52 protein-coding genes and 1 pseudogene (2 of these 53 running past the window's edge) are annotated in these 57,336 nt (G+C 60.5%); 36 read left to right on the top strand and 17 right to left on the bottom strand.

Going from position 1 to position 57,336, the window contains the following annotated elements; all coding sequences use genetic code 11:
• The 5 genes in view from HJB83_RS01065 to atzF are tightly spaced (at most 12 nt apart) and all read left to right on the top strand, a layout consistent with a single transcriptional unit that may run on beyond the window.
• Positions 1–456: the 3' portion of an ABC transporter ATP-binding protein gene (locus HJB83_RS01065; protein ID WP_221131172.1), read on the top strand. Its footprint begins 375 nt before the window's first position; only the last 456 of its 831 coding nucleotides appear in the window; its start codon lies beyond the left edge, outside the window; it ends in the stop codon at positions 454–456.
• Complete coding sequence (locus HJB83_RS01060; RefSeq protein WP_221131171.1) at positions 453–1,274, top strand: urea amidolyase associated protein UAAP1; 822 nt, start codon at positions 453–455, stop codon at positions 1,272–1,274. The genes HJB83_RS01065 and HJB83_RS01060 overlap by 4 nt, the downstream gene beginning before the upstream one ends.
• A gap of 12 nt (positions 1,275–1,286) precedes the next feature.
• On the top strand, positions 1,287–1,937 hold the full coding sequence (locus HJB83_RS01055; protein ID WP_207585863.1) for an urea amidolyase associated protein UAAP2: 651 nt from the start codon (positions 1,287–1,289) through the stop codon (positions 1,935–1,937).
• 3 nt (positions 1,938–1,940) lie between these two features.
• Positions 1,941–5,480, top strand: a complete 3,540-nt coding sequence (uca, locus tag HJB83_RS01050) for an urea carboxylase (RefSeq protein WP_221131170.1) — start codon at positions 1,941–1,943, stop codon at positions 5,478–5,480.
• A gap of 1 nt (position 5,481) precedes the next feature.
• Complete coding sequence (gene atzF / locus HJB83_RS01045; RefSeq protein WP_207585861.1) at positions 5,482–7,287, top strand: allophanate hydrolase; 1,806 nt, start codon at positions 5,482–5,484, stop codon at positions 7,285–7,287.
• 111 nt (positions 7,288–7,398) lie between these two features.
• Here atzF and HJB83_RS01040 read toward each other — a convergent pair whose 3' ends face one another.
• From HJB83_RS01040 to HJB83_RS01030, 3 genes are all read right to left on the bottom strand, one after another.
• Positions 7,399–7,794, bottom strand: coding sequence for a VOC family protein (locus HJB83_RS01040; RefSeq protein ID WP_207585860.1), 396 nt, complete (start codon positions 7,792–7,794; stop codon positions 7,399–7,401).
• A 131-nt stretch (positions 7,795–7,925) separates the two neighbouring features.
• Positions 7,926–9,020, bottom strand: coding sequence for a Gfo/Idh/MocA family protein (locus tag HJB83_RS01035; RefSeq protein WP_207585859.1), 1,095 nt, complete (start codon positions 9,018–9,020; stop codon positions 7,926–7,928).
• Between the two features lie 10 nt (positions 9,021–9,030).
• The gene (locus HJB83_RS01030) at positions 9,031–10,041 is read right to left on the bottom strand and encodes a Gfo/Idh/MocA family protein (RefSeq protein ID WP_207585858.1); all 1,011 of its coding nucleotides are present in this window, start codon (positions 10,039–10,041) and stop codon (positions 9,031–9,033) included.
• Positions 10,042–10,410: 369 nt separating this feature from the next.
• Between HJB83_RS01030 and HJB83_RS01025 the strand changes: the two genes are divergently transcribed.
• Together HJB83_RS01025 and HJB83_RS01020 are read left to right on the top strand one after the other, a co-directional pair.
• On the top strand, positions 10,411–11,571 hold the full coding sequence (locus HJB83_RS01025; protein ID WP_221131169.1) for a fumarylacetoacetate hydrolase family protein: 1,161 nt from the start codon (positions 10,411–10,413) through the stop codon (positions 11,569–11,571).
• Positions 11,572–11,575: 4 nt separating this feature from the next.
• Entirely contained in the window at positions 11,576–12,403 is an 828-nt protein-coding gene (locus HJB83_RS01020) for a hypothetical protein (RefSeq protein WP_259671242.1), read from the top strand.
• 62 nt (positions 12,404–12,465) lie between these two features.
• On the opposite strand, the gene scpA is transcribed toward HJB83_RS01020, so the two are convergent.
• Complete coding sequence (gene scpA, locus HJB83_RS01015; protein ID WP_221131168.1) at positions 12,466–14,604, bottom strand: methylmalonyl-CoA mutase; 2,139 nt, start codon at positions 14,602–14,604, stop codon at positions 12,466–12,468.
• Positions 14,605–14,701: 97 nt separating this feature from the next.
• Between scpA and HJB83_RS01010 the strand changes: the two genes are divergently transcribed.
• Positions 14,702–16,060, top strand: coding sequence for an LLM class flavin-dependent oxidoreductase (locus tag HJB83_RS01010; RefSeq protein ID WP_221159349.1), 1,359 nt, complete (start codon positions 14,702–14,704; stop codon positions 16,058–16,060).
• Between the two features lies 1 nt (position 16,061).
• On the opposite strand, the gene HJB83_RS01005 is transcribed toward HJB83_RS01010, so the two are convergent.
• The 5 genes from HJB83_RS01005 to HJB83_RS00985 all read right to left on the bottom strand — a co-directional run bounded on the left by HJB83_RS01005 (position 16,062) and on the right by HJB83_RS00985 (position 20,898).
• On the bottom strand, positions 16,062–16,715 hold the full coding sequence (locus HJB83_RS01005; protein WP_221131166.1) for a methionine ABC transporter permease: 654 nt from the start codon (positions 16,713–16,715) through the stop codon (positions 16,062–16,064).
• The gene (locus HJB83_RS01000) at positions 16,696–17,781 is read right to left on the bottom strand and encodes a methionine ABC transporter ATP-binding protein (protein ID WP_221131165.1); all 1,086 of its coding nucleotides are present in this window, start codon (positions 17,779–17,781) and stop codon (positions 16,696–16,698) included. The genes HJB83_RS01005 and HJB83_RS01000 overlap by 20 nt, the downstream gene beginning before the upstream one ends.
• A gap of 88 nt (positions 17,782–17,869) precedes the next feature.
• Positions 17,870–18,700: a MetQ/NlpA family lipoprotein gene (locus tag HJB83_RS00995; protein ID WP_221131164.1), complete on the bottom strand. Its 831-nt coding sequence runs from the start codon at positions 18,698–18,700 to the stop codon at positions 17,870–17,872.
• A 241-nt stretch (positions 18,701–18,941) separates the two neighbouring features.
• A complete protein-coding gene (gene msuE, locus HJB83_RS00990) occupies positions 18,942–19,502 on the bottom strand; it encodes an FMN reductase (RefSeq protein WP_221131163.1) in 561 nt (186 codons plus the stop codon).
• A gap of 193 nt (positions 19,503–19,695) precedes the next feature.
• Entirely contained in the window at positions 19,696–20,898 is a 1,203-nt protein-coding gene (locus tag HJB83_RS00985) for an MFS transporter (protein ID WP_221131162.1), read from the bottom strand.
• Between the two features lie 355 nt (positions 20,899–21,253).
• Between HJB83_RS00985 and HJB83_RS00980 the strand changes: the two genes are divergently transcribed.
• The 8 genes from HJB83_RS00980 (at position 21,254) to HJB83_RS00945 (ending at position 31,101) form a co-directional block, all read left to right on the top strand.
• Positions 21,254–21,712, top strand: coding sequence for a helix-turn-helix transcriptional regulator (locus HJB83_RS00980; protein WP_221131161.1), 459 nt, complete (start codon positions 21,254–21,256; stop codon positions 21,710–21,712).
• Between the two features lie 14 nt (positions 21,713–21,726).
• Positions 21,727–23,673 carry an SARP family transcriptional regulator gene (locus HJB83_RS00975; protein ID WP_221131160.1) on the top strand — a complete coding sequence of 649 codons (1,947 nt, stop codon included), beginning with the start codon at positions 21,727–21,729 and terminating at the stop codon, positions 23,671–23,673.
• 129 nt (positions 23,674–23,802) lie between these two features.
• A complete protein-coding gene (locus tag HJB83_RS00970) occupies positions 23,803–24,045 on the top strand; it encodes a hypothetical protein (protein ID WP_207585846.1) in 243 nt (80 codons plus the stop codon).
• A 312-nt stretch (positions 24,046–24,357) separates the two neighbouring features.
• Positions 24,358–25,572, top strand: coding sequence for a plasmid partitioning protein RepA (gene repA, locus HJB83_RS00965; protein ID WP_221131159.1), 1,215 nt, complete (start codon positions 24,358–24,360; stop codon positions 25,570–25,572).
• Between the two features lie 42 nt (positions 25,573–25,614).
• The gene (gene repB, locus HJB83_RS00960; RefSeq protein ID WP_221116222.1) at positions 25,615–26,667 is read left to right on the top strand and encodes a plasmid partitioning protein RepB; all 1,053 of its coding nucleotides are present in this window, start codon (positions 25,615–25,617) and stop codon (positions 26,665–26,667) included.
• Positions 26,668–26,816: 149 nt separating this feature from the next.
• The gene (gene repC, locus HJB83_RS00955; protein ID WP_221131158.1) at positions 26,817–28,109 is read left to right on the top strand and encodes a plasmid replication protein RepC; all 1,293 of its coding nucleotides are present in this window, start codon (positions 26,817–26,819) and stop codon (positions 28,107–28,109) included.
• 280 nt (positions 28,110–28,389) lie between these two features.
• Positions 28,390–28,956, top strand: coding sequence for a sugar transferase (locus HJB83_RS00950; protein ID WP_207585842.1), 567 nt, complete (start codon positions 28,390–28,392; stop codon positions 28,954–28,956).
• Between the two features lie 123 nt (positions 28,957–29,079).
• On the top strand, positions 29,080–31,101 hold the full coding sequence (locus HJB83_RS00945; protein ID WP_207585841.1) for a nucleoside-diphosphate sugar epimerase/dehydratase: 2,022 nt from the start codon (positions 29,080–29,082) through the stop codon (positions 31,099–31,101).
• Between the two features lie 64 nt (positions 31,102–31,165).
• On the opposite strand, the gene HJB83_RS00940 is transcribed toward HJB83_RS00945, so the two are convergent.
• The 3 genes from HJB83_RS00940 to HJB83_RS00930 form a co-directional block, all read right to left on the bottom strand.
• Positions 31,166–32,440, bottom strand: coding sequence for an O-antigen ligase (locus HJB83_RS00940; RefSeq protein ID WP_207585840.1), 1,275 nt, complete (start codon positions 32,438–32,440; stop codon positions 31,166–31,168).
• A gap of 483 nt (positions 32,441–32,923) precedes the next feature.
• The gene (locus HJB83_RS00935; RefSeq protein WP_207585839.1) at positions 32,924–33,175 is read right to left on the bottom strand and encodes a hypothetical protein; all 252 of its coding nucleotides are present in this window, start codon (positions 33,173–33,175) and stop codon (positions 32,924–32,926) included.
• Positions 33,176–33,211: 36 nt separating this feature from the next.
• Positions 33,212–33,610 (bottom strand): DUF2934 domain-containing protein, encoded by a 399-nt coding sequence (locus HJB83_RS00930; protein WP_221131153.1) that lies wholly within the window; start codon positions 33,608–33,610, stop codon positions 33,212–33,214.
• Positions 33,611–33,811: 201 nt separating this feature from the next.
• Here HJB83_RS00930 and HJB83_RS00925 point away from each other — a divergent pair, with 201 nt between their 5' ends.
• Positions 33,812–34,528 (top strand): GntR family transcriptional regulator, encoded by a 717-nt coding sequence (locus HJB83_RS00925; RefSeq protein ID WP_221131152.1) that lies wholly within the window; start codon positions 33,812–33,814, stop codon positions 34,526–34,528.
• 45 nt (positions 34,529–34,573) lie between these two features.
• Positions 34,574–35,761, top strand: coding sequence for a mannonate dehydratase (uxuA, locus tag HJB83_RS00920; protein ID WP_221116229.1), 1,188 nt, complete (start codon positions 34,574–34,576; stop codon positions 35,759–35,761).
• Between the two features lie 70 nt (positions 35,762–35,831).
• Here uxuA and HJB83_RS00915 read toward each other — a convergent pair whose 3' ends face one another.
• Positions 35,832–36,479, bottom strand: a complete 648-nt coding sequence (locus HJB83_RS00915; protein WP_207585836.1) for a TetR/AcrR family transcriptional regulator — start codon at positions 36,477–36,479, stop codon at positions 35,832–35,834.
• A gap of 134 nt (positions 36,480–36,613) precedes the next feature.
• Between HJB83_RS00915 and HJB83_RS00910 the strand changes: the two genes are divergently transcribed.
• Together HJB83_RS00910 and HJB83_RS00905 are read left to right on the top strand one after the other, a co-directional pair.
• Complete coding sequence (locus HJB83_RS00910; protein WP_207585835.1) at positions 36,614–37,798, top strand: HlyD family secretion protein; 1,185 nt, start codon at positions 36,614–36,616, stop codon at positions 37,796–37,798.
• Between the two features lie 24 nt (positions 37,799–37,822).
• Positions 37,823–39,406 carry a DHA2 family efflux MFS transporter permease subunit gene (locus HJB83_RS00905; RefSeq protein WP_207585834.1) on the top strand — a complete coding sequence of 528 codons (1,584 nt, stop codon included), beginning with the start codon at positions 37,823–37,825 and terminating at the stop codon, positions 39,404–39,406.
• Positions 39,407–39,467: 61 nt separating this feature from the next.
• Here the strand turns inward: HJB83_RS00905 and HJB83_RS00900 are convergent, their stop codons facing one another.
• Positions 39,468–40,337, bottom strand: a complete 870-nt coding sequence (locus tag HJB83_RS00900; protein ID WP_221131151.1) for an aldose 1-epimerase family protein — start codon at positions 40,335–40,337, stop codon at positions 39,468–39,470.
• A 100-nt stretch (positions 40,338–40,437) separates the two neighbouring features.
• The gene (locus HJB83_RS00895; RefSeq protein ID WP_221131149.1) at positions 40,438–40,767 is read right to left on the bottom strand and encodes a DUF6665 family protein; all 330 of its coding nucleotides are present in this window, start codon (positions 40,765–40,767) and stop codon (positions 40,438–40,440) included.
• Between the two features lie 200 nt (positions 40,768–40,967).
• On the opposite strand from HJB83_RS00895, the gene HJB83_RS00890 reads away from it, so the two are divergent.
• The 6 genes and pseudogenes from HJB83_RS00890 (at position 40,968) to HJB83_RS00865 (ending at position 45,495) form a co-directional block, all read left to right on the top strand.
• Positions 40,968–42,590: an ABC-F family ATP-binding cassette domain-containing protein gene (locus HJB83_RS00890; protein ID WP_221131147.1), complete on the top strand. Its 1,623-nt coding sequence runs from the start codon at positions 40,968–40,970 to the stop codon at positions 42,588–42,590.
• A gap of 98 nt (positions 42,591–42,688) precedes the next feature.
• The gene (locus HJB83_RS00885; RefSeq protein ID WP_221131146.1) at positions 42,689–43,081 is read left to right on the top strand and encodes a VOC family protein; all 393 of its coding nucleotides are present in this window, start codon (positions 42,689–42,691) and stop codon (positions 43,079–43,081) included.
• 69 nt (positions 43,082–43,150) lie between these two features.
• Positions 43,151–43,739 (top strand): annotated as a pseudogene (locus tag HJB83_RS00880) (hypothetical protein).
• Positions 43,740–43,839: 100 nt separating this feature from the next.
• The gene (locus tag HJB83_RS00875; RefSeq protein WP_003571841.1) at positions 43,840–44,004 is read left to right on the top strand and encodes a DUF1328 domain-containing protein; all 165 of its coding nucleotides are present in this window, start codon (positions 43,840–43,842) and stop codon (positions 44,002–44,004) included.
• 409 nt (positions 44,005–44,413) lie between these two features.
• On the top strand, positions 44,414–44,935 hold the full coding sequence (locus tag HJB83_RS00870; protein ID WP_221131145.1) for a DUF992 domain-containing protein: 522 nt from the start codon (positions 44,414–44,416) through the stop codon (positions 44,933–44,935).
• A 92-nt stretch (positions 44,936–45,027) separates the two neighbouring features.
• Positions 45,028–45,495 carry a GNAT family N-acetyltransferase gene (locus HJB83_RS00865; protein WP_207585920.1) on the top strand — a complete coding sequence of 156 codons (468 nt, stop codon included), beginning with the start codon at positions 45,028–45,030 and terminating at the stop codon, positions 45,493–45,495.
• Between the two features lie 14 nt (positions 45,496–45,509).
• On the opposite strand, the gene HJB83_RS00860 is transcribed toward HJB83_RS00865, so the two are convergent.
• Positions 45,510–46,076: a dienelactone hydrolase family protein gene (locus tag HJB83_RS00860; protein WP_221131144.1), complete on the bottom strand. Its 567-nt coding sequence runs from the start codon at positions 46,074–46,076 to the stop codon at positions 45,510–45,512.
• A gap of 49 nt (positions 46,077–46,125) precedes the next feature.
• Positions 46,126–47,055 carry a LysR family transcriptional regulator gene (locus HJB83_RS00855; RefSeq protein WP_221131143.1) on the bottom strand — a complete coding sequence of 310 codons (930 nt, stop codon included), beginning with the start codon at positions 47,053–47,055 and terminating at the stop codon, positions 46,126–46,128.
• 72 nt (positions 47,056–47,127) lie between these two features.
• Here HJB83_RS00855 and HJB83_RS00850 point away from each other — a divergent pair, with 72 nt between their 5' ends.
• From HJB83_RS00850 to glpK, 10 genes are all read left to right on the top strand, one after another.
• Complete coding sequence (locus HJB83_RS00850; RefSeq protein WP_221116234.1) at positions 47,128–48,045, top strand: DMT family transporter; 918 nt, start codon at positions 47,128–47,130, stop codon at positions 48,043–48,045.
• A 96-nt stretch (positions 48,046–48,141) separates the two neighbouring features.
• A complete protein-coding gene (locus HJB83_RS00845) occupies positions 48,142–48,915 on the top strand; it encodes a DeoR/GlpR family DNA-binding transcription regulator (protein WP_207585826.1) in 774 nt (257 codons plus the stop codon).
• A gap of 141 nt (positions 48,916–49,056) precedes the next feature.
• Positions 49,057–50,571 carry a glycerol-3-phosphate dehydrogenase gene (glpD, locus tag HJB83_RS00840; RefSeq protein WP_221116235.1) on the top strand — a complete coding sequence of 505 codons (1,515 nt, stop codon included), beginning with the start codon at positions 49,057–49,059 and terminating at the stop codon, positions 50,569–50,571.
• Positions 50,572–50,614: 43 nt separating this feature from the next.
• Positions 50,615–51,694 (top strand): ABC transporter ATP-binding protein, encoded by a 1,080-nt coding sequence (locus HJB83_RS00835; RefSeq protein WP_207585825.1) that lies wholly within the window; start codon positions 50,615–50,617, stop codon positions 51,692–51,694.
• 9 nt (positions 51,695–51,703) lie between these two features.
• Entirely contained in the window at positions 51,704–52,774 is a 1,071-nt protein-coding gene (locus tag HJB83_RS00830; protein ID WP_207585824.1) for an ABC transporter ATP-binding protein, read from the top strand.
• Between the two features lie 2 nt (positions 52,775–52,776).
• A complete protein-coding gene (locus HJB83_RS00825) occupies positions 52,777–53,643 on the top strand; it encodes a carbohydrate ABC transporter permease (RefSeq protein WP_007637179.1) in 867 nt (288 codons plus the stop codon).
• A gap of 1 nt (position 53,644) precedes the next feature.
• On the top strand, positions 53,645–54,556 hold the full coding sequence (locus HJB83_RS00820) for a carbohydrate ABC transporter permease (RefSeq protein ID WP_207585823.1): 912 nt from the start codon (positions 53,645–53,647) through the stop codon (positions 54,554–54,556).
• Positions 54,556–54,852, top strand: coding sequence for a DUF2160 domain-containing protein (locus HJB83_RS00815; protein ID WP_164011166.1), 297 nt, complete (start codon positions 54,556–54,558; stop codon positions 54,850–54,852). Before HJB83_RS00820 ends, HJB83_RS00815 begins: the two co-directional genes overlap by 1 nt.
• A gap of 78 nt (positions 54,853–54,930) precedes the next feature.
• Positions 54,931–56,655 (top strand): ABC transporter substrate-binding protein, encoded by a 1,725-nt coding sequence (locus tag HJB83_RS00810; protein ID WP_221131142.1) that lies wholly within the window; start codon positions 54,931–54,933, stop codon positions 56,653–56,655.
• A 147-nt stretch (positions 56,656–56,802) separates the two neighbouring features.
• Positions 56,803–57,336: the 5' portion of a glycerol kinase GlpK gene (glpK, locus tag HJB83_RS00805; protein ID WP_221131141.1), read on the top strand. The gene runs 969 nt beyond the window's last position; 534 of the gene's 1,503 nt are visible here — the first part of the coding sequence; the start codon lies at positions 56,803–56,805; its stop codon lies beyond the right edge, outside the window.

Here is a 57,336-nt window from a genome sequence, read left to right as displayed (position 1 = left end):
GGTGAAGTCGGCCTTTCCGGGGCCGAGGACAAATATCCGGCGCAGCTTTCCGGCGGCATGCAACAGCGACTGGCGCTGGCGCAGGCGCTGATCATGAAGCCGAAGGTGCTGCTGCTCGACGAGCCTTTCGGCGCACTCGACCCCGGCATCCGCGCGGAAATCCACACATTGATGAAGCGGCTCTGGCACGAAACGCAGATGACGGTCGTCATGGTGACGCACGACATGCGCGAGGCCTTCACGCTGGCGACGCGCGTCGTCGCCTTCGAGCGCCGGCGTGACCGCCCGGAGGAGAAGGAGCGCTACGGCGCGACGATCACCAAGGACATTTCGATCTGGCCGCCGAGGCTTGCCGGCGCGCCCACCATCTTCAGCCCCGACCGGGACGGCCCGGTCATTCCTCTGGGCCTTCGCCGGGACGACCCGGCTTCCCGTCCGTCAGGAGAAAAACCATGATGCATGTCAGACGTTCGCCCGAAGAGATCGCCGCCAACCGGCAGCGTTATGAGGAACATCAAAGGAAAGGGCTGGAATTCGCACCGAAGGCCCTGCCGGCGCCGAGCCCCCTGCCCGCACCCGCAATCGATGCGGCTGCAATCATCCATCAGGAGACCATCCCCGGTGGCTGGTACTGGTCAACTGCGCTGAAGCGCGGCGAGGCGCTCCGCATCGACCAGGGCGAAGGCGGCTCGACCGTGGCGCTCGTTGCCTGGAATGCCGCCGACACCAGCGAAAGACTCAACCTCGTCGATACGGTCAAGGTGCAGTGGACGACGGCGCTCGGCAAGGGTCGCGTCATCTTCTCGGATATGGGCCGGGTGATGTTTTCGCTGATCGAGGACAGTTCCGGCGCCCATGACTGCCTGATGGGCGGATCGACGGCTGCCTCCAACGCCGCCAGATACCCCGGCGTCAAGACCCGCAATACCCGCGACAATCTCGTGCTCATCACCGGAAAACTCGGCCTTGCCAGGCGCGACATTCCGGCGATTCTCAATCTCTTCGCCCCCGTCCGCGTCGACGATGACGGCGGCTTCCACTGGCGCGGCAAGCTTTCCAACAGCGGCGATTATGCCGAGCTGCGCGCCGAGATGGACATGATCGTCGGCTTCTCCAATTGCCCGCATCCGCTCGATCCCGACCCGGTCTATCAGCCGAAGCCGGTGATCGTCACGCGCTTTCGGTCACCTGTGCCCGCAGCCGACGACCTCTCGCGCACGGCGACCGCCGAAGCCTTTCGCGGCTTCGAGAACAACGCATCGATGCTGGCCTGAGGAGGGATGCCGATGACCGATTTCATCAAGACCGCCGCATCGCGCCGCCTCGAAAATGCAGTGCAGGATCATTTCATTCCGGCCGAAGCGCCATGGTCCGGCATCGTGCGCAAAGGTCAGACGATCCGCATCGAGGACAGCTACGGCCAGCAGGCGATCGACACGTTGTTTTATCGCGCCAATGACTTTGCCGAGCGTTACTCCAACCAGGATACGATGCGGGCGCAGGGTGGCGCCTATATCGGCACCGGCACGAAGATCATATCGAATGAAGGCAACGTCATGCTTGTCATGACGGCCGACAGCTGCGGCCGGCACGACACATCAGCCGGCGCCTGCTCCTGCGAGAGCAACACCGTGCGTTTCGGCCACGGCACGAAATACCTGCATGCCTGCCGCGACAATTTCGTGCTCGAAGTGACCAGGCACGGCATGAGCAAGCGCGACATCGTGCCGAACATCAACTTCTTCATGAATGTGCCTATCAAGCCGAACGGCGAGATGACCATCGTCGACGGCATTTCCGCACCGGGTGACTATGTGGAACTGGTGGCGGAGATGGATGTGCTCTGCGTCATCTCCAACTGCCCGCAGATCAACAATCCCTGCAACGGCTTCGATCCGACGCCGATCCGGGTGCTGATCTGGGATGGCGAGGACTGATCGATGTTCACCAAGGTCCTTATCGCCAATCGCGGCGAAATCGCTGTCCGGGTCATCCGCACATTGAAGAGGATGGGCATTGCCTCGGTCGCCGTCTATTCCGATGCCGATCGCTTCTCGAAGCCGGCGCTGACTGCCGACGAAGCCGTACGCCTGGGTCCAGCGCCAGCTGCCGAAAGCTATTTGAACGTCGATGCCGTCATCGCGGCCTGCAAGGCGACGGGAGCGCAAGCCGTGCATCCGGGTTACGGTTTCCTCTCGGAGAATATCGGCTTTGCCGAGCGGCTCGCCGCCGAAGGTATCGCCTTCATCGGCCCGCGGCCGGAGCAGCTGTCGGCCTTCGGCCTGAAGCATACGGCGCGCCAACTGGCGAAAGCGAGCGGCGTGCCGCTGCTGCCCGGCACCGATCTGTTGCAGAGCGTTGAGGCGGCGCTTTCGGCGGCCGAGACTGTCGGTTACCCCGTCATGCTGAAGAGCACGGCCGGCGGCGGCGGCATTGGCATGCAGCTCTGCGCCGATGCGGCGGCCCTGAAGGCCTCCTTCGAAAGCGTGCAGAGGACCGCGCGGGCCAGCTTCGGCGATGCCCGCGTCTATATCGAGCGTTTCGTTGCCGAAGCGCGCCATGTCGAGGTGCAGATCTTCGGCGACGGCAAGGGCAGGGTGATCGCGCTCGGCGAACGCGACTGCTCGCTGCAACGGCGGAACCAGAAGGTGGTCGAGGAGACCCCTGCCCCCGGCCTCTCCGCCGAAACCAGAGTGCGGCTGCACAAGGCGGCGGTCGATCTGGGAAGCTCGGTCTCGTATGAATCCGCCGGCACGGTCGAATTCATCTACGATCCCCAGCGCGAGGAATTCTATTTTCTCGAGGTCAATACCCGCCTGCAGGTCGAGCATCCGGTGACGGAAGCCGTCTTCGGCATCGATCTCGTCGAATGGATGATCCGGCAGGCGGCGGGCGAGGATGTGCTCTCGGGCGCCGAGGCGCTGTCGCCGAAGGGTGCGGCGATCGAGATGCGGATCTATGCCGAGATGCCGCATGCCGATTTCCGCCCGAGCGCCGGCCTGCTGACTGAGGTCATCTTCCCGGAAAGTGCCCGCGTCGACGGCTGGATCGAGACGGGAACCGAGGTGACGCCCTTCTATGATCCGATGCTCGCCAAGCTGATCGTGGCGGCGGAGGACCGGCCTGCGGCGATCGAAAAGCTGAAGGTAGCACTTGCGGCGACATCGATATCAGGCATCGAGACCAATCTCGATTATCTCAGAACCATCGCCGCTTCCGAACTGCTTGCCGGCGCCAAGGTGGCGACGACGGCGCTGCGCGACTTCGCCTTCGTTCCCGATGTCGTCGAGGTTCTCACGCCTGGCGCGCAATCGAGCATCCAGGAACTGCCGGGCCGGCTCGGCCTCTGGCATGTCGGTGTGCCGCCGAGCGGTCCGATGGACGAGCGCTCCTTCCGTCATGCCAATCGCCTGGTCGGCAATGCCGATGTGACGGCCGCACTGGAGTTGACGGTCTCCGGCCCGACGCTCAGGTTTTATGCCGAGCAGACCATCGCGCTGGCCGGTGCCCGGATGCCAATGGCATGCGATGGCGTAAAAGTACCGCATGACGAGCCGGTGACGATCCGGGCTGGCCAAGTTCTGTCGATCGGCACGATCGAAGGGCCGGGGCAGCGCGCCTATCTCGCAGTCGCCGGCGGTTTTGCCGCGCCTGTTGTGCTCGGCTCCCGGGCGACTTTCGGCCTCGGTCAGTTCGGCGGCAACGCCACCGGCACGCTGAAGACGGGCCATGTGCTGCATTTCGACCGGCAGGCGCCGGCCGAACCGGCGACGCCAGCGACGGAGCCAGCCGCATTGACACGCGAATGGGATGTCGGCGTCGTCTATGGCCCGCATGGCGCACCTGACTTCTTCGAGGATGGCGATATCGAGACGCTGTTCTCGACAGCCTACGAGGTGCATTTCAACAGCGCCCGCACCGGTGTGCGCCTCATCGGTCCCGCCCCGCGATGGGCGCGCCGCGATGGCGGCGAGGCCGGACTGCACCCGTCCAACCTGCATGACAATGCCTATGCGATCGGGGCGATCGATTTCACCGGCGACATGCCGATCATTCTTGGCCCCGATGGCCCGAGCCTTGGCGGCTTCGTCTGCCCGGCGGTGATCGCTCGCGACGAACAGTGGAAAATGGGCCAGTTCAAGCCCGGCGACCGTATCCGTTTCCACGCCGTGGCGCGGCCGGAAGACCCGATCGCCGGCCCGGCAGTGCGGCGGGTCGCGGAAGAGACGGGTTCGCCGATCGTCGGTATCAGGGAGGACGGCCCGGTTTCCGTCGTCTATCGCCGCCAGGGCGACGACAATCTGCTCGTCGAATATGGGCCGATGACGCTCGATATTGCGCTCCGGCTGCGGGTGCATCTGCTGATGCAGGCGATCGTCGAGGCCCGTCTTCCCGGCGTCGTCGATCTGACGCCCGGCATCCGTTCGTTGCAGATCCATTATGACGGCACGACACTGACGCGAAAGCGGCTGCTCGGGCTGCTCTCCGAGATCGAAGCGACGCTGCCGGCGGCGCAGGATGTCAAGGTGCCGAGCCGCATCGTGCATCTGCCGCTCTCTTGGAACGATCCGGATGCGGAGCTTGCGATGCGGAAGTATCAGGAGCTTGTGCGCCCGAACGCGCCGTGGTGTCCGTCGAATATCGAGTTCATCCGCCGTATCAACGGTCTTCCCGACGAGCAGGCGGTGCGCGACATCGTCTTCGATGCGAGTTACCTCGTGCTCGGTCTCGGCGATGTCTATCTCGGGGCGCCGGTTGCGACCCCGACCGATCCGCGCCACCGCCTCGTCACAACGAAGTACAATCCGGCCCGTACCTGGACGCCTGAGAACGCCGTCGGCATCGGCGGCGCCTATATGTGCATCTACGGCATGGAGGGGCCGGGCGGCTACCAGCTCTTCGGCCGCACCATCCAGGTCTGGAACACCTGGCGGGAGACGCCGGCCTTTGCAAGGGGCAAGCCCTGGCTGCTGAACTTCTTCGACCAGATCCGTTTCTTCCCGGTCAGTAACCAGGAACTGACGGAGGCGCGCGCCGCCTTCCCGCACGGCGGCTATCCCATCAGGATCGAGGAGACCGAATTCTCCTATGCCGCCTATGAGAAGGAATTGCAGGCGAATTCGGTGTCGATCGGCCGCTTCAAGACGATGCAGCAGGCAGCCTTCGATGCCGAACGCCAGCGCTGGAAGGAAGCAGGCCTCGACAGCTTCGTCACCGACGAAGGCGCCGGCGAAAGCCCGGATGGAGATATTCCGGACGGCTGCTTCGGCGTCGCCAGCGCAGTGCCCGGCAATATCTGGAAACTGCTGGTCGAGCCGGGCACCCCGGTTGCGGCCGGCGATACTCTTGCGATCATCGAATCGATGAAAATGGAAATCAACGTCACCGCCCATGCGCCAGGCCGCGTCCGCGATCTGCGCGCCGGGCCGGGAAGAAACGTCAAAGCCGGCGATATTATCGTAGTCCTGGAGGAATGCTGACATGCTGCCGACCATTCTCGATCTCTCAAGCCTTCGCGCCGCCTATCAATCCGGCCTGACGCCGCTCGATGCCATCGAAGAGGTGATAACGCGCCGCGCCGCCTCGAAGGATGCGGCGATCTTCATCACGCCGGTGCCCGACGAAGAGCTGCGCGCTGCTGCGAAAGCCTTGATGACGCGCGCGCCTGAGGCAAACAGCCTGCCGCTCTGGGGCGTGCCCTTTGCGGTGAAGGACAATATCGATGCCGCCGGCCTGCCGACGACCGCCGCCTGCCCGGCTTATGAGTATCGGCCGGAAGCGGACTCCACCGTCGTTGCGCGGCTGAAGGCGGCCGGCGCCATCATCATCGGCAAGACCAACCTCGACCAGTTCGCGACCGGCCTCAACGGGACACGCTCGCCCTATGGCGCACCGCGTTCGGTCTTCGATGCGGCCTATATTTCAGGCGGTTCGAGCTCCGGATCTGCGGTCACGGTCGCCTCCGGCCTGGCTGCCTTCGCGCTCGGCACGGATACGGCGGGCTCCGGCCGCGTGCCTGCCGCCTTCAACAATCTGGTCGGCATCAAGCCGACCCCAGGCCTTCTGCCGAACACCGGCGTCGTTCCGGCCTGCAAGAGCATGGACTGCATTACGATCTTTGCCGCGACCGTCGGTGACGGCGTTGCGATCCGCACTGTCGCCGAAGGCCTCGATGCCGCCGATCCTTTCTCCCGTCGCGCCAAGCCGGCAAACCTGCCGGTGTCGAGGTTGCGCATCGGCGTCCTCACCGACGCCGAGCGTGAGTTCTTCGGCGACAAGGAGGTGGAGGCGCTCTACGACCAGGCGATCGAGCGGGCCAGAGTGCTCGGCGCGACCATCGTGCCTTTCGATTACGCGCCGTTCCGCGAGGCCGCCGCTCTCCTTTATGACGGGCCGTGGGTCGCCGAGCGCCTTGCGGCGGTCGAGACCTTCCTCGCCACGAATGCGGCCGATTTTGATCCGACGGTGCGGGGGATTATCGAGGGCGCCAGGGGCAAGACCGCGGTCGAGGCCTTCAATGGCCGCTACCGGCTGGAAGAACTGCGCCGCAAGACCGAAGCCGAATGGGAAAAGGCGGACGTTCTTCTGTTGCCGACCGCACCGACCACCTACACGGTCGCTGACATGCTCGCCAATCCTGTGGTGCTGAACGGCCGTCTCGGTCGTTACACCAATTTCGTCAACCTGCTCGATTGCGCGGCGATCGCCGTTCCGGCTGGCTTCGGAAAAGACGGTTTGCCGGGCGGCGTTACCGTGATCGCGTCTGCTTTTACCGACGATGCGCTGGCGCCGCTCGCCGATGCGCTGCATCGCGCGGCACGCTCCGGACTGGGCATCGACCGGCAGGCGGCCATCCCCGAAGCCAGCCGTGTTGCGGCTGTCGATGACGGCTTCGTCGAGATCGTCGTGGTCGGCGCGCATCTGACCGGCATGCCGCTCAATCATGAGCTGACCGGCGCCGGCGGTCGGCTGATCAAGACTTGCAACACGACTGGCGAATACCGTCTCTTCGTGCTGCCGGACACGGTGCCGCCGAAGCCAGGCCTCATCCGTGAACCTGGCCACAAGGGCCGCGGTCTGGAGGTTGAGATCTGGGCACTGCCGGCCGATGCCTTCGGCCGCTTCGTCCAGAAGATCCCGGCGCCGCTCGGCATCGGAAAGGTGGCGCTCGACGATGGCACGAGCGTTTCCGGTTTTCTTTGCGAGGCACATGCGGTGAACGGCGCCGAAGACATCACCTCGCTCGGCGGCTGGCGGAGCTATATTCGCGTCAAGTTGGCGAGCTGAGCGTGAGGAGCGAAGAATGGCGACGGATGTTCAAGCGGCTGGTTGCGCATCTCCTGACGGGGCTGACCGCGCGAACCAGGGCGATCGGCAGACCCGGCTTGCGCTGACGGCTTACCGTTTCTCGGCAAGTTCGATCTGAATGCCGTCGGGATCGCGCAGGAAGGCAACCTTGTGAAGCACCTCGGCATTGATTGCCAGGCGCGGCCGCTCCTTGATCTCGACGCCGGCCATTTCCAGCCGGGCGAAGGTCTGGTCGACATTTTCGAACAGGAAGGTCAGATGACGCAGGCCGGCGGTAGCCTCCGGCACATCCACTGCCCTTGCCGCACCGCCCGCCGGTGCGAAGATTTCGAGCATGCCGCCGCCGGCATCGAGGAAGGCGATCTCAGAGCCGTCGGCCATGACCTTGCGCAGATGCAGGCGCAGGCCGAGCAGGCCGCAGTAAAAAACCACAGTGCGGTCCATGTCGCTCACCGTCATGCCGACATGTTCGAAGGATTTCAGCATGAGAGCGCCCTTCCCTGCTCAGAGCATGATGCCGAAAAGTGTGAGCGGTTTTCGGACAACATCATGCTCTAACTATTTAATTTAGAAGAGGATTCAGATTTCAGGCCGATTCGGCCTGAAATCATCCTGTTCTAGCCGGCAGCCGCGCGCCGCTCTTCTTCCGGAAGCCAGGATCGATAGAGCGGATGATCGGCGGCAATCGGCATCGGCGTTGGCTGACCGGTGCGCTGCGAGAAATAGGCGGCCGTCACCAGCTCCAGCGAATTGCGGGCATCCTGTAGCGTCACCGGCGGCGCAGTATCCTCGACGATCGCCTTATGGAAGAGCTCGAACTGACGGGTATAGCCGTCCTCGCCGGGCACGTATGCGGCGAGCGCCGCGTCGATCCGCGCCTGATGGTCCTCCGTTCCTGCGGTGAAGACCCAGGGATCGCGGCCCATCGTATAGGGTTCGAGGATGCTATCGGCGACGAGATCGCTGAAGCAGAAGCGCAACCGCGAGATCTCCTTGCGCGAGCCGAGCGTCATCGACAGCGTCGCCAGCGAGCCATTCTGCATCTTGACCGAAAGCGCTGCCGTATCTTCGACCTGGATCGGGTTGACCAGTGTCGCGCCATAGGAAAACACTTCAGCGCAGGGACCATGCACATAGTTCAGCATGTCATGGGCGTGGATCGCATGGCCGAGAAGGCCGCCGCCGAGTTCAGTCGCCCATTTGCCGCGCCACGGCACGGCGTAATAATCCGGGCCGCGCCACCAATGGGTCTCGATCGTCGTCAGGAACGGCTTGCCGGCGAGGCCGCTTTCGATCAGCAGCTTCAGCTTCTGCAGGCCAGACCCATAACGATACTGGAAGATCGGCATCAGCTTCCTGCCGGGGAAACGGGCGAGGATGCGGCCCATCTCGTCGACCTCGGCGATCGAGCCGAACAGCGGTTTCTCGCAGATGACGTGCTTGCCGGATTCGATGCCCTTGCGGCAGAGTTCGAAATGCGAGCTCGGCGGCGTCGAAATGTCGATGATATCGAGATCATCACGGGCAAACAGCGAATCTGCGTCCTGCGTATACTCGCCGATGCCGTACTCCTCGCACAGAGCCCTGCCGCGTTCCTCGTCGAGCGAGCAGAGCACGGGAACCTCGAAAAGCTCCTCGTTCCAGCCGAAGCCGGCCAGATGCCGCGCAGCGATGCCTGCGCCGATGACACCGACGCGCAATTTCCTGGTCATGATATCCTCCTCAGCGAGCGCCGATCCGCGCGGCTTTCGTCTGGGCTTCAAGCGAAAGGCGGCAGACTTCGAAAACGTGATCCTGCGTCATCGCCGTCTGCGTGCGATTGCCGACATCGGCGGTGAAAGCATCGAAATAGTCGAGCTTTTCATCGCTGCAATCGATGTGGGTCATCTCCTTGCCGTTGACCAGGAACAGGTGATCCTTGCCCGGCCGGCCGGCAATATCGATATATTTGCGTAGTTCGATATAGCCTTCGGTGCCGAGGATGGTGAGGCGGCCGTCGCCCCAGGTCGGCAACGCCTCCGGGGTGAACCAGTCGACGCGAACATAACCCGCCGCTCGGTCGGAGCGCAGCAGCACCTCGCCGAAATCCTGGAAATCAGGCTTGTCGGGCATGCCGAAATTGCCGATCGAGCTTGCGATGACCTCGCCTGTGATCGAGCCGGTATAGAACAGGAACTGGTCGACCTGATGCGAGGCGATATCGACGATGATGCCGCCGAAGGCTTCGGGATCGAAGAACCAGTCCGGTCGGGTCGGGAGCTGCAGCCGGTGCGGGCCGACGCCGAGCGTCTGGATCACCTTGCCGATCGCGCCTTCGGCGACAAGCTTGCCGGCCTTGACAGCGGAGCGCACGCAATGACGCTCGGAAAAGCAGATCGAGAAGATCTTGCCGGTCTCGGCGACGGTCCGCCTGACCTCTTCCAGTTGGGCGAAGGTCGTCACGCCGGGCTTGTCGGTCATCACATCCTTGCCCGACCTCATCGCGCGGACGGCAAGCCCGGCGCGGTCACGTGGGATCGCGGCAATGCAGATGACATCGATCGACGGATCCTCGAACAGCTTTTCCCGGTCGATCTGCGGCACGTCGGGATAGGTCTTCTCGAAGGCCTCGCGCAATGCCGGCACCGAAGTCTGCGGGCAATAGCCGACGAACTCGCCGCCTGAGGCAAGCAATCCCTTCACGTGATCGAACGTGTGCCCATGGTCGATTCCGACGACGGCAAATCTCAACATCGCTGCAATATCCTCCTGGGATGTTCATCCGGCCCGCCGAGGCCAGCCTCCTCCATGTCGGGCAAAACAGATAACGAAAGCTGGCGTCTGTCAAGACAAGACAAGAGGCGAAAACGGCCATGTCATGAATTAAGTATATGAAGTATAATGATTATTTTGTATCTAAATAGTTATTTTGCGTGCTTTCGGCGATTGCAATCCGCCAGAAGGTCGCCGTTCGATCCGCTCACGTGAAAGTCTTTTTCCTAGCCGTATCTTGCTCGATCTCCATGAATGTGATCGATTTCGGCCGCCGCTGGGCTGGAGAGCGGCAACGACTCCGAAAAATTTTAAAGAGCGCTCCCCGCTCGCCTGTGATGGAAGATTGCCATGTCTCATCCCCTTTTCGATGCTGCCGCTTCGGCCGGTCTTTTTGTCGGCCGCGTCTGGAATCCCGAGGTTGGCGGGCCGAGCGTCGTGACACTTCGCGACGGAGTGCTGGTCGACATCACGTCGCGCGAAGCGCCGACGCTGAGCGCCCTGCTCGAGAGACAGGATGCCGCCGCCTTTGTCCGCGCTGCAGGCGGCAAGGCGGTCGGCTCCGTGGAGGAGATCGCCGCCAACAGCTCCGGAGCACCGGATGAAGCGCGTCCCTATCTGCTTGCGCCTGTTGACCTGCAGGCAGTCAAGGCCTGCGGCGTCACCTTCGCTCAGTCGATGATCGAGCGCGTCATCGAAGAAAAGGCCGCCGGCAATCCGGAACGCGCCGCCTCGATCCGTGAGCGCGTCAGCACGCTGATCGGCGGCAGCCTCACCAATCTGAAGGCTGGTTCACAGGAAGCCGCCAAGGTCAAGCAGGCCCTGATCGACGAGGGCATGTGGTCGCAATATCTCGAGGTCGGCATCGGTCCCGATGCCGAAGTCTTTACCAAGGCGCCCGTGCTGTCTTCCGTCGGTTGGGGCGCTGATGTCGGCCTGCATCCGATCTCGACCTGGAACAATCCCGAGCCGGAAATCGTGCTCGCCGTCAACAGCCGCGGCGAAATCAAGGGGGCGACGCTCGGCAACGACGTCAACCTGCGCGATGTCGAGGGGCGTTCGGCACTGCTGCTCGGCAAGGCCAAGGACAACAACGCCTCCTGCTCGATCGGTCCTTTCATCCGCCTATTCGATGCCGGCTACGGCCTCGATGATGTGCGCAAAGCCGAACTCGACCTGAAGGTGTCAGGCAAGGACGGTTTCGTGCTGCACGGCAAGAGTTCGATGTCGCAGATCAGCCGCGACCCGACCGATCTCGTCAAGCAGACGCTTGGCCCCCATCATCAATATCCGGATGGTTTCATGCTTTTCCTCGGCACACTGTTTGCGCCGACGCAGGACCGCGACGCGCAGAAGCAGGGCTTCACTCACAAGATCGGCGATGTCGTCGAGATCTCCTCGGCAGGGCTCGGCGCCCTCGTCAACACTGTGCGTCTCTCCACCGAATGCCCACCCTGGACCTTCGGCATTTCGGCGCTGATGCGCAATCTGGCGAAGCGCGGATTGCTATAAGTTATTGACCGCACAGCTTGTCGCGAAATGTATCGGCTTGGTGTCAGCCGCTCTGATCAACAGGTTTGCTATGACAGATAGCTCTTTACAATGCGGTATCCCGAAACGCTCAGATGAAGAAAAAGTGCGGTTTTGTGCCGCTAACAATGCCGACTTGTACCAGGCAATATTCCGTGCCCATGGATTGCCTGATCAGCGAACCAGTGCGTTTTGGTCAAGTGATGCAATCGCACCTCCATACTATTCCAACATGACGACACTCGACCGGGATGCGACACAGGAGCAGCTGATTGAAATCGATCGGCTGACAGATCGGCTAGGACGGCGACCTGGTATCAAAGACGGCTTTTCCAAGCTAGATCTCAACAACAACGGGTTCCGGTTGTTGTTTTCCGCATCATGGATTTGGGCTGAACCTCATAAAAGCTCATCGAGTGCGCCTCAAGGTTGGGTACGCGTTCGCGAGGCGGCAGCGCTGGATCGCTGGGAACGTTCCTGGAAAGAGTCTGGTAGCCCGACCGATGCCAACGTCTTCACACCTGCCCTGCTTTCCGATCCCGACATGCACATCTACGGTCGATTGGCCGGCGACGGCTTTGATGCGGGATGCATCGCAAATCGATCGCCGCAGGTTGTAGGCATCTCCAATATTTTTAGTTTGGCTGGTACGCCTCAGGCCTTCCAGGATGCAATTTCATTGGCTACTATCGCTTTTGCAGCCGATTTGCCCCTTGTCGGATATGATCGCGGTGAAGTGCTAGACGAAATGAAAAAGCTGGGTTTCAAGCCCGTCGGCCAATTGCGGATCTGGCTATCTGATGAGGGCGCATAAACGCTTTCCCCCTTTGTTCTCCATTAGTCTAGCGTTTGGCGGGAAAACAACGCTACGCCCTCTTACTGGTTCCGCCGCCTGCCCTGCAGCAGGTCGAGGACGGAGTTTGCCGCTTCGAGGACGTTGGTGCCCGGACCGAACACGGCCGCAACGCCGTGTTCGTGCAGGAATTCATAATCCTGCCGCGGGATGACGCCGCCGCAAACGACGATGATATCGTGACCGCCCTGCGCTCTCAGTCTGTCGATCAACTGCGGCAGCAACGTTCTGTGACCGGCCGCCAACGACGAGACGCCGACGACATTGACCTTTTCGCCGAGCGCCATCTCGACGGCCTCGTCAGGCGTTTGGAACAGCGGGCCGGCGAGCACGTCGAAACCGATATCGCCGAAGGCTGAAGCGATCACCTTGGCGCCCCGGTCGTGCCCGTCCTGGCCGAGCTTGGCGACCATGATCTTCGGCCGGTGCCCCATCGCTTCCGTCACCTCCGTCATGCGGGCCTTCAGCACGGCGAGTTCCGGCTCGTCGCTATAGGCCTCGCCATAGACGCCGGTGATGACCTCCGGCGTGGCGGCATGATCGCCGAAGGCCTCGCGCATGGCATCCGATATCTCACCGACCGTAGCGCGGGCTCGCGCCGCTTCGATCGCGGCTTCGAGCAGGTTGCCGTTGCCGCTGCGTGCAGTGTTCATCAGCCTCGCCAGCGTCTCGCGCACGGCGTTGCTATCACGCCGCCGCTTCGTTTCCTCGATGCGTTTGATTTGGGCTGTGCGCACCGCACTGTTATCGATCTCCAGAATGTCGATCGGCTGTTCGTTGTCGAGCCTGTAGCGGTTGACGCCGACGATGACCTCCTCGCCCTTGTCGACGGCCGCCTGGCGCCGCGCGGCTGCTTCCTCGATCAGCCGTTTCGGCAGACCCTCGTTGACGGCCTTCGTCATGCCGCCGAGCGCCTCCACCTCCTCGATCAGCGCCCAGGCTTTTTCCGCGAGCTCCTTCGTCAGGCTCTCGACGTAATAAGAGCCAGCCAGCGGATCGACCACCCTAGTGACGCCGGTTTCATGCTGCAGGATCAGCTGAGTGTTGCGGGCGATGCGGGCCGAAAATTCGGTCGGCAGCGCGATCGCTTCGTCGAAGGAATTGGTATGCAACGACTGCGTGCCGCCGAGCACGGCCGACATCGCCTCGAAGGCGGTGCGAATGATGTTGTTATAGGGATCCTGTTCCTGCAGCGAGACGCCGGAGGTCTGGCAATGGGTGCGCAACATCAGCGAGGAAGCCTTCTTTGGCTGGAACTCCTCCATGATCCGGGTCCAAAGCAGGCGGGCGGCACGAAGCTTGGCCGCCTCCATGAAGAAGTTCATGCCGATGGCGAAGAAGAAGGAGAGCCTTCCGGCGAAATCGTCGACACTCAGCCCCTTGGCGATCGCCGCCCTGACATATTCCCGACCATCGGCAAGCGTGAAGGCGAGTTCCTGGACGAGCGTCGCGCCAGCCTCCTGCATGTGATAGCCGGAGATCGAGATCGAGTTGAATTTCGGCATCTCCCTTGCCGTATATTCGATGATGTCGGCAACGATCCGCATCGACGGTTCCGGCGGGTAGATATAGGTGTTGCGGACCATGAACTCCTTGAGGATGTCGTTCTGAATGGTGCCCGACAGATCGGCCTTCGAAACGCCCTGCTCCTCGCTGGCGACAATGTAGGAGGCGAGGATCGGGATGACGGCGCCGTTCATGGTCATCGAGACGGACATGTCGGCAAGCGGAATGCCGTCGAACAGGATCTTCATGTCCTCGACACTGTCGATCGCGACGCCCGCCTTGCCGACATCGCCTTCGACGCGCGGATGGTCGCTGTCATAACCGCGGTGGGTGGCGAGATCGAAGGCGACGGAGAGGCCCTTCTGACCGGCGGCCAGATTCTTCCGGTAAAAAGCGTTCGATGCCTCTGCCGTCGAGAAGCCGGCATATTGGCGGATCGTCCAGGGCCGGCCGGCATACATCGTCGCGCGCGGGCCGCGGGTGAAGGGCGAAAAGCCGGGAAGCGAGCCAAGGTGCTCGGCGCCCTCGAGATCCTCGGCCGTATAGAGCGGCTTGACGGCGATACCCTCAGGCGTCTGCCAGGTCAGGGTTTCTGGCGAGGCGCGCGATTCCTTCTGCGCAAGCTCCGTCCAATCCGACAGCGTCTTCTTAGTCATGCGTTTTCTCCGGCTTTTTCATCCGCACCCTACCATTCCACAGGATCGCCGTGCGATACAAATCCTTGATTGTTATTCCCTCGTCAGGACTCGTCTCATGAAGACAATGCAGATCTATGCCTTCGACATGAATTGCGTCGGGCATATCAACCATGGCCTGTGGGCACATCCGCGGGACCGGTCGGTGGACTATACCGATCTCGATTACTGGACGGAGTTCGCCAGGACCGCCGAACGCGGCAAGCTGGACGGCATCTTCCTCGCCGATATCGTCGGCGTTTATGACGTCTACAAGGGCAGTCCGGCGCCGGTGATCGAGACGGCGGCGCAGGTCCCCGTCAATGACCCGTTGATCCCGATTTCAGCGATGGCCTATGTCACCAAACATCTGGGTTTCGGCGTAACGGTCAACACCACCTACGAGCCGCCTTTTTTGCTGGCGCGGCGCATGTCGACGCTCGATCACCTGACCAAGGGGCGGATCGGCTGGAATATCGTCACCGGATATCTCGACAGCGCTGCCCGCAGCATGGGTTTCGACAAGCTCCCGGAACATGATGCGCGCTACGCCGCCGCCGAGGAATATCTCGAGATCGTCTACAAGCTCTGGGAGGGCAGCTGGGATGACGATGCGGTTCTGCGCGACAAGGCGGGCGGCATCTATGCCGATCCCTCCAAAGTGCGAGCTGTCAGTCACAACGGCAAATATTACCGGATGGAGGGCATCCATCTCTGCGAGCCGTCTCCGCAGCGCACGCCCCTGCTCTTCCAGGCCGGCGCTTCGGCCCGCGGGCAGGATTTTGCCGCACGACACGCCGAATGTGTCTTCATCGCCAGTCCGATTCCCAGGGCTGCGAGATCGACCGTTGATGCGCTGCGGGCGAAGGCAGCGGCGTTCGGCCGCGGCGCCGACGCGTTGAAGATCCTGAACCTGATCAGCGTCGTCGTTGGGCGGACTGAGAAGGAAGCACACGACAAGCTTGAGGATTATCGCCGGCATTCGAGCGTCGAGGCCTCGCTTGCGCATTACTCTGCCTCTATCGGCATCGACTTGTCGAAATATGGATTGGATGAGGTCATCGATCAGAGGTCGACGAACGCCAATCAATCGGCACTTGCTTCAATCACCAAACAGGCGGCAAAGCCGGTGACACCACGTGACATCATCGACCAGATGGTCCTCGGTAGCCGGATGAAGCCGATGGTTGGCTCGCCGCAGCAGGTCGCCGATCACCTCGAGACATGGATCGAGGAAGGCGGCATCGACGGCTTCAACCTGGCACGGACAGTGGCGCCGGAGAGCCTGCGCGATTTCGTTGATCTGGTGGTGCCGGTGCTGCAGGAGCGCGGCGTCTTCAAGGCCGATTATACCGAAGGGCCATTGCGGCAGAAGCTCTTCGGCGGCGGGAACGGCAGGTTGCCCGCCGCTCATCCCGCTGCCGGATACCGGCGCTGATCTATCGATGATCCAGCTTGGCGACCAGCCGGTCGCCGAGCCACTGGATGCCGCAGACGAGGACGATGAGTACTACCACCACCGCGATCATCACATTGGTTTCGAAACGTTGATAGCCATAGCGGATGGCGAGATCGCCGAGGCCGCCGGCGCCGATCGCGCCGGCCATCGCCGAGGCGCCGATCAGCGTTACCAGCGTGACGGTGAAACCGGCGACGATGCCCGGCAGCGCTTCGGGCACCAGCACCTCTCGAATGATCGTCCAGCGATCGCCGCCCATGGCGCGCACGGCATCGATCAGCCCACGGTCGACCTCGCGCAGCGACACTTCGGCGATACGGGCGTAATAGGGCGTCGCGGCGATGGCGAGCGGCACGATGGCTGCCCATGTGCCGAGTGCGGTGCCGACGATCAGCCGCGTCAGCGGGATCAACGCCACCAGCAGGATGATGAAGGGCACCGAGCGGAAGCCGTTGATGATGCCGCCGAGCACGCGATTGATCCAGAGGTTTTCGGCGATGCCGCCGCGTGCCGTTGCCACCAGCGCAAGGCCGAGCGGCAGGCCGGCGGCGAGTGATATCACGCCCGAGGCGACAGTCATCAGGATCGTCTCCCATAGGGCGCGAACAAGCAGTTCAAGCATGATCGGTGTCATAACCAAGCACCTCTACCCGGGCGGACCGGGCCGTCAGGAATTGTTCGACCTTTCCGGCAAGCGCAGGGTCGCGCATGGGAATGGCGATGAAGAACCGCGCCACCGGCTGGTTCTGAATATGATCGATGCCGCCATGCACGAGCCGGAAGGAATGCGGCAGCGCCGCCGAGAGTTCGGCAAACAGCGCACCCTGCGCTTCAGGTCCGGCGAGATCGACGCTGAGGATTGCGTCGCTGCCTGTTGTTGCCGACAGCCGGCTGGCGATGTGATCCGGAAGCTGCGGACGGATGCCGCCGAGCAGGCTTGCGGTGATATCAGCGTTAGGGTTGGCAAAGACCGACCATACCTGCCCTTCCTCGACGATCCGCCCGGCATCGATGACCGCCACGCGATCGGCAATGCCGCGCACCACTTCCATCTCATGGGTGATCAGCAGAATGGTCAGTTCAAGCTTACGGTTGATGTCCTTCAGCAGCGCCAGGATCGACCGGGTCGTTTCCGGATCGAGCGCCGACGTCGCCTCGTCGGACAGCAGCAGTGCTGGGCGTGCCGCAAGCGCTCGGGCAATACCGACGCGTTGTTTCTGACCGCCGGACAGCGATGAGGGATAGGCTTTCGCCTTGTCGGCAAGACCGACCAAATCGAGCAACTCGTGCGCCCGTTTTAAACGCTCGTTCTTTGCAATGCCCTCGATTTTCAGCGGCAGCGCGACGTTTTCTTCGACGGTCTTGGCGGCAAGCAGGTTGAAGTGCTGGAAGATCATGCCGATGCGGCGGCGCAGCGGCTGCAGTTCCTGTTCTGCAAGTCCGGTGATGTCACGGCCTTCGATCAGGATCTCGCCGCTATCGGCGCGCTCCAGGCCGTTCAGGCAGCGGATCAGCGTCGATTTGCCGGCACCGCTACGGCCGATGATACCGAGGATCTCGCCTTTTCTGACCGTCAGTGAAATACCGTCAAGGGCGGCCGTGGTTCCGAAACGCCGCTTGACGTCGTTAAGCCTCACCACTTCTACGGGCGCCGATTGCTGCTGTGCTTCGATCACCGTGGTGGAAACAAAGGAATTCATGTGCTTTTCCTTGCAAACACGGAAGGCGGCCCGGGCAAGAAACCCCGGACCGCCTCTCGGCAGGCCTTAACCCCGGCCTAATTTCGGATCAATAGGCGCTGAGACCCGTTCCTTTGTAGACCTTGTCGAACTCGGCCTTGACGGTATCGTTCTGATAGGAAGAGACAAGCGTCTTGGCCCACTCTGCGTCCTTATTCTCGTCTTTGACGGCAATGAAGTTGCGGTAGGGATTGTCGGCGATCGGCTCCTGGGCAATGCGCTCGGCCGGCGAAAGACCGCTCTTCAGCGCCCAGTCGGTGTTGACGACCCCGGCGTCCAGATCATCGATCGAACGGCCAACGATGCCGGCGTCGAGTTCCTTGATCTCGATCTTCTTCGGGTTGTCGCTGACATCGGCGACCGTTGCCAGAATGCCTGTGCCGTCGTTGAGTTTAATCAGCCCTTCGCTCTGGAGAACGCGTAGCGCCCGGCCTTCGTTCGAGGGATCGTTCGGCACGCCGATGACCGCGCCTTCGGGGATCTCGCCGACGGATTTGTACTTCTTGGTGTAGAGGCCGATCGGCCAGACCCCGGTATATCCGACGCGAACGATATGATAACCGTGTTGTTTGATCTGGTTGTCGAGATAGGGCTGGTGCTGGAAGGCGTTGGCGTCAAGTTCGCCACGCTCCAGCGCTTCATTCGGCTGCGTATAGTCGTTGAAGGTGATGGTCTCGATCTTGAGGCCATTCTTGGCAGCCTCGCTCGTGACCACGCGCCAGATGTCTTCCTCTTCGCCGGCCATGATGCCGACCTTGATCGACTTATCCTCGGCAAAGGAGGGAGCGGGCACTGCAAAGGCAAAGAGCGCGGCGGCGGAAACGGCGGCAAGAGTTGCGCGGCGCGAAAGGTGGAGGCCGTGATTTTTATTCTTGGTCATTTTATATCCCGTCTGACTGGATGAGGCCAAGCGCCCCAAGCTGGCCGATCATGGCAAATGCGCCTATCGGGCGCGAAGCACGAATGTCTGATGTGGAGGAAGGGTCGGAAAAACTCTTGCCCTGCCATCGATATCGGCAGGATAAATTTCCATCAAATTTGTGAACTATGACGGCTTCCGAATGGGTCCTAAAAACGAAAACGGCGCCTCAGCGGGCGCCGTTTTAAAGTTCCGACACTCTTCATTCGGCAGCGATAAGAGCGTGACCCCGGCTGGGAAAGAAGGCCGCGAGCTCACCGACAACCTCGGTGATGCGGTTGGAAAGCGGTTCGGATGCGACACGGTAATCGGTGAAGTCGCGGTCGGACGCGTAGACGGCCGTCGGCAGCGTATGCGACATGAAGAAGCCAAAGAGCGGGCGCAACTGATGCTCGACCATCAGCGCATGGCGCTCGCCGCCGCCGGTCGCGGTGATGATGATTGGTTTGGCGCGCAACTCATGCGGGTCGATCAGGTCGATCAGATGCTTGAAGAGGCCGGGATAGCTGCCCTTGTAGGTCGGCGCTCCGATGACCAGCAGATCGGCATTGACGATGTCATCTATGACTTCCTTTGCGCGACTGTCGAGATCGTCACGACGCAGCGCCTGGCCAAGCGAGGGGCCGACATCGGTGAGGTCGTAGAGGGTGGTGTCGAAGCCGTATGTAGCACCGGCGAGGCCGGCAATGTTTTCGACAAGCGCGAAGGTCTTCGAGGGGCGGTTGAAACTACCCGCAAGGCCAACCAGTTTGTAAGCAGACATGCCGTTTCCTTCCAATATCATGCCGAGACCGGCGGTATCATCGGACGAATATTATCTATAAAAATAGTGGATTAAAGGAATGGTGATCCCTCCTGCCCTATGGGAAGAGAAAAATACGTTCATCCCGTGAGTGATCATAGTGTCTGAAATCGCCTGATGCTTCGGGCTCGATACCGTCCGGGGCGATATCGCCTCAGGCAGGTTTCTGCTTGGGAATGCGCGGCAGGAAGACCGTCAGGAGGCCGAGCAGCGGCAGATAGGAGCAGACGCGGTAGACGAAGTCGATGCCGTGAGTATCGGCGAAACTGCCGAGCAGTGCTGCGCCAAGCCCCCCTGCCCCGAATGCAAAGCCGAAAAAGACGCCGGCAATCAGACCGACGCGCCCAGGCACCAGTTCCTGGGCGAAGACCACGATCGCCGAGAAGGCCGAAGCGAAGATCAGGCCGATGACGACGCTGAGGATGCCGGTCCAGAAAAGGTTCGCATAGGGCAGGAGAAGCGCGAAAGGAATGACGCCGAGGATTGAGAACCAGATGACGAAACGGGCGCCGAAGCGATCGCCGATCGGTCCACCGAGGAACGTGCCGACGGCGACCGAGCCGAGGAATAGAAAGAGCATCAGCTGTGCCTGCTGTATGCTCAGCGCAAACTTGTCGATGACATAAAAGGTGAAATAGCTCGACACGCTCGCCATGTAGACATTCTTTGTTGCCGTCAGCAGGACGAGAATCAGCAGCGCCCAGACAACCCTGTTCTGCGGCAGCGGCAGGGTCCGGCTTGCGGGCGGCTTGCTGGCGTTCTGGCGCCTGTGGCTGATGTACCAGTTGCCGACCCAGCTCAGCACGACCATGCCGACCATGGCGATGGCGGCGAACCAGGAGACGCTGTGCTGGCCGAGCGGCAGCACTATAAAGGCAGCGAGCAGCGGGCCGAGCGCCTGGCCGGCATTACCACCGACCTGGAAGAACGACTGCGCAAAACCGTGGCGACCGCCGGAGGCAAGACGGGCGACGCGCGAGGATTCCGGATGGAAGACCGCCGAACCGAAGCCGATCAAGCTGGCGGCGACGAGCAGCAATGCGAAGCTGCCGGCGTTGCCAAGCAGGATGAGGCCGCAGAAGGTGCTCGCCATGCCGACCGGCAGGGAATAGGGCATCGGCCAGCGGTCGGTGACGATGCCGACCAGTGGCTGCAGCAGTGAAGCGGTGACCTGGAAGGTCATCGTCAGGAGGCCGATTTGAACAAAATCGAGATCGTAGTTCGCCTTGAACAGCGGGTAGAGCGAGGCGAGCAGCGACTGCATGATGTCATTCAGCATATGGCAAAAGCTGACCGCCACCAGGATGGACATCGTTGTTTTTTGGAAACGGGGCGCGGTCTCGGCAACAGTTGCCATGGACATTCCTCCTGAACGGTCCGGTTGGTTGCCGTGCCGCGTCGCTTTTGTTCGATGGATGTCGGGCGATCGGGGCTGGGACAGATGATCAAGCGACGGTCGATGAAGTGCATTTAGCGTAAGCCAGGGGGTAATCACAGTCCCGTTTCATCAGGATCGGTACGGCTTTTGTTCGATTTGCCCTTTTGCCGCCTAAGGCTGCGTCGCTTCACCTCTGACTTGAGGGGCTTTCATACCACAATCGACCGCCATCGCGGCGTATATAGCCTACGATGTAAAAACAACCATGGAAAACTGGGGCGCGAGATACTACAGCTGCGGTGATGGAAAATGCGATTGAGGCTGAAAACACACGATGAATGTCAAGACACCGAATGCGATAGACGGCTATGTCGGAGCGCGCATAAGAATGCGCCGGCAGTTGCTCGGAATGAGCCAGGAACGGCTTGCCGACCAAATCGGCGTGACCTTCCAGCAGGTTCAGAAATACGAGAAGGGCATCAACCGCATCGGCGCGAGCCGTCTGCAGCGCATAGCCGAGGTGCTTCATACGTCGCCGAGCTTCTTCTTTGAACAGGAAAATTCCGAGCCGTTGACGTTGCAAGGGTTGGAACTGCCCGCAAACACCGATCCCGTCGTCGAATTCCTCAGAACGAAAGAGGGATTGGTGCTCAATCGCGCTTTTCTGAAGATTGCCGACCGGAAAATCCGTGAATCAGTCATTGCACTGGTGAAGGCAATGGCGCAGACGGAAAGCCGCAGTGTAACATTGGGCGCCTCCGCAGCGGATATCACCCTTCCGCTTGGAGAATAGTCAGGCATATTCGCATGAAACTCCGGCTCGAGTCATTTGGTGAGTTGCGGTTGATCGACCCGGCCGGGAAACCAGCGGCTTTTCCGGAAAAGGGCCTGTTGGCGATTTGTTATTTGCTGGACCGTGATCTGCGCGAAGGGGCTGGGAGCGAATTTCCGCGCTCGGCGCTGGCGCGGTTCTTGTGGGACAGCCATGACAATTCTGACATCATGGCCAACCTGCGCAAGACCATATCGCGTGTCCAGGCGCGTCAGACCCAGCTCGGTACCGAACTTCTGATCTTCACGGCGACCGGTGTGCGGGTCAGGCCGGACGCATTTGCCGGTGATCTCTCCGAACTCGTCAACCCCGACAGCGACGACGCCCTTGGCAAGCTGCGGCGACTGGTTACCATCCTTCGCCAGGATTTCCTGGCGGGGCTCACCGACCAAAGCGTCGGTACGCGGCAATGGATCGCCGGCCAGCGCGACAGGCATATGTCAATCTTGGTGGATGCGCTGAAGACGGCGCTGCCGGCGGCCCGGTCGCGAGAGGATGTGAGCCTGATCAAGGAGGCGGCGCTTAGGATTTTTCGCGAGGCCCCGGATGACGAGAACATTCGTCGTATCCTTCTCGATGCCTACGAGTCCGAAGGACAGTTGGAGAAAGCGCGCCGGCTTTTCGAGACCAGCAAACATCAGCTGGAAAGCAAATTCGAAATCGGCCTTGATGTCCAGGCGCTGGCAGAGGTCCGCAAAATCTTTGCAGGTGGTCAACCTGCGCAGAGCGTTGCGATGCCGCTCAGCGACGGCGACGTTCGAGTTCCTGGTCCCCTGCCCCGTCTGGTGCTGCTGCCGCCGGGCGAGACCGATGTGGGTGCCTTGCCGATGCTCTCCGAAGCGCTGATCGAGGACGTGACCATCGGCCTTTGCGCGCTGAACACGGTTTCGGTGGTGGCGCCCCACACGGCCGCTCGGATTGCACGCAATGCCGACAGAACTGAGCTGATCCTGCGTCATTCGATTACTTATGTTCTCGACACGAGGCTGACCGATCGTGCGGGCAATCGTGCGCTCTTTGTCCAGCTGATCCATGCCGGCAGCGATGAAGTCATCTGGGCCGAACGTTTCAGCCTCGAGAAGTACGAATTGATAAGTCACCGGCGCGACATCGCCCGGCAGATCGCTCGAGAGCTTGCCGGGCAGGTCCGCCGGCATGAAACCATGCGCGATTCCTTCGAGGGCAACTCGGCTGCCTATCACAGCTACCTTCTCGGTCTCCGGGATATCAAGCGGCTCGCCCTCCCCGATGTTCGCCGCTCCCGAAAGGCTTTCCGCGAGGCGCTTCAACACAGCGCACATTTCGCCCCTGCGCTCAGCGGATTGTCGCGCACCTTTCTCGTCGAATGGTTGCTGACGGCACGCGGCGACAGCGAGTTGCTCGGACTTGCGGAGGACTATGCGAACCGGGCAATCGTCGCTGATCCGTCGCTTGCAGCGGGCTTTCGTGAGCTCGGCGTTGCCAAACTTTATCTCGGGGATCTTGACGAAAGCGTCGTGGCGTTGAAGCTCGCGGAAGAGCTGAGCCCGCACTATGCCGACGGCATTGCAAGTTATGCCGATACGCTCGTCCACGCGTCGCGCCCTGCCGATGCATTGGCCAAGATCGAGCGGGCCATCTCCCTCAACCCGCTGACCCCGACCGACTATCTATGGACGGCGGCGGGCGCGAACTTCGCCCTCGGCCACTATGCCGAGGCGCTGGAGCAAATCTCGGCAATGGACGACCGCACCCCGGCGGACCGGCTTTCGGCTGCCTGCTGGGCGATGCTCGGCGATATGAAAAACGCGCGTATCTATATGCGCAAAGTGCGGGAGATCTATCCGGATTTCGATGTCGACAAATGGCTTTCCGTCGTTCCTTTCAAAGAGCAATGGCAGAAGGAACAGTATCGCGTGGCCCTACGCAAGGCCGGCTTCTGAGGCCTGACGCCGGAAAGCGGTGCCGAAAAATCCTGTCACGCCCGTGTCACGCGCCTCTTTCGTTCAAGGGGATTAAGCTGCCTTTGCTTTGTCGGCAGGCGCTGGCAAGGCAAGCCGGAGAATTCTCAAATGCATGATGCAACCGAAGCAATGATGGCGCCGAAAAGTGACGACGAACTCAAGGAGCTGGTATCGCTCGCCAGGCTCGTTGCCTATGCCCGAGAGAACGCCAGAGACCTGAATGCCGAATTTTCCGCCTATTGCCTGGACCTTGCGCTCGGCGCCCTCATGCAGGATCTCGACAGAAGCGGCGTGTCCCTTTCCCACGAAAGCGGCCAGGATGGCGGCGGCCTGCTCGGTACGCGGCACTAAATGGCCTTCCCCTGCCACATGCCTCGCCGTTGACGGCTTGCTTCGGGGAGCCGCACGTATCGATATTTCGATTCTCAGTTTTTCTGATCGGCTATGATGCCGATGTGGCCATTATTCTTGCGATTCGGTCTGCAACGACGCGATTTGCTGCACCGGCAGCGCCACCGGCCGCATGTCCAAGCCTCTGAAAAAGATTGGACAACCCAGCGGTAGGGTCTTGTTAACCCTATTTGCCTTGCCACTCTGCTAGAATCGGGACTAAATGCGCTTTCTAGGCTCGCAGGGCTTTTAAATCGCATTTCCGAGATTTCCATGAATATGGCACCGCAGATAGAAAAAGCAATTTCCGATGTCGACCAGCTGATTATTGGTCAGGCGCAGGAGCTATCCGACAAGCTAAAGCAGCATCGGCTCGAAATGTTTCCGCCGCGCGCGCTGAAGGGGTTACGCGAGTTTCAGCTTGCTGAAACGGCGCGCTTCCTCGGCGTCACCAGCGGCTACCTTCGCAATCTGTCGCTGGAGGGCAAGGGCCCTCTTCCGCAGGTCACGCCGTCCGGCCGTCGCTCTTATACGGCGGCGCAGATGGAAGAGATGCGCAGCTTCCTCGAACACAATGCGCGTGCCGGAACCCATTACCTAAGTCATCGTCGAGGCAACGAACATCTGCAGGTCGTAGCGGTCGTCAACTTCAAGGGCGGCAGTGGAAAGACGACGAGTGCCGCGCATCTTGCCCAGCATCTTGCCCTGACTGGTCATCGGGTGCTTGCCGTCGACCTCGATCCGCAGGCGTCTCTCTCCGCCATTCATGGTTTTCAGCCTGAGTTCGATGTTAACGAAAACGAGACGCTCTACGCCGCCATTCGCTATGACGATCAGCGGCGACCGCTGAAGGAGATCATCCGGCCGACGAATTTTCCGAACCTTCATCTGGTGCCGGGCAATCTCGAATTGATGGAATTCGAGCATGATACGCCGCGGGTGCTTGCACAGGGCAAGGCCGGCGACTATGGACGCGTCTTCTTTGCACGGCTTGACGAGGCGCTGTCCTCGGTCGCCGACGATTACGATGTCGTCATCATCGACTGCCCTCCGCAGCTCGGCTTTTTGACGATGAGCGCGATTTGCGGCGCAACAGCGGTTCTGATCACCGTCCATCCTCAGATGCTCGACGTCATGTCGATGTGCCAGTTTCTGCAGATGCTCGGCGAGGTGCTGAACACGCTGAAGGGCGCTGGGGGCAACATGAATCTCGATTGGCTGCGTTATCTTGTTACCCGCTATGACCCGCAGGACGGGCCGCAGACGCAGATGGTCGCCTTCATGCGTTCGATGTTCAAGAACCATGTGTTGACCAATCCGATGTTGCGCAGTGTCGCGATCTCCGATGCGGCGATGACCAACCAGACGCTTTATGAGGTGGAGCGGAGCCAGTTTACCCGCGCGACCTACGACCGCGCCATGGAGGCGATGGATGCCGTCAATAATGAGATCGTCGATCTCGTTCACAAGGCCTGGGGGCGGAAATGACCGAGAAGTTTACTGCGGTAAACCGGGGCGGGGAGCTGGCTGATGGCGCGTAAAAACTTACTCTCGGGCCTGATGGACGATTCCAAGAAGTTTACTGCGGTAAACAATGAAGATGAGCCGCCCCACAGGGACGAGAAACAGCATATCGCCTATAAGGGGATCGGCGCTCTTGGTGCGGTGACGCGCAGCATCGATGCGCTAGCTGCCAAGGCGGATGCGGCCAAAGCCATCGAGGAGAAGCTGGCGACCGGCGAGACGGTGATTGATCTCGACCCTGCCCTGATCGAAGATTCGTTCGTCATGGACCGGCTGGCGCATACCGACGAACAGTTTCGCGAATTGGTCGAGGCTATCCGCCAGCGGGGTCAGGATTCACCGATCCTCGTTCGCCCGCATCCGGAAAAGGACGGCCGGTATCAGATCGCCTTCGGCCACCGTCGCGCCCGGGCCGCCAAAGAGCTGGGTAGACCTGTCCGCGCCGTCGTCAAAAAGCTTGACGATCGCGATCATGTCATCGCGCAGGGCCAGGAGAATTCGGCGCGCGCCGATCTTTCGTTCATCGAGAGGACGATGTTCGCCGACAAGCTCGACACGTTGGGTTTCGATAGGGATACAATCATGTCGGCGCTCAGCGCCGAAAAAACGACGGTTTCTAAGATGCTGTCTGTCACCAAACGGATCCCAGCCGAAGTCTTGACCGCAATCGGTGCGGCAAAGACCATCGGCCGTGACCGCTGGCACGATCTGTCGGTAAAATTCGAGACCGATAACATCTCTGCTCGGGCGATAGAGTTCAGCACGTCGGCAGAATTCGAGACGGCGGAGCCGGATGCCCGCTTCGATATGCTGGTTGCCTTCATCAGCAGAAGGCAACAGCCGATATCATCCATAGCGGCGCTTCAGCCTGCAGCTCGCGCTTGGCAGCGCAAGGACGGCGCGGTCAAGGCGAAGATCAAGGATGACGGGAAGCAGTTCACCATCGCGCTGAAGGCGGAGAAGGCGTCAGCCTTTGGAGCCTATATCGCCAGCAATCTGGATCGTCTTTACGAGGCGTTCGAGAAGACACAGGATTTGACGAAAAACGGAGATCAATAAGCAAAAGAAAAGGCCCCCGAACGTTGCCGCCGCGGAAGCCCTCTCTGATCTAGACACCCAGAGAATCACATTTCCGCGAATCATAGTCAAGAGTCTTTGGCACCGAATTTGGTGAGCTGTGATCTTTTGCCTTGAAGAAGGCGAAGAAAATGGAAAGCGGAAGTGTGACGACGCCCTTCGGGCGGCGGTCGATGACGCTTGGCATGTTAGCAAGCCAGGCGGCTGCTCGAAAAATCGAGCCCGGCCAATCAATTGATAAGTGGAAACTCTATCGCGCGCTGTGCGAGGCCAGGCCGTTGCTCGGCATCACCGACCGGGCGCTCGCCATTCTGAACGCCTTGCTGAGCTTTTATCCCAAGGGAGAGCTCTCCGAAGACAACGGGCTCGTCGTGTTTCCTTCCAATGCACAGCTCTCGCTGCGCGCGCATGGAATGGCGGAACAGACGATCCGTCGGCATCTGGCGACCTTGATCGAGGCCGGGCTGTTGATCCGCAAGGATAGCCCAAACGGTAAGCGTTACGCCCGCAAGGAGCAGGGTGGAGAACTGCGCGAAGCATTCGGCTTTTCGCTGGCGCCGCTGCTCGTGCGTGCTGAGGAGATCGAGCGGCTGGCGGCGGAGGTGGTGGCGGAGCGATTGCACCTGCAGCGGCTGAGAGAACGTCTGACGCTTTGCCGGCGCGACGTCGCCAAGCTGATCGAGATGGCCTTGGAGGAGGGTGCTGCTGGCGATTGGAGCGCTATTCATCTGCATTTTCGCAATGTCGTCGAGCAACTGCCACGGTCGCCGTCCGCCGAACAAATCGCCACTACGCTCGACGAAATGGAGATGCTGCGCGAAGAGATCGTCAATCAGTTGGAAATGCAGGTTAAAACCCATAATCAAAGCGGCAATGCCCAACAGACTGAGCGGCACATACAGAATTCAAATCCACAATCCATTACTGAACTTGAACCAGCTTTCGAAACGAAGCAGGGCGAGACGGCGGATGACCGATCGAAAGGTCGGGTCGGGCCGACAGAACAAATACAGAAGGTTGAGCGGAAAAGCGAACCTGTCTCGGGCGCAAACGCCGCCGCCTCGGCCAACGCTGCGCTCAAATCCTTCCCGCTGGGACTGGTGCTGCAGGCCTGTCCGGAAATCACAGCATACGGACCCCAGGGCGCGATTGGCACGTGGCGCGATCTGATGGCCGCGGCCGTGGTCGTCCGGTCGATGCTCGGCGTCAGTCCGTCGGCCTATGAGCAGGCCTGCGAGATCATGGGAGCTGAAAACGCTGCCACCGTCATGGCCTGCGTCCTCGAAAGGGCAGGGCATATCACCTCCGCCGGCGGTTATCTGCGCGATCTGACACGCCGCGCCGAAAAGGGGGAATTTGCCATCGGACCGATGTTGATGGCGCTCGCCCGTATCAATTCGCCGGTGAGAGGTAAAGCGGGATGAAATTCGCTCTTCCTCTGTGTGGTGACTATTATGGTTAATGAAATGTGACGGAAATGAAGGGCGAGATAGCTTCTTATTGGACGCTTCTAGGTTTGTGATCAAAGAGTTACAGGATGCTCGGTTCTTCGGAACCAGGGAAATGAATGAGTCCGATGATCAACCACGCCGGTCCACAGAGGGTACGATTTCGCGCAGTTGACGCGAAATGCTTTTTGACGATACGGCAATCGATAGCGCAAATGGCGGGAACCGCCGGTGGTAGGGAAGAGAGCTGGGGAACATGGGTTTGAAGAGGGCGGTGGATTTTTTCCTGGCTTTGATTGCTTCGATCATCCTGCTCGTTCCGATCCTTATCATCGCTCTTGGTGTTCGCCTCACCTCGCCGGGACCAATCCTCTATTGGTCAAAACGTGTCGGCCGCTTCAATCAGATCTTCCTGATGCCGAAGTTCCGCAGCATGCGCGTCGACACACCAACGGTTGCCACGCATCTGCTCGAAAATCCGGATCGGTTTTTGACACCCATCGGCTCTTTTTTGCGCAAATCCAGCCTCGACGAACTGCCGCAACTCTGGTGCATTCTCAAGGGTGAAATGAGTTTCGTCGGACCCAGGCCGGCGCTCTACAATCAGGATGATCTGATCGAATTGCGGACGGCGCACGGCGTCGACAAGTTACTGCCCGGATTGACGGGTTGGGCACAGATCAACGGCCGCGACGAGTTGCCGATTCCAGAGAAGGTGAAATTCGACGTCGAATATCTCGAGCGACGTTCATTCGGCTTCGATATGCGCGTCCTGTTTATGACCGCAGGGAAGGTTATCCGCCGAAAGGGAATACGGCATTAAACCACCTACTTCTGATAGATGAACGGTGCGGAAGACTGTGCTTTCCGATTATTTCAGTTGCGCTCGTTGCAGAAAATGACAAGAAGGTGCTTGTCCGATTGATCCACGAGACGCTGGTTAGCAATGCCTGACAATACGCCCACTGAGACGTCGCGCTCGGCATGGTTCCTAACGCCGATGCAAGCGCTCGTCACTCCTCTGCTGGCGATGCCGCGGGTTGCCAAACGCGCTCTGGCTTTGCTGGTGGATTCCAGCTTTTGCGTTCTGACGATCTGGCTGGCCTATTGCTTCCGCCTGAACGAGTGGACGGTTTTGACCGGCGTACAGTGGCTGCCGGTCTTAGTTTCCTTGTGCATGGCACTGCCGATCTTCATCGTCATGGGCATGTATCGGGCGATCTTCCGCTATGCGAATTTGGCCGCTTTCATCGCCGTGCTGAAGGCCATTGCGATCTACGGCCTCGCCTTCATGACGATATTTACGGCGCTCAGCGTGCCTGGCGTTCCGAGAACCGTCGGTATTCTTCAGCCTTTCCTGCTGCTAATCGCGATCGGCCTGTCGAGGCTGGGTATTCGTTATTGGCTTGGGGACGCCTACCAGCGTATCCTCAACAAGAATACGGTCGCGAAGGTGCTGATTTACGGAGCGGGGAATGCCGGGCGGCAATTGGCCGCCGCCTTAAGCAACAATGCCGAGCTCAATGTCGTCGGCTATCTCGATGACGATCCGCGCCTCAAGGGCGGCATCATGGGCGGATTGCCGATCTACGATCCTTCGGATCTTCCGATGCTCGCCGAAGCTCTTGGCGTGCACAATGTGCTTCTTGCTCTTCCCTCCGCGTCACGGCAGCGTCGCAACGAAATCCTGGAGCATATTCGCAAAGCCAGGGTAAATGTCCGCACGTTGCCGGATCTCACGGCGCTGGCTCAAGGACGTGTCGCCGTCTCGGATATCCGTGAGCTGGAGATCGAAGATCTTCTGGGGAGGGAAGCGGTCGCACCGCGCCAAGAGTTGCTCGACAAGGCAATGCGCAACAAGGTGGTGATGGTCACCGGCGCTGGTGGCTCGATCGGCGGCGAGTTATGCCGTCAGATTCTCCGCAACGGACCGTCCAGCCTGATCCTCATCGATCAGAACGAATTCGCGCTATATAATATTCATGCCGAATTGCAGAAGCTGGCCGAGCTCTTCGAACATAAAAATCTGCAGATCGTTCCAATCCTCTGTTCCGTCCGCGATCAGGATCGCATGGAGCATATCATCCAGAGCTGGCGACCTCAGACGCTCTATCATGCCGCGGCTTACAAGCATGTGCCCCTTGTCGAACATAATGCCGTGGAAGGCATCAAGAATAACGTCCTGGGTACGCTGGCCACGGCACGCGCAGCGCGTAAATGCGGCGTGGCTAATTTCGTGCTGATCAGTACGGACAAGGCCGTGCGCCCGACAAATGTAATGGGCGCCAGCAAGAGGCTGGCGGAGATGGTTCTGCAGGCGCTTTCAGCAGAATCGATGGCCGACAGAATGCGAACAAATTTTTGCATGGTCCGCTTCGGAAACGTCCTTGGCTCCTCTGGATCCGTCGTGCCGCTTTTCAGGCAGCAGATCAAGGAAGGCGGACCTGTTACGCTGACACATCCTGATATAACCCGCTATTTCATGACCATCTCGGAAGCCTCGCAGCTCGTCATCCAGGCAGGCGCCATGGGTGAGGGTGGCGATGTTTTCCTCCTCGATATGGGCGAGCCCGTTCGCATTGCCGATCTCGCCCGCAAGATGGTGGAGTTGTCCGGGTTGACCGTTCGCGACGAGATCAATCCCGAAGGGGATATCGAGCTTTCCGTTACCGGCCTCAGGCCCGGCGAGAAGCTCTATGAAGAACTTCTGATAGGGGATAATCCGGAAAGAACCCAGCATCCCCGGATTATGAAGGCGCGTGAGGATTTCCTGTCCTGGCCGGAGCTTTTGAAAAAGCTCAACTCGCTCAATGCGGCATTGGATCGGAATGATATGATCGCTGCCCGAGCGACATTGGCTGAGCTTGTTTCCGGCTATTCGTCAACGGGCGAGGTCTCGGATCTCGCTTTCACCGGCGCCGAAACCAATACGGCCGCCTTAGCCGTCAATCATCCTGCTCTAAATTAAATAGAGCGGGATCTCGTCGGAAAACCGGTCACACTTTTCGGCATCATACTCTAGGTGCCAGACGTCAGTTGCGAACGACGGGCGCAAAGCCTGTGCTGCCGCGATCCACGCAAATAAGAGCGACCAGATAGGCGAAGATCGGATCCAAGGCCTTCTGATTGAACATGATGCCAAAGCTGCCTGTTATGACGTAGCTGCTGACGAGCAGCAGAGCGAGCGCAATGGCCAGATCCCGGCCCGGCCCAGCTTCCTTTCTCCACGCGCCAATCACGGGCGTCGCGAGCATCAGCGAAAGCGCTGCGATGCCGAAAATACCGGCGTCGATTCCCGCCGTGAGAAAACCGTTGTGAACATGCGAATAGGTCAGCTGCGGCCTTAAGCTGTCGGGCAGCTCCGCCAACACCGAAGCCATCCGATTTTGCGGGCCATAGCCGGTCAGCGGGTCCTTACTGATTGCTGATACTGCCCCTTTATAAAGAGCGAACCGTGCACTGAGCGACGTGACCTCGCCGTCGCTGCGGTCGAGCGATGCCATATTCTCCTGCAGCGCCTCGATGCGATGGAGGATTTGGCCACTGCCCAAAGCGATAAGTCCCGCAAACAGCACAGAGCCGGTGATGGCGAGACTGCGCAAGCTCAGATGGAAACTGTGTTTGCGGAAATACCAGAGAAAAATGACGATATGAACGGGAATGACGAGCCAGGCCGAGCGCGTTCCCGAAAGCAGTACGCAGCCTAGACCGGCGGCATACCCCAAGATCGCAATTCTTTGCTCCACGCTTTTCGGGGATTGAACGTTAAGAAGCGCTATGCCGCCGAAAAGAACGCCTATGATGCCCAGCAGTGCAGCATTCGATGTCCCAGCCTCCGCCCTCTCCATCAGAAACATGATCTGCAGCAGACTGAAGAGAAAGGTAACGATCATGCCGATACCTGCGCTGAGAATAAACAGCGGCACGAGGCGGCCATCGGGAGACTGGCGCATTCGCGGCAATAACAGCCAGACCGAAAAGAAAGGCAGCAGCCGGAATATCCAGTCCAGTTCTTCGGAGTAAGGTGGATTGATGAATATGCTCGCGATCATCACCAGCGGGTAGATCGACATGCCAATGGCAACCAGCCGGTCGGATTTCGACAGGTTCAAGGCCAGGCTGCCCGTCGCCAGACAGCAGAGGCCCCACACCATTGATGCGAGAAGGATGAACAAGTTAAAGTTCGGCGAAAGTCCGGGAAGGATTGCAAAGAAAAAGACCGCAATGCGGTTGTTCCGATCACGTGCGCTTCCCGCCCCATTTTCTGGATAGAGCACTGCTATCTTCAGTTGTCTGAGGTATTTCACTTGCCGATCCTGACCATACTGATGCCGTTTCGCTAAGGATCGTGATCACGCCTGTCAAGCGGGGCGATTAGATGCAATCTAAGGCTTTAAGCCTCGTGGTATTCCAGCAACAGCATCTGTGGACGACCGTGGGCGTACGAAATGACGGGATGCGACATAAGGTCGGCTTCAGCAGTAGACACGTGAGGTGCAGGTTCGGTTCGAAGTTTGATCGTCGACCGGTATTTTTCGCAAATGGGATCGCCGAGGGCGACGTCACGCCCGGGCGGGCTGCGAAGCATTAACGCAGATGACGCGACAGGTCGCTTCGAAACGACCCAGCTGACGGGACTTCGCCGCCGATCGTGCAAGGGTGCCGAAAGTCAGCGGTCTTCGGGCGACATCCTATTCTAGCATCATGTCCGACGGGCAAAAGATGTGGCTGGTGGGCGACCGGGCGCTCCGGATCTTCCATCCCGCGAGCCGCTTCATTGAACGTCTCCGCTATCGCCAATATCGACGTGTCATACTTTCGGTCGATGATCGACCGAAGAGGTAGCCGAGGCCGAAGGCCAGAATGCCGGTGCCGAGCAATAATGCGCTTGCGGTGTGCGGGTGATCCCTAACGCCGGAGGCGACGGCGTAGACCTCTCGTGTCACCCCATTGGCCGCCGACCTCGCAACTTTGGTCAATCCCTCCGGTTGCTCGGCGGGTATTCCGGTGAATCCGGCGTTCAAGTTTTGTTTGTCGGCCATGTCGGCACCTTCCTAAGATTGGCTATAGGCTGAAGTTCAACTCTGCTCACGCGTGCCGGGGGAGGCTTCGCGCTGATCGGCATCTTCGAGATCGGTTCTGACGAGGAATGTATCGGTATATTGGCGCGAGGCCTCTCGCAGTGCCGCGAGATTTGGAGGATTGTTGATTTCGCCCGGTGCGTCGAGTTCATGCTCAGCCAAGGTCCAGTGATGCCGGTGCTGGCCTTCTGGCCTACCGTCCTTTTCCCAGAGCGAATATGCCCTTTTGCGGATCTCCTCTTCGCGGCTGGCTGCCGGCGACCCGCCGGTCTGCCTACCGATGTCGTTTACGGCTCGCCGAGCCGTCTTCTTTCCGCGGCTGTCCGCGGCGGATGGAAATTCCGGCCGGCCGTCGGCCGGGGCTTCGCTTGTCTTGCGTCGTGCTGGGTTTTTCATGAGCGTCTCCTTGAGTATCTCAACCAGCTCGCCCGATCTAAGTTCCAAACAATGGGTACCTTGGTACGGAGGTCCGGCATCCTGCACGGCTGCCGGCCATCCTCCGGATGGACGTCATGCCGTCCCGCATGGCAACACGAGTTGGCAAGGTGAGATAATTGATATACTAGTATGCCAAAATCTCTCCGTTTTGGTATCGTTATGCGGCAGGCATCAGCAATTGAAGTTTTGGTCGCCCCGCCGCAGATTGTCGGCAGGCTGCGGCGGATCACCACCGCCGGCGCCATTTATGAGCGCCTGCATGCCAATATCGTGTCGCTGCGGATGGCGCCTGGCATGTTGCTGCAGGAAAAGCGCATCGCCGACGATTTCGGCGTCAGCCGCACGCCGGTGCGTGAGGCGCTACTCAGGCTTTCCGAAGGCGGGCTGGTCGACATTTACCCACAGTCGGGCACCGTCGTGTCGCGCGTGCCGGTTTCTGCGATTCCCGAGGCGGTCGTCGTGCGCAAGGCGCTCGAAGGCACGACCGTCGAGACTGCTGCTCTCCTCGCCACCGCTGCCGACATTGGCCGTCTCGATGCCATCATCGCCCGGCAGCGGTCGCATGCCGCAACAGGCAATGCCTCGAGTTTCCATGAGGAAGACGAGACCTTTCACGAGGCGATCGCACAGACAGCGGGTTATCCCGGAATCTGGGCGATCCTGAAAACGGTCAAGGTGCAGATCGACCGGGCTCGGCGGCTGACGCTGCCGGTGCTCGGGCGGATGGACACTGTGGTGCACGAACATATGATCATTCGCGATGCGCTCGCCGCCCATGATGCGACGGCTGCACGGCACGCGATGATCCATCACCTGAGCGCCGTCATTCCCGACGTCGACGAGCTGCGCTCGCGTTACCCCGATTATTTCTGCTGATGGCAGACTAAGACACGAAATGAAAAGGCAAGGGAAGGAACAAGGATGCGGCAGGGTTGGAGATGGTTCGGGCCGGAAGCGCCGGTGACGCTGGATGATGTCCGCCAGACGGGTGCGACCAACATCGTCTCTTCGCTCCATCAGGTGCCGATTGGCAGAGCGTGGACGGAAAAGGAAGTGCGCGAGCGCCAGTCTCTGATCGAGACCACGCCTGGCGACCGTTCGCCGCTCGCCTGGTCGGTGGTCGAGAGCATTCCGATTCCCGACGCCGTCAAGCGCAAGGGCGGGGAGGCGACGGCCGAAATCGAGGCGTGGATCGCCAGCCTCGAAGCGGTCGCCGCCTGTGGCATTCCGATCGTCTGCTACAATTTCATGCCGGTGGTCGACTGGACCCGCACCGAGCTCGATTTCGTGACGCCGACGGGCGCCACCGCCATGCGGTTCGATCACGAACGTTTCGCAGCCTTCGATCTCTTCATTCTCGAACGGCCGGATGCGGCGCAGCACTATTCCGGCGATGACCGCGAACGGGCGCGTATCGTCTTCGAAGCCATGTCGGAGGACGAGATCGCCGACATCACCCGCATCATCACCTCGGCTCTGCCGGGTTCGACCACCGAGCCTCTGACCATTCCGGCATTCCGGGAAAAGCTGGTCGCCTATAGCGGTATCGATGCCGCACGGCTGCGCCGGCATCTGATCGAATTCCTGGAGGCGGTGACGCCGGCGGCCGAGGCGCGCGGCGTCAAGCTGACGCTGCACCCCGATGATCCGCCGCGTTCGCTGTTCGGCCTGCCGCGCATCGCCTCGACGGCCGATGACTATGCCGCGCTCTTTGATGCGGTGCCGTCGCCAGCCAACGGCATGTGTTATTGCACCGGCAGCCTCGGCGTGCGCGCCGAAAACGACCTGCCTGCGATCGCCCGGCGTTTCGCGTCGCGCATTCACTTTGCCCATCTGCGCGCCACGAGCCGCGAAGGCGACGGCCGGACCTTCCATGAAAGCGCCCATTTGGAAGGCGACGTCGACATGGTCGCCGTGCTCAGGGAACTGGTTGCGGAAGATCGGCGCCGCAGCGCGCAGGACACGATCGTCTTTCGCTCAGACCATGGTCACCGCATGCTCGACGATCTCGACAAGATCGTCACACCTGGCTACCCCGCCATCGGCCGCATGCGCGGCCTTGCAGAACTTCGCGGCATCCTGCATGCGCTCGACGCGCCGCCGAACTGAGGGCGTTCCGCGGTTTGCAGTGCTGCGCCTTTCAGCAGAAATCATCGCGCTCTGAAGCTTGAGCAACGCTTCAGAGCGCGCAACCCTTCAAAAAAAGATCGGAGCACATCTTCGCCCGAGCCTCAATCGCCTCGATTTTCGGCGGTGGTTCCTGGCGCAGCATTGCGGCGCGCTGCGGCTCCATGATCATCATGCCGCGCAGCATGCCGCAGGCGGCGTGCGGCTCGTCAAGCGCAATCAGGCCGCGGTCGATCTGCTTACGCAGCCAGTCCTCCATCAGCGTATTGGTCCTGACGATGGCTTTCTCATAGAAGGTATTGGCGATCTCGGGAAAACGGTCGGACTCGCTGATGACGAGCCGGGTGACGGTGATCGTATCCAGCGAGAGCGTCAGCATGCCATAGGCCATCAGCATGCGTTCAAGTCCCTGTCTGAGATCGGCCACGGCGAGGGTGCCCGGGTCAAGCGACATGAGAAAGCGCCCCGTGCGCTCCGTGACCATCTCGGAAAAGAGGTCTGCCTTCGTCGGAAACAGGCGATAGAGCGTCTTGGTCGAAACCCCCGCCTCTTGTGCGATCGCAGCGATGCTTGCGGCCGCATAGCCGCTCTCGTGGAACTGCCTGTTGGCCGCCTCGATGATGACGCTTCTCGTATCGTCGTCACAACGCACTTGCGGCCGGCCTCGCGACCTCTTCTCGATTTCGTGATTTTGGACCATCACAATTTTCCAAATTATCGTTGACATCCGTTTTCTAATACATATTTTGGAAAACATCAAGTTTCCAAAACGTATGCCACCGGAATTCAAAGGCCGCGGCCTATAGCGACAGCGACCACTCCCAGGAGAGAGACATGTCCATCAAAACGCTGCAGGCCCTTAACAACAACGCACCTGTGCCAGAAACCACTGCGGAAGCCGCACCCGCAACCCTTGATGCCGGCAATTCGCCGCGCATCGTCGAACCTGCCCTCGTTTCGGAGCCTCCCGTTCGCAAACGCGGCGGTCGCGGATTGTTGCTCGGTGCAACGGCGCTCGTGCTGATTGCCGCTGCCGGCTATTACGGCCACAACTACTGGACCATCGGCCGTTTCGAAGTCTCGACCGACGATGCCTATGTGAAGGCTGACAATACCACCGTCGCCCCGAAAGTGTCGGGCTATATCGCAGAAGTGCTGGTCAGCGATAACCAGATGGTCGAGGCCGGCCAGCCGCTTGCCCGCATCGACGATCGCGATTTCCGCGCCGCCCTCGACCAGGCCGAGGCCGATGTCGCTGCGGCTGAGGCGGTGCTCGACGCCAAACAGGCGTCGCTTGATATTCAGCGCTCTACGATTGCCGCCGCCCGCGCCACGGTCGAAGTCGACAAGGCCAATGAGACCTTTGCCGAACAAAACAACAAGCGCTATGCCAATCTCGCGACCAACGGTTATGCTCCGGTCCAGACGGCGCAGCAGGCGGCCTCTGCCATCGCTGCAGCCCAGGCAACCAACGTTCGCGACAACGCCACGCTCGATGCCGCCGTCAAGCAGGTCGATCTCCTGAATGCCGAACTCGCCCAGGCGAGGGCGACGATTGCCCATGACCGGGCAATCCAGCATCAGGCTGAGCTGAACCTCTCCTATGCAACCATTGCCGCACCTGTCGACGGCACCGTCGGCAACCGCACACTGCGTGTTGGCCAGTATGTCCAGGCCGGCACCCAGCTGATGTCGGTCGTGCCGACGAGCGAGGTCTATGTGATTGCCAACTATAAGGAGACGCAGCTCACCGATGTTCGGGCTGGCCAGCCGGTCAATATCGAGGTCGATACCTTTCCAGGCCGCATCTATCACGGCCACGTCGACAGCCTTGCTCCGGCAAGCGGCCAGGAATTTGCCCTGCTGCCTCCCGACAATGCAACGGGAAATTTCACCAAGGTCGTTCAGCGCATTCCGGTCAAGATCGTGCTTGATGACGAAGCCGCCGATGGCGACCTGCGTCCGGGCATGTCGGTTCAACCGAGCATCGACACCATCGCCGATGCCGACCGCAAATAGGCGCCGGGATCAGGAGATCGTGTCATGTCCACCATCGCAGCAACAGCCGTCGCCACATCGCAGCCCCGGGCCAGCACCCGGGAATGGATCGCCGTTCTCGCCGGGATGATCGGCGCTTTCATGGCGATCCTCAACATCCAGATCACCAACGCCTCCCTCCTCGATATCGAGGGCGGTATCGGAACGGGCGTCGACAACGGTGCCTGGATCTCAACCTCATATCTGATCGGCGAAATCGTCGTCATTCCGCTGACGGCCTATTTCAGCAGCGTCTTTTCATTCCGCCGCTATATCCTCGTTAATTCTATCCTGTTTCCGCTGTTTTCGATCGCCTGCGCCTTCGCCCATGATCTCGGGACGATGATCCTGCTGCGCGGCCTGCAGGGTTTTGCCGGTGGTGTGCTGATCCCGATGGCCTTCACCATGGTGCTGACCAAGCTGCCAAAACCGCAGCAGCCGCTCGGCCTTGCGATCTTTGCGCTCTCGGTCACCTTCGCGCCGGCGATCGGTCCGACCATCGGCGGTTACCTCACCGAAAACTATGGCTGGCAGACCATCTTCTTCATCAACGCCATCCCGAGCGCCATCATGGCCGTAGCGCTCGCTCTGACGCTCGACAAGCAGCCGATGCAGCTCCGCCTGCTCAGGGAAGGCGACTGGGCGGGAATTTTCACCATGGCGATCGGTTTGTCAGCGCTGCAGACGGTTCTCGAGGAAGGCAACAAGGAGGACTGGTTTTCCTCGCCCTTCATCGTCAAGCTCAGCATCCTCGCCTTCGTCTTTCTCGCCGGCTTCATCTGGATCGAGCTCACCGTGAAGAAGCCGCTGGTCAAGCTCAGCCTGCTGACGCAGCGAAATTTCGGCATCGGTGTTGCCGTCAACGTGCTGGTTGGCGTCGCCCTCTTCGGCACCGTCTATATCCTGCCGCAATATCTCGGCCAGGTTCAGCACTACAATGCCGAGCAGATCGGCATGGTGCTGGCTTGGACCGGTTTGCCGCAACTGCTGCTGATCCCGCTTGTTCCGATGATGATGAAGCGCTTCGATGCGCGTTACATCGGCTTCCTCGGCATCTCGATCTTCGCGATCAGCTGCTTCATGAACATCACGCTTTCGGCAAATACCGCCGGCGACCAGTTCTGGATCCCGAACATCGTCCGCGCCATCGGCCAGGCGCTGGTGCTGACGCCGATCACCGCCATTACTACCGCCGGCATCGCAGCCACTGACGCGGCCGCTGCTTCGGGCCTGACCAACATGCTGCGCAATCTCGGGGGCGCCGTCGGCACGGCAACGCTCGGCACGGTGCTGACCAAACGCGAGCAGTTCCACTCGAATATCATCGGCCAGTCGGTCACGCTCTCCCGTGATGAAGTACGCGACCGGCTTGCGCAAACGACCGGCTATTTCATGCAGCACGGCATTTCCGACCCAGCTATCGCCGGGCAGAAGGCCGTTGTCGTTCTCGGGCAGATCGTCAGGCGTCAGGCCCTCATCCTGGGCTTCGCCGATACTTTCGCTGTCATCGGCGTGGTTCTTGCAATTGCTGCCGTCGCCCTGCTGCTCACCCAAAAGCCGCGGGCTGGCGGTGGCGCGGGCGCTCACTGACAACGCCCCTGCGACGGCTGTAAAAGCCTCCTTCGTGCGCCCCCGTCGGGCGCGCGGCTTTCTATTGTAAAATCTCGACGGTAAAGGCGAAGCGAGCGACCGCGCCCGGTGCCAGGATAGTCGTGTAGGGCCGCTTCGAAAGCTCGCTCGAACGTCCAGCCTCCGCGGCCGTTCCGTGCCAGGGCTCGATGCAGAGGAAGGGAGCGCCCGGTTTGGTCCACAGGGCAAGATTGGGCAGATTTTCGAACCGGAATTGCATGGTCGGCCCATTTTCGGCGCCATAAGTTAAGCCTTCGCCTGCCCCTTGCGGAAAGATCATCGCATCCTGGTCGAACATGGCGTGATCGAGCACCAACCGACCGGTATCGAACGGCGAGGGCAGCGTCGCAAGATTGATGAGGCCACCCTGCAGCCGCACAAGCGGCGGCTCGCCCTTATTGTCGAGCGTAACGACATGGGCGTGCCCGGCGGCACCCGGCAGCGGCCAGGCAAAGGCCGAATGGAATCCGAGCCCGAACGGCATCGCCTTCTGATCGCGGTTGGTGACTTCTGCCGCCACCGTCAGCGCGCGGCCCTCAACCGCATGCTCCACCGCCAGCTGAAAATCGAATGGATAAGCCGCCCGGGTGGCCGCCGAGGCGACCAGTTCGTATCGGCACATCGTCGCGGTGGATGCCGCAAGCGCGAATTCGCTGCGGCGGGCAAAACCATGCTGGGCCATCGGATAGATCGTGCCGTCGATTGCTATCTTGTCCTCCGGCGCCTTGCCGACGATCGGAAAAAGGATCGGCGACCGTCCGGTCCAGAAGGCTGGGTCGCCCGTCCACAGCCATGAGCGTCCGTTTCTGGTGGTGAGCGCCTGCATCTCGGCGCCGAGGGAGGAGACGTCGACGGTGAGATGCTGGTTTCCAATCCGGATCGAGCTTGGCATCGCAATTCCCTTTCGCCATGGTTCGGCATCAAGCCATATCTTTCTGGGCCGCTGATTTCCACTCAATAGGTAAGGGAGCCGCTCCCACCATCGCTACGTGTTATTTTGGCACGGCGCCCAATCTGGCGATCACTTCGTTCGGGATGCCATAACGCTGAATGGCGTCGCGGTTGTTCCGCAGCCCGCAGATCTCACGCTGGATGAAGAAGGCCCAGACGGCGTCGGACGCTGCATTGAGAAGTCTCTCGCGTTCCTCGTCACTCTGGTGGTTGGTAGTCCAAGCCCTCAGCGCGGCGAGTGCTGCCTCCACCTTCTGCCCGTGGCGCCCGAGCGTATCGGCGCGTTCCGACGTCAGCTCGTATTCGAGGACGTTGAAGCCGTTTGTATTCTGCTGCGATTGTCTGAGGGACTGCGGCGGGCGGACGCTCATTGGCACGGCTTCTCCTTGGCGCGAGCCACGATACTATCCAATCCCGTTCTAAATTAAAGCAGCGAGCACGATGTCGTCCGAAAACCGCTCACGGGTTTCGGCATCCTCAGGTGATCGAGAGGGGTGGAAACGGGCCTATCCTGTCATTTCCATGCGTGGCATAAGGGCGCCAAAATCTTTTCTTAGGCCCCGCGCAAATCATGATTCGTATCGAGAATATCAGCAAACAACTCAGCCACCGGATTCTCTTCATCGAGGCGTCTGCAGCTCTCAACAGAGGCGAGAAGATCGGTCTCGTCGGCCCGAACGGCGCCGGCAAGACGACGATCTTCCGGATGATCAACGGTGAGGAGCAGCCAGACGAAGGGCAGGTCTCCTGTGAAAAGGGCGTCACCATCGGCTACTTCAACCAGGACGTCGGCGAGATGGCGGGCCACAGTGCCGTCGCCGAGGTGATGAACGGCGCCGGCCCGGTCAGCCTCGTTGCCGGCGAATTGCGTGAGCTTGAGGCGGCCATGGCCGATCCCGAGCAGGCCGACGACATGGACAAGATCATCGAGCGCTACGGCGAGGTGCAGGCGCGCTACGAGGAACTGGACGGTTATGCGCTCGAAGGACGCGCCCGCGAAGTGCTCGCCGGCCTGAGCTTCAGCCAGGAGATGATGGACGGCGATGTCGGCGCCCTGTCGGGCGGTTGGAAGATGCGCGTGGCGCTCGCTCGCATCCTGCTCATGCGTCCCGATGTCATGCTGCTCGACGAGCCGAGCAACCATCTGGATCTCGAAAGCCTGATCTGGCTGGAGGAGTTCCTGAAAGGCTACGAGGGCGCTCTGCTGATGACCTCGCATGACCGCGAGTTCATGAACCGGATCATCACTAAGATCATCGAGATCGATGGCGGCACGCTGACGACCTATTCGGGTGATTACGAATTCTACGAGCAGCAGCGGGCGCAGAACGAAAAGCAGCAGCAGGCCCAATTCGAACGCCAGCAGGCGATGCTCGCCAAGGAAATCAAGTTCATCGAGCGGTTCAAGGCGCGCGCCTCGCATGCCTCGCAGGTGCAGAGCCGCGTCAAGAAGCTGGAAAAGATCGACCGGGTGGAGCCGCCCAAGCGCCGTCAGGTGGTCTCCTTCGAGTTTCAGCCGGCGCCGCGATCCGGCGAAGATGTGATCAACCTCAAGAACGTGCACAAGAAATACGGCAGTCGAAGCATCTATGAAGGACTGGATTTCATGGTGCGGCGCCGGGAACGCTGGTGCATCATGGGCATCAACGGCGCCGGCAAGTCGACACTGCTGAAGCTGGTGACGGGGACCGCCGAGCCCGATGAAGGCAGCGTCGCTCTCGGCGCCAGCGTCAAGATGGGATATTTCGCCCAGCACGCCATGGATATTCTCGACGGCGAGCACACCGTCTTCCAGTCGCTGGAAGACCGGTTCCCACAGGCGGGGCAGGGGCCTTTGCGGGCGCTCGCCGGATGTTTCGGCTTCTCCGGCGACGATGTCGAGAAGCGCTGCCGTGTATTGTCCGGCGGCGAGAAGGCGCGGCTGGTCATGGCCATTATGCTGTTCGACCCGCCGAATCTGCTCGTGCTTGACGAGCCGACGAACCATCTCGACCTCGACACCAAGGAGAGGCTGATCAAGGCGCTGTCGCAATATGAGGGCACCATGCTGTTCGTCTCGCACGACCGGCATTTCCTGGCGGCACTCTCCAACCGGGTGCTGGAGCTGACGCCGGACGGCGTGCATCAATATGGCGGCGGCTACACGGAATATGTGGCGCGCACCGGCCACGAGGCGCCGGGTCTCAGGAGCTGACGATTATTTTTCCCGGCATGTCGAAACCGGCAGGCTCGAAGCGACCAGCAGAAAGCCGGCCATCGATATCGGTGGACGATCGAAGCAACGGAGGAGAAATGCCCATGAGGTTGGATAGGATCGAGGTCATCACCCTGTTCGTCGACGATATTGACGCGGCGAGGGCATTCTACCAAAAGGTCTTTGCCGCCGATGTCGTCTATCAGGACGCTGTCTGCTCGGTGCTGAAATTTTCGGGGACGATGGTCAACCTTCTCAAGGGTACGGAAGCGCCGCAGCTGGTCGATCCGTCACCGGTGGCGGCATCCGGTTCGGGCAGTCGCGTCTTGCTGACGATCAAGGTCGATGATGTCGACGGGGTCTGCGCGGACCTGCGCAAACTCGGGATCATGCTGCTCAATGGTCCGATCGATCGTCCATGGGGCCGCCGTACGGCGGCCTTTGCCGATCCGTCCGGCCATGTCTGGGAGGTCGCGCAGGAACTGCGCTAACGTTGCAACTAAAGCCTTGGCAGGCCGCTTCCTTCACGCGACGGGCGTGATTCGGCAGGTATTGCCACGATGATGACCAAATTCCGTGGTGTTCGGAGCCCTCTTCATGCAATCGGGGACGAGCATCGGCATGGACTGGATCAATCGCTATATCGATCAGCCGCTACTGCACGGCGCGGCGGGCTTGCTGCGCACTTGGCATCTCCGCACGCGGCAACCGCCGGAGCTGTTGGAGCCGACATGGAATCTCGTCGTGCTCTCCTTTCTCCTGATCGCCAGCGGGCAGGTCATGACTGGCAAACCTTTCGCGCTCAGTGTCGCCGCGCTGCTCATGCTGGCGCTGCCATCAGCACGAAAACTGCATTCGGCGCTGAAAGCGACGGGAGGAGGTTATGGCGCCCGGCAATACAAGTCGCTGCGAGCGCGCGCCATCGCCAAACGTGAGGCGGAGTGGTCGGTGCGGATCATCGTCCTGTTCGCCTCCGCCTGCCTTCCCTTCATCGCCCGCATCGACGATCCGGTGGGAGCCTATTTCATGCTGGGAGCAAGCATCTGGTTCGTGCTGACCGGGCCGCTCAAGGCCTATCTCGATGCGGCCGAGCCTCCCGAGCCGAATGAAGGCGACCGGATGGTCAGCGGCGCTTTTCATTTCGGCTGAACAAATCCGATGCGACGTCGCATGTGCCGGCCGTGAGACGGGCAGGGAACCAAATGGGGCGGCCTCCGTTATCTCCGCAGCAACGTAAAAGGAGATTGCGATGCTTTATTACGCTCTGGTGTTTCTCGTTGTGGCCTTGATTGCCGGCGTCCTCGGATTTGGCGGTATAGCAGGAGCTTCAGCTTCCATTGCCCAGGTTCTGTTCTTCATTTTCCTGGTGTTGTTCGTCGTGTCGCTCGTCATGCGCTTTATGCGAAGAGTATAGCGCGAATAGAACAAATATAAAAACCCGGCGAACACATCGCCGGGTTTTTCTGTATCGACCCATCCGCTTTGACGTTTCGCTTCGGCCGATCCGGTCGTCGTGGTTCGGGTCGGCCAAAATGAATCGATACCGTCCGCAGAAAGTCGACGGCGATCAGGATCGTGCCTTTCCGGCAACCATTCCTGACAACATCATGAAATAACCGGATGGCGCGAATTAGTGCCTTCGAAATGTCCCAATGGGAGCTGAACCGTAAGCGTGTTTGTCGCTTGCGCATCTTCTGCGCTCTGACAGGCGACGTGAAGATGGTACCGGATCGGGATCGTTTTGCAGTTCCGTCCGTTATCTATTGCCGAATCTGGTGGCGAGTAGCCGGGTATGCTCGTCACGATTTGAGAAGGAGAGACTTATGGACAAAATTTTTGCGAAGGCACTTGCCGCGGTATCGTTGACGCTGGCCGGCGCTGGGGCGGTCAATGCCGCCGACCTCGTAACCAGGACGTATGAAGAGCCGGACCTGCGCAATGGTGTCAAGATCGGTTACCTCACCTGCGATATCGGTGGCGGTACAGGTTATGTGCTCGGTTCATCCAAGGAAGCCGATTGCATCTTCCAGTCAACCGTCGGCAACGAGCTGTCGGATCGTTATACTGGCGAGATGAGAAAGCTCGGCATCGACCTCGGCTTTACCACCCGCAGCCGCCTGATCTGGGCCGTGTTCGCGCCGACCGCCGGTTATCACCGCGGATCGCTCGCCGGCCTCTATGTCGGCGCTACCGCCGAAGCGACGCTCGGGGCCGGTGTCGGCGCCAATCTCCTGATTGGCGGAACCTCTGGCTCGATCCATCTGCAGACGGTCAGCCTGACCGGCCAGCTTGGCCTCAACGTTGCGGCCGGCAGTGCGTCGATGACGCTGACAGCCGCGAACTGATATGCCTTTGGGCGCCCCGCGATGCGGCAGGGCGCCACCCCTTTGAAGGGCGATTTTACGCGCCGATATGCCCCCGGCCGGATCACGACATGATGGATATTCGAACGGCAACGCCCGACGAGGATGAGATCCTGGTGGGGCACCATCTGAAGATCTGGGACAGCTATGGCACGCCGCCGGAACACTACAGGCCCGATGCGGCGGCGCGGATCTTGTCTTTCATCAGAAGCGGACGCGAGGAGCGGCGTCTGACTTCGTTCCTTGCTATCGTCGACGGTGAAATCGCCGGTTCCGCGTCGTGCCAGATGCACCAATCACCATTTCCGGAGATCATCCAGCCGGAACAGCGACTGCATGGCTACATCTGGTCTGTCTATGTCGCCGACGCCTTCCGCCGGCGCGGCATCGCGTTGGCGCTGACCAACAAGGCTATTGATTATCTGAAGTCTATCGGCTGCACGACGGCCGTCATCCACGCCTCGGATGCCGGTGAGCCCGTTTACCGGGCCGCCGGGTTTGAACTGGCGAAGGAAATGCGCCTGCAGTTTCCGGCGGAGTAACGGCCTGGCGGCTACTACAGTGCAGCGAGGAAGCCGATGACGCGGCTCCATGTCAGTTCGGCCGTAGCTGCATCGTGATCCGGCAGCGTCGGATCGGTGTAGAGATGACCGGCGCCGGAATATTTGAAGATCTCCGCGGCGATGCTCGACCGGGCCGCTGCCGCTTGCCAGGTTTCAACCTCTTCCCTGGGCGCGAATCGATCCGGATCGGCAAGATGGATCTGGACGGGAAGGCCCCGGCGCGCGTTGTCCGGAATTTCAGCGAGGCCTTGAAGCAGCAGCATGCCTGCCATCTGCGGCCGCTTCGGCCAAAGATGTGCGGAGACGCCGGCACTCATCGAAAATCCGCCGAGCACGGCAGAGGCAGGCAGCGCAGCGACCGCCTTTTCTGCGCGCTGGCAAAGAGTGGACCACCCGATCGCCTCTTTCAGTTCGAAGCCCTCTTCGATCGATCGGGCGACCTTGCCCGTATAGAGATCCGGCGTGAATACTTGATGCCCAGCCGCCCGCAGGCGCTCTGCTGCATCGCGCTCAAGTGACCGGAGTCCATAAACCGAATGAAACAGCACCACCGTTGCCATCACTAAATCTCCTCAATCGGTGCGGCGAACGTCGCCACTTACCTTCCGCTTACGCTTTCGATCGGCCGGGTGCGATAAAAGCGGCGATCGTCGCCTCGTCATGGCCTGCCTCGCGTAGGAAGCGACTGGCGAATTCGATGGCGGGGCTTCTGAGCGCATCGTCCGGCCGAATAAGGTGGAAGGCCACATGATTGTCGAGCGTCCGCTCCGACACGGCGACGACGCGCCCGGCCGCAAGCGCGGCATCCGACAGCGGCGGCCGGGCGAGAGCGATGCCGAGCCCTTGTAGACAGGCATCGACGACGAGATTGTAATCCTCGAAGCGACGGTCGTGGCCGCGTGGCGTGTAGTCGACGCCCTCGCGCGCAAGCCAGCGACGCCAGCCTTCGATATTGGAGTCGTGCAGGATCGGCAGGTCGAGCAGCGAAACAGCATCGCAGCGCTGGCCGAGCCGGTCTGCCAGGGCCGGGGCGGCGATCGGATACGACTTCTCCTGCCAGAGCGACAGGGCGCGCACGCCGGCCCACGGCCCTTTGCCGCAGCGGATGGCAAGGTCCGTGCCTTCGCCGAAATCCGCCAGCCGGTGTTCGAGCGTCAACTCGACATGCAGCTCGTTTCCTTCGAGCTTCGGCAGACGCTGAAACAGCCACAACGAGGCGACCGAGGGCGTCACCGAAAGGCGCACCACCGCCCTATTGCGGCGAGGCAGCCAGCGTTCGCCGCTATTGCCGAGCAGGGCAAGCGCTTCCTCCGCCCGCGCGAAAAACCGCATGCCCTCCGGCGTCAGCCGCACGCCTCTGGCTTCGCGGGCAAACAGCCGCACCCCCATCCAGCGCTCGAGGCGCGAGACCTGCCGCGACACCGCGCCATGCGTGATGCCGCTTTCCTCGGCCGCGGCCGAAAACGATCCAAGCCGGGCGGCGCGGGCAAAGGTCTCGAGCGTATCGAGCGGCGGAAGCACGGGCGAGCTGTGAACCATAGACACATTTGATCATCGATTGCGATGCTTTTCAAGCACGCATCGAAGGCCTAATCCATTGTCGAAGAACAAATGGAGGCGAAAATGAGCATGGCGGCAAGCACACCGATTTCGACGAAACAGCAGGGCGGGTTCGATCTGGTCGCCTTCGGCGCGATCCTCGTCACAATCCTCTTCTGGGCGTCCTCTTTCGTGGTGATCCGCATCTGTCTCGGACCACTGACGCCGATCGAACTGGCGACCGCGCGGTATGTGGCAGCCGGCGCCATCGCTCTGGTCTACCTCGTGATCTACCGGCCGTTGCCGGAAAAACGCGATTTCGTCCGCCTTTCCATCGCTGCGGTGCTCTTCATCGCCGCTTATGCGGTTCTGTTGAACACCGGTGAGCAGACGGTTGCGGCAGGGCCGGCGAGCTTCATCATCAACACCATGCCCGTCTTCACCGCCCTCATCGCCACGTTCGCGCTCGGCGAGCGCTTCGGCCGCTGGGGCTGGGCCGGCACTGCCATATCCTTCGGCGGTGTGGCGCTGATTGCGGTTGCCTCCGACGGCGGCTTCAAGCTTGATCCGAATGCCGTCCTCATCCTCGGCGCAGCACTTTGCTCGGCGATCGCCAGCGTGCTGCAGAAGCCGCTGCTCGGCCGGATGCCGGCGCTTGCCGTCACCGCCTGGATCCTGCTGATCGGTTCCGTGCCGCTGTTTCCGGCCGCACCGGCGACGATTCAGGCGCTGGCCGCCGCCCCGGCGGAGGTGAACTGGGGCGTTGCCTATCTCGTCATCTTCCCGACTGCGATCGGCTACCTCACCTGGGCGATCGCGCTGAAGCGGCTGACGGCCGCCCGCGCTTCGAACTTTCTCTATGGCGTTCCGCCCGTCGCCACGCTGATCGGTTTCCTCTGGCTGGGTGAGACGCCGACGGCGCTTGGCGCGGTCGGTGGCGTCATGGCGATCCTCGGTGTGCTCGTCGTCAATGTGATGCGGAAACGATAGCAGCAAATTCGCCCCGGAAGGTGATCAGGTGACAGATAGGCATTGCGCAGGCGTTCGCTTTCTTTAAAACGAAAGTAGATCGAAAGGTGCGTGCTCATGTTCTTGACCGACCGGCAAACTGAAATCGTGGCGATAGCGAAATCGAGCGGCAGGGTCCTGGTCGAGGAGCTCGCTTCCCGCTTTTCAGTGACACCGCAGACGATCCGCAAGGACCTGAACGATCTCTGCGATGCGCAGGTGCTGACGCGTATCCACGGCGGCGCGACATTCCCGAGCGGGACCGAGAACGTCAAATACGAGGCGCGGCGGCAGATCGCCGCGTCCGAGAAACAGGCGATCGGCATGGCCGCGGTCGAGCTGATCCCGAGCGGGGCCTCGCTCTTCATCAATATCGGAACGACGACCGAGGCGGTGGGCGAGGCGCTCGCCGAGCATCACGAGCTGATGGTGATTACAAATAATATCAATGTTGCCAATAGGTTACGTCTGCTGCCCGCAATCGAGGTGGTGATCGCCGGCGGTGTGGTGCGCGGTTCGGATGGCGGGATCGTCGGCGAGGCGGCAGTCGATTTCATCCGCCAGTTCAAGGTCGACTATGCCGTGATCGGGGCTTCGGCGATCGACGTGGATGGCGCGCTTCTCGACTATGATTTTCGCGAAGTCAAGGTCGCACAGGCGATCATCGCCAACGCCCGGCATGTCATTCTGGTTGCGGATTCGACGAAGTTCGAACGCACCGCTCCAGTCAGGATCGGCCAACTTTCCCAAGTTCATACCTTCATCACCGACCATTGTCCGGTGCCGTCGATCCGCAATCTCTGCCTCGAAAACAATGTAAAGCTGATCGAAACGAACGGCAGGTTTCGCTAAAGCATGATGCCGGCACTGTTCTGAATTTCCGCCGCGAAACATTCGTTTGACATTCGTATCTCTTTCGTTTTAACTGACTTCACTTTCGCAATTGCGTGAGTTTTGTGCGATGCGAAATCCGCAGCAGGCTCGGAGGGGATATTGGGCCGGGAGATACACGACATATTCGTCATCGGGGGCGGCATCAACGGCTGCGGCATTGCGCGCGATGCTGTTGGGCGCGGTTATTCCGTGGCGCTGGCGGAGATGAACGACTTCGCCTCGGGCACCTCGTCTGGCGCCACCAAGCTCATTCATGGCGGCCTGCGTTATCTCGAGCATTACGAGTTCCGCCTAGTGCGGGAATCGCTGATGGAGCGCGAGATCCTCTGGGCGATGGCGCCGCACATCATCTGGCCGCTGCGTTTCGTGCTGCCCTACCATAAGGGCGGCATCCGGCCGGCCTGGCTGATCCGGCTCGGCCTCTTCCTTTACGACCATCTCGGCGGCCGTAAGCTGTTGCCGGCGACATCGGTGCTCGACATGCGCCGCGATCCGGCCGGCAAGCCGCTGAAGGCGCTATTTGCCAAGGCCTTCGAATATTCCGACGGCTGGGTCGATGATGCCCGCATGGTGGTGCTGAACGCCCGCGACGCCGCCGACAAGGGGGCGACCATCATGCCGCGCACCAAAGTGGTGTCGGCAAGGCGCGAGAACGACCTCTGGCACATCGAGACCACCGATACGGTCACCGGCCGCAATGACAACCATCAGGCCCGCATGCTGGTCAATGCTGCCGGTCCGTGGGTCGACCATGTCATCCGTTCCGCCTTCGGCCAGAACGAGGCTCACCATGTCCGCCTTGTCCAGGGCAGCCATATCGTGGTGAAGAAAAAGTTTGACGGTCCACGCGCCTATTTCTTTCAGAATCCCGACAACCGCATCATCTTTGCCATTCCTTACGAGGGCGACTTTACGCTGATCGGCACCACCGACCGCGATTACACCGCCGATCCCAAGGATGTTCGGATCTCCGAGGAAGAGACCATCTATCTGTGCAATGCGGCGTCGGAATATTTCAAGGAGCCGGTCAGGCCGGAGGATATCGTCTGGGCCTATTCCGCAGTCAGGCCGCTTTATGACGACGGTGCCTCGAAGGCGCAGGAGGCGACGCGTGACTATGTGTTGAAGCTGGACGGCGAGGGGAGTAGCGCACCGCTACTCAACGTCTTCGGCGGCAAGCTCACCACCTATCGCCGGCTTTCCGAACACGCGCTGGAGAAGATCGGCGCTGCGATCGGCGTCAAGGGTGCCCCGTGGACGGCCAAGAGCCATCTGCCAGGCGGCGACTTCCCGGTCCGGGGTTACGAGGGGCAGGTCGCCGATCTGAAGCGGCTTTATCCGTTCCTCGCCGATCAACATGCCCGCCGGCTGGTTCGCCGTTACGGGACGAGGGTCAAGGCGCTGCTCGGCGAAGCCCGCGGCGTCGACGATTTGGGACGGCTGTTCGGCGGCGACCTCTACGAGGCCGAGGTCACCTATCTCGTCAAACAGGAATGGGCCCGGCACGCCGAAGACGTGCTGTGGAGGAGAACAAAGGATGGTCTGCGCCTTTCGAGGGAGCAGGCTCAGTCACTGGAGGAGTACATGGCTGCCATGCCGGCGATGGCCGGATAAGGGCAACATGTGGTCCCCGATGCGTGGAGGCACGGGAATCGGAATGCTGGAACTGCGGAAGGCCGCAAAGATGGTGGGAGGGGACTATCATATCCACCCGACCGATCTTGTTTTTGAAAGAGGAACGCTAAACGTTCTGCTTGGGCCGACATTGTCGGGCAAGACCTCGTTGATGCGTCTGATGGCCGGCCTTGATCGGCCGACAACCGGCACGATCCATTTTGATGGTGCTGACGTGACAGCTATGCCTGTCCAGAAGCGCAACATCGCCATGGTCTATCAGCAGTTCATCAATTATCCGGCATTGACGGTCTACGAGAATATTGCCTCGCCGCTGCGGATTGCCGGCAAGGATGCCAAGATCATCGATCTGGAGGTGCGCAAGGCTGCCGAACTTCTGAAACTCGGGCCTTATCTCGATCGCACGCCGCTCAACCTCTCCGGCGGCCAGCAGCAGCGCACCGCACTTGCCCGGGCACTCGTGAAGAATGCGAGCCTTGTTTTGATGGACGAGCCGCTTGCCAACCTCGACTACAAGCTGCGTGAGGAGCTGCGGCAGGAATTGCCGCGCATCTTCGCGCAGTCCGGCGCGATCTTCGTCTATGCCACGACGGAACCGTCCGAAGCCTTGTTGCTGGGCGGCAATACGGCAGCGCTCAGCGAGGGCCGGATCACGCAGTTCGGCCCGACGATCGAGGTCTATCGCAATCCGCTCGATCTGACGACGGCGAAAACCTTTGCCGATCCGCCGCTGAATTTTATTGATCTGGTCAAATCGGAAGGCAATTTCCTGCGCGATGGCGCGGTGATTTTTGCCGTGCCGCCGCATCTTCAGAACGTGCCGGACGGGCCGGCAACCATAGCGTTTCACCCGCATCATCTTGCACCAACCGCCCAGACGGCTGGTTCGGCGCGGATGACGGCGCGAACACAGGTTTCGGAGATCACCGGCTCGGAAAGTTTTGTTCATCTGCAATTTGCCGGCACCCGCTGGGTGATGCTTGCGCACGGCATCCACAATATCGACCCGGACACGGACATCTCCGTTTTCATCGATACGCGCCACCTGATGGCGTTCGGCGCGGACGGCCGGGCGATCACCACCGCCAGGCAAGGGGGCTAGGAGAAGATCATGGCACGTATCACCCTCGATCATATTCGCCATGCCTATGGGCCGAACCCGAAGAGCGAGAAGGACTACGCTCTCAAGGAAGTGCACCATGAGTGGAACGATGGCGGCGCTTATGCACTGCTCGGGCCTTCGGGCTGCGGAAAGACCTCGCTGCTCAATATCATTTCGGGCCTCATTCAGCCGTCCGAAGGGCGGATTCTCTTCGACGGGCAGGATGTTACGAACCTGCCGACACAGCAGCGAAATATCGCGCAAGTATTCCAGTTCCCGGTCATCTACGACACGATGACGGTCTACGACAACCTCGCCTTTCCTCTGCGCAACCGCGGCGTGGCCGAGGCGGATGTCGACCGGCGCGTCCGCGAAATCCTCGAGATGATCGATCTTGCCGGCTGGGCCAAGCGGCGCGCGCGCGGCTTGACGGCGGACCAAAAGCAGAAGATTTCGCTCGGCCGCGGCCTCGTGCGCTCGGATGTGAACGCGATTCTCTTTGACGAGCCGCTCACTGTTATCGATCCGCATATGAAATGGGTGCTGCGATCGCAGCTGAAGCGGCTGCACAAGCAGTTCGGTTTTACCATGGTCTATGTCACGCATGACCAGACGGAGGCGCTGACCTTCGCCGACAAAGTCGTGGTGATGTATGATGGCGAGATCGTGCAGATCGGCACGCCGGCCGAACTCTTCGAGCGTCCGAGCCATACCTTCGTCGGCTACTTCATCGGTTCGCCGGGCATGAACTTCATGCCGGCCAAGGTAGAGGGCAGTACGGTTCGGGTCGGCGAGCACGCGCTAACGCTCGGCTATGCGCCAAAGACTTCGGCAGCGGCCAAGGTAGAGCTTGGAATCCGGCCCGAGTTTATCCGGGTCGGCCGTGAGGGTATGCCTGTGACGGTCAGCAAGGTGGAAGATATCGGCCGGCAGAAGATCGTCCGCGCGCAGTTCGCCGGCCAGCCGATCGCGATCGTCATTCCCGAGGACGAGGAAATTCCGGCCGATCCCCGGGTGACCTTCGAGCCATCAGCTATCAGTATCTATGCCGACTCTTGGCGCGCCGGACCGGAGGCTTGATCATGGAAAAAACCTGGAACAACAAAGCCTGGTTTCTGGTTCTGCCGGTCCTCGTGCTGGTGGCTTTCTCGGCTGTCATTCCCTTGATGACGGTTGTGAACTATTCCGTTCAGGACACTTTCGGAAACAACCAGTTCTTCTGGAACGGAACGGACTGGTTTACCGAAATCCTGCATTCCGACCGATTCTGGGCCGCCCTGCAGCGAAACCTGATTTTTTCGTTGATCATTCTCGCGCTGGAGATTCCGCTCGGTATCTTCATTGCGCTCAACATGCCGAAATCAGGCATCGGCGTGCCGGTATGCCTGGTTCTGATGGCACTGCCGCTGTTGATCCCATGGAACGTGGTCGGCACGATCTGGCAGGTGTTCGGCCGCAACGACATTGGTTTGTTCGGTTATTACGTCAACGCCATCGGCATCGATTACAACTATGTGCAGGATCCGCTCGACGCCTGGGTGACGATCATCATCATGGATGTCTGGCACTGGACGAGCCTGGTCGTCTTGCTCTGCTATGCCGGCCTCGTTTCCATTCCAGATGCTTTCTATCAGGCAGCCAAGATCGACGGTGCGTCCCGTTGGGCAGTGTTCCGCTATATCCAGCTGCCCAAGATGAAGCGCGTTCTTCTGATCGCCGTGCTGCTGCGTTTCATGGATAGTTTCATGATCTACACCGAGCCTTTTGTCGTCACGGGTGGCGGTCCGGGCAACTCGACCACTTTCCTGTCGATCGATCTGGTCAAGACCGCCCTCGGACAGTTTGATCTCGGTCCGGCAGCTGCCATGTCGCTGGTTTATTTCCTGATCATCCTGCTGCTTTCGTGGGTGTTCTACACCGTCATGACCAGCCACGACGCGGAGAATTGAAATGAGCGTCTCCAACGAAACGACATCGAGCCGAAACATCCCAGGCGTTACCAGTGTCGCAAGCGGGCTCTCCGCCGATGAAGTCGGCCGTCTGATGCGCCGGCGCGGCGAGGAATCGCGCTGGTGGTGGCTGGTTCCGACGATCTATATCATCGTGCTCCTGCTGCCGATCTATTGGCTCGTCAACATGAGCTTCAAGACCAATGCGGAAATCGTCAATTCTCTGACGCTTTATCCTCATAACCCGACGATCGCCAATTACGTGACGATCTTCACGGAGAAGGCGTGGTATTCCGGCTATATCAATTCAATCAGCTATGTCGTCATGAACATGGTGATCTCGGTGGCAGCTGCGCTGCCGGCGGCCTATGCCTTCTCCCGATATCGGTTCCTCGGCGACAAGCATCTGTTCTTCTGGTTGCTGACCAACCGGATGGCGCCGCCGGCAGTCTTTGCCCTGCCGTTCTTCCAGCTCTACTCGGCCTTTGGACTCATCGATACGCACATCGCCGTGGCCTTGGCGCATTGCCTCTTCAACGTACCGCTGGCGGTCTGGATCCTTGAAGGCTTCATGTCCGGCGTGCCGAAGGAAATCGACGAGACGGCCTATATCGATGGCTACTCGTTCCCGCGGTTCTTCCTGAAGATCTTCACGCCGCTGATTGCGAGCGGGATAGGTGTCGCCTGTTTCTTCTGCTTCATGTTCTCTTGGGTCGAGTTGCTGATCGCACGAACCCTGACGACAACCGACGCGAAGCCGATCGCCGCCACCATGACCCGCACCGTCTCTGCATCCGGCATGGATTGGGGCCTGCTGGCCGCCGCGGGCGTTCTGACCCTTATCCCGGGGGCGCTGGTGATCTGGTTTGTGCGCAATTACATCGCAAAGGGCTTCGCCCTGGGGAGAGTTTGATGAGCTTTTCGCTTCCCGATTTTTCATGGATGGCGTGGACATGGCCGACGGCCGCTTTCTTCATCGTCATCGCATTGCTGCTGATCGGCATGGGGATATGGGAATATGCGGTGCCGGGCGGCAATCCGCGGATCGGAATCCTGCGCTTCGAGACGACGCGCGGTGACCGGCTTTTCCTTTCGCTACTCGGCGCAGCGTTCATTCATCTTGCATGGCTTGGGCTCGGTGGGCCCAACCTGTGGTGGGCTCTTGCCATCTCCGTGGTCTACGCCATCGGCGTGTTCCGTTACGTGTGACGGCAAAGTGAAGACAGATGGCCGGGGGTCCTTGGCCGCCTGAGACGTGACTGCAATCGCAAACCCTGGGAGGATATTATGCGACGGCACTTATTGACGACGACAGCAGGCTTGCTGCTGGCGATGACCGCGTCGGCCTATGCCGGCATGGACGAGGCTAAGACTTTTCTGGACAAAGAGATCGGCGACGTGTCGACGCTCTCTCGCGCCGACCAGGAAAAGGAAATGCAGTGGTTCATCGATGCTGCGAAGCCTTTGCAGGGTATGGACATCAAGGTTGTCTCGGAAACCTTGACCACCCACCAGTATGAGTCCCAGGTTCTGGCTCCGGCCTTTACTGCGATTACCGGGATCAAGGTCACCCACGACGTCATTCAAGAGGGCGACGTTGTCGAGAAGATCCAGACACAGATGCAGACCGGACAGAACCTTTATGACGGCTGGGTCAACGACTCCGACTTGATCGGTACGCATTGGCGCTATCAGCAGGTGCGCAACCTGACCGACTGGATGGCCGGCGAAGGCAAGGACGTTACAAACCCCGGCCTCGATATCAACGACTTCATCGGTACCAAGTTCACGACGGCACCGGACAAGAAGCTCTACCAGCTTCCCGACCAGCAATTCGCCAACCTCTATTGGTTCCGCTACGACTGGTTCAACGACGAGAAGAACAAGGCCGATTTCAAGGCGAAATATGGCTACGATCTCGGCGTTCCGGTCAACTGGTCGGCCTATGAGGACATTGCCGAATTCTTTACCGGCCGTGACGTGAACGGCAAGAAGGTCTTCGGCCACATGGACTACGGCAAGAAGGACCCGTCGCTCGGCTGGCGCTTCACCGACGCCTGGCTTTCGATGGCCGGCAATGGTGACAAGGGTCTGCCGAACGGTCTTCCGGTCGACGAATGGGGTATCAAGGTCGACGAGAAGTCGCGTCCTGTCGGCTCGTGCGTCGCGCGCGGCGGTGACACCAATGGCCCGGCTTCCGTCTACTCGATCCAGAAGTATCTCGATTGGTTGAAGGCCTACGCACCGCCGGAAGCTCAGGGCATGACCTTCTCGGAATCCGGTCCGGTTCCGGCACAGGGTAACGTCGCGCAGCAGATCTTCTGGTACACGGCCTTTACAGCAGACATGGTCAAGCCTGGCCTGCCTGTTATGAATGAGGACGGTACGCCGAAATGGCGCATGGCACCGAGCCCGCATGGCGTTTACTGGAAAGACGGCATGAAGCTTGGTTATCAGGACGTCGGTTCCTGGACGCTGATGAAATCGACCCCGACGGACCGTGCAAAAGCCGCGTGGCTCTATGCACAGTTCGTGACCTCCAAGACGGTTGACGTGAAGAAGAGCCAGCTCGGTCTCACCTTCATCCGCGAATCCACCATTCGCGACAAGAGCTTTACGGAGCGCGCTCCGAAGCTCGGCGGCCTGATCGAGTTCTATCGTTCGCCCGCCCGCGTCCAGTGGTCGCCAACCGGTACCAACGTTCCCGACTATCCGAAGCTGGCTCAGCTTTGGTGGCAGGCTATCGGTGACGCCGCTGCCGGCGCCAAGACACCGCAGGAAGCCATGGATTCTCTTTGCGGCGAGCAGGAGAAGGTTATGGGACGTATCGAGAAATCGGGCGTCCAGGGTGATATCGGTCCGAAACTCGCCGAGGAGCATGATCTCGCCTATTGGAACGCGGATGCGGTGAAGAAGGGCAACCTTGCGCCGCAGCTGAAGATCGAGAACGAGAAGGAAAAACCGGTCACGGTCAACTACGACGAACTCGTCAAGAGCTGGCAGTCGAAGTAAGGCGGACCCGGCCGGAAGCGACGGGGCTTCCGGCCATCACTTCCTGCCACCGGCAACAAGCCGGTGGCACCCACAATCTTTCTCTCATGAAACGTCCGCGTCCTGCTGTCCTCGGCAGGAGCGGTTTCGTGCGAGCCGGAGACGGATATGAGCGGCTATATTCTTTCAATCGACCAGGGCACGACATCGTCGCGCGCAATCATCTTCGATGGCGACATGAAAACGGTCGGCTCGGCCCAGGCGGAGATCACCCAATATTATCCGCAACCCGGATGGGTGGAGCACGACGCCACCGAAATCTGGCGATCCGTCGTTGATACTGTGCGCAGGGCGATTACCGATGCCGGTATTGATGCCGCCGACATTGCCGCGATCGGCATTACTAATCAGCGCGAGACCGCGGTCGTCTGGGACCGCAGGTCCGGAAAGCCGCTGCACCGCGCGATCGTCTGGCAGGACAGGCGCACCGCGGAAATGTGTGATAGCCTGAAGGCAGACGGCTACGAGAAGCTGTTCAGCGCCAAGACCGGGCTGCTGCTCGACCCCTATTTCTCCGGAACAAAGCTGCGCTGGCTGCTCGACAATGTCGATGGCCTGCGTGAGAAGGCCGAGGCCGGCGATGTCTGCTTCGGCACGATCGACAGCTGGCTGACCTACAATCTGACTGATGGACGCGTGCAT

It is taken from the genome of Rhizobium sp. NZLR11 (genome assembly GCF_019685115.1).
Lineage (GTDB): Bacteria > Pseudomonadota > Alphaproteobacteria > Rhizobiales > Rhizobiaceae > Rhizobium.
Note: the sequence above shows the minus strand (reverse complement) of the source record. Positions and strands in the feature narration are given on the sequence as shown.

Excerpts from the sequence above, each read along its gene's own strand:
- HJB83_RS01035 (WP_207585859.1), bottom strand. The coding sequence starts at position 9,020 with ATGACCAGGAAATTGCGCGTCGGTGTCATCGGCGCAGGCATCGCTGCG.
- HJB83_RS01005 (WP_221131166.1), bottom strand. The coding sequence starts at position 16,715 with ATGACACCGATCATGCTTGAACTGCTTGTTCGCGCCCTATGGGAGACG.
- HJB83_RS00980 (WP_221131161.1), top strand. The coding sequence starts at position 21,254 with ATGAATGTCAAGACACCGAATGCGATAGACGGCTATGTCGGAGCGCGC.
- HJB83_RS00860 (WP_221131144.1), bottom strand. The coding sequence starts at position 46,076 with ATGGCAACGGTGGTGCTGTTTCATTCGGTTTATGGACTCCGGTCACTT.
- HJB83_RS00815 (WP_164011166.1), top strand. The coding sequence starts at position 54,556 with ATGAGCTTTTCGCTTCCCGATTTTTCATGGATGGCGTGGACATGGCCG.
- HJB83_RS00810 (WP_221131142.1), top strand. The coding sequence starts at position 54,931 with ATGCGACGGCACTTATTGACGACGACAGCAGGCTTGCTGCTGGCGATG.
- HJB83_RS00870 (WP_221131145.1), top strand. The coding sequence starts at position 44,414 with ATGGACAAAATTTTTGCGAAGGCACTTGCCGCGGTATCGTTGACGCTG.
- HJB83_RS00900 (WP_221131151.1), bottom strand. The coding sequence starts at position 40,337 with ATGCCAAGCTCGATCCGGATTGGAAACCAGCATCTCACCGTCGACGTC.
- repC (WP_221131158.1), top strand. The coding sequence starts at position 26,817 with ATGGAAAGCGGAAGTGTGACGACGCCCTTCGGGCGGCGGTCGATGACG.
- HJB83_RS00935 (WP_207585839.1), bottom strand. The coding sequence starts at position 33,175 with ATGGCCGACAAACAAAACTTGAACGCCGGATTCACCGGAATACCCGCC.
- atzF (WP_207585861.1), top strand. The coding sequence starts at position 5,482 with ATGCTGCCGACCATTCTCGATCTCTCAAGCCTTCGCGCCGCCTATCAA.
- HJB83_RS00895 (WP_221131149.1), bottom strand. The coding sequence starts at position 40,767 with ATGAGCGTCCGCCCGCCGCAGTCCCTCAGACAATCGCAGCAGAATACA.
- HJB83_RS01040 (WP_207585860.1), bottom strand. The coding sequence starts at position 7,794 with ATGCTGAAATCCTTCGAACATGTCGGCATGACGGTGAGCGACATGGAC.
- uxuA (WP_221116229.1), top strand. The coding sequence starts at position 34,574 with ATGCGGCAGGGTTGGAGATGGTTCGGGCCGGAAGCGCCGGTGACGCTG.
- uca (WP_221131170.1), top strand. The coding sequence starts at position 1,941 with ATGTTCACCAAGGTCCTTATCGCCAATCGCGGCGAAATCGCTGTCCGG.
- HJB83_RS00890 (WP_221131147.1), top strand. The coding sequence starts at position 40,968 with ATGATTCGTATCGAGAATATCAGCAAACAACTCAGCCACCGGATTCTC.
- HJB83_RS00825 (WP_007637179.1), top strand. The coding sequence starts at position 52,777 with ATGGAAAAAACCTGGAACAACAAAGCCTGGTTTCTGGTTCTGCCGGTC.
- HJB83_RS01055 (WP_207585863.1), top strand. The coding sequence starts at position 1,287 with ATGACCGATTTCATCAAGACCGCCGCATCGCGCCGCCTCGAAAATGCA.
- HJB83_RS00925 (WP_221131152.1), top strand. The coding sequence starts at position 33,812 with ATGCGGCAGGCATCAGCAATTGAAGTTTTGGTCGCCCCGCCGCAGATT.
- HJB83_RS00975 (WP_221131160.1), top strand. The coding sequence starts at position 21,727 with ATGAAACTCCGGCTCGAGTCATTTGGTGAGTTGCGGTTGATCGACCCG.
- HJB83_RS00885 (WP_221131146.1), top strand. The coding sequence starts at position 42,689 with ATGCCCATGAGGTTGGATAGGATCGAGGTCATCACCCTGTTCGTCGAC.
- HJB83_RS00875 (WP_003571841.1), top strand. The coding sequence starts at position 43,840 with ATGCTTTATTACGCTCTGGTGTTTCTCGTTGTGGCCTTGATTGCCGGC.
- HJB83_RS00905 (WP_207585834.1), top strand. The coding sequence starts at position 37,823 with ATGTCCACCATCGCAGCAACAGCCGTCGCCACATCGCAGCCCCGGGCC.
- HJB83_RS00945 (WP_207585841.1), top strand. The coding sequence starts at position 29,080 with ATGCCTGACAATACGCCCACTGAGACGTCGCGCTCGGCATGGTTCCTA.
- HJB83_RS01010 (WP_221159349.1), top strand. The coding sequence starts at position 14,702 with ATGAAGACAATGCAGATCTATGCCTTCGACATGAATTGCGTCGGGCAT.
- HJB83_RS00995 (WP_221131164.1), bottom strand. The coding sequence starts at position 18,700 with ATGACCAAGAATAAAAATCACGGCCTCCACCTTTCGCGCCGCGCAACT.
- HJB83_RS00985 (WP_221131162.1), bottom strand. The coding sequence starts at position 20,898 with ATGGCAACTGTTGCCGAGACCGCGCCCCGTTTCCAAAAAACAACGATG.
- HJB83_RS00970 (WP_207585846.1), top strand. The coding sequence starts at position 23,803 with ATGCATGATGCAACCGAAGCAATGATGGCGCCGAAAAGTGACGACGAA.
- HJB83_RS00830 (WP_207585824.1), top strand. The coding sequence starts at position 51,704 with ATGGCACGTATCACCCTCGATCATATTCGCCATGCCTATGGGCCGAAC.
- HJB83_RS00855 (WP_221131143.1), bottom strand. The coding sequence starts at position 47,055 with ATGGTTCACAGCTCGCCCGTGCTTCCGCCGCTCGATACGCTCGAGACC.
- HJB83_RS00845 (WP_207585826.1), top strand. The coding sequence starts at position 48,142 with ATGTTCTTGACCGACCGGCAAACTGAAATCGTGGCGATAGCGAAATCG.
- HJB83_RS00915 (WP_207585836.1), bottom strand. The coding sequence starts at position 36,479 with ATGGTCCAAAATCACGAAATCGAGAAGAGGTCGCGAGGCCGGCCGCAA.
- HJB83_RS00835 (WP_207585825.1), top strand. The coding sequence starts at position 50,615 with ATGCTGGAACTGCGGAAGGCCGCAAAGATGGTGGGAGGGGACTATCAT.
- msuE (WP_221131163.1), bottom strand. The coding sequence starts at position 19,502 with ATGTCTGCTTACAAACTGGTTGGCCTTGCGGGTAGTTTCAACCGCCCC.
- HJB83_RS01000 (WP_221131165.1), bottom strand. The coding sequence starts at position 17,781 with ATGAATTCCTTTGTTTCCACCACGGTGATCGAAGCACAGCAGCAATCG.
- HJB83_RS00930 (WP_221131153.1), bottom strand. The coding sequence starts at position 33,610 with ATGAAAAACCCAGCACGACGCAAGACAAGCGAAGCCCCGGCCGACGGC.
- HJB83_RS00910 (WP_207585835.1), top strand. The coding sequence starts at position 36,614 with ATGTCCATCAAAACGCTGCAGGCCCTTAACAACAACGCACCTGTGCCA.
- repB (WP_221116222.1), top strand. The coding sequence starts at position 25,615 with ATGGCGCGTAAAAACTTACTCTCGGGCCTGATGGACGATTCCAAGAAG.
- HJB83_RS01060 (WP_221131171.1), top strand. The coding sequence starts at position 453 with ATGATGCATGTCAGACGTTCGCCCGAAGAGATCGCCGCCAACCGGCAG.
- repA (WP_221131159.1), top strand. The coding sequence starts at position 24,358 with ATGAATATGGCACCGCAGATAGAAAAAGCAATTTCCGATGTCGACCAG.
- HJB83_RS00850 (WP_221116234.1), top strand. The coding sequence starts at position 47,128 with ATGGAGGCGAAAATGAGCATGGCGGCAAGCACACCGATTTCGACGAAA.
- HJB83_RS00820 (WP_207585823.1), top strand. The coding sequence starts at position 53,645 with ATGAGCGTCTCCAACGAAACGACATCGAGCCGAAACATCCCAGGCGTT.
- HJB83_RS01030 (WP_207585858.1), bottom strand. The coding sequence starts at position 10,041 with ATGTTGAGATTTGCCGTCGTCGGAATCGACCATGGGCACACGTTCGAT.
- HJB83_RS01025 (WP_221131169.1), top strand. The coding sequence starts at position 10,411 with ATGTCTCATCCCCTTTTCGATGCTGCCGCTTCGGCCGGTCTTTTTGTC.
- HJB83_RS00865 (WP_207585920.1), top strand. The coding sequence starts at position 45,028 with ATGGATATTCGAACGGCAACGCCCGACGAGGATGAGATCCTGGTGGGG.
- scpA (WP_221131168.1), bottom strand. The coding sequence starts at position 14,604 with ATGACTAAGAAGACGCTGTCGGATTGGACGGAGCTTGCGCAGAAGGAA.
- HJB83_RS00950 (WP_207585842.1), top strand. The coding sequence starts at position 28,390 with ATGGGTTTGAAGAGGGCGGTGGATTTTTTCCTGGCTTTGATTGCTTCG.